Origin of the sequence: Novosphingobium subterraneum, assembly GCF_000807925.1 — a bacterium.
In the GTDB taxonomy this organism is placed as follows: Bacteria; Pseudomonadota; Alphaproteobacteria; order Sphingomonadales; family Sphingomonadaceae; genus Novosphingobium; species Novosphingobium subterraneum.
On record NZ_JRVC01000006.1, the window covers coordinates 167,578 to 222,984 of the forward strand.

The 55,407-nt window shown below is 64.8% G+C and carries 60 protein-coding genes (2 of these 60 cut by a window edge); 29 read left to right on the plus strand and 31 right to left on the minus strand.

The annotated features are described in order from the left end of the window. Positions 1 to 403 carry the start of a helicase-related protein gene (locus NJ75_RS07955; RefSeq protein ID WP_052242207.1) on the minus strand. 2,159 nt of this gene lie to the left of the window's left edge, so 403 of the gene's 2,562 nt are visible here — the first part of the coding sequence; the start codon lies at positions 401 to 403; its stop codon lies beyond the left edge, outside the window. 105 nt (positions 404 to 508) lie between these two features. Continuing rightward, a complete protein-coding gene (rho, locus tag NJ75_RS07960) occupies positions 509 to 1,765 on the minus strand; it encodes a transcription termination factor Rho (protein WP_039333211.1) in 1,257 nt (418 codons plus the stop codon). A gap of 212 nt (positions 1,766 to 1,977) precedes the next feature. Here rho and NJ75_RS24300 point away from each other — a divergent pair, with 212 nt between their 5' ends. Then, positions 1,978 to 2,136, plus strand: coding sequence for a hypothetical protein (locus NJ75_RS24300; RefSeq protein ID WP_156135736.1), 159 nt, complete (start codon positions 1,978 to 1,980; stop codon positions 2,134 to 2,136). A gap of 41 nt (positions 2,137 to 2,177) precedes the next feature. Here NJ75_RS24300 and NJ75_RS07965 read toward each other — a convergent pair whose 3' ends face one another. Both NJ75_RS07965 and hemE read right to left on the minus strand, forming a co-directional pair. After that, positions 2,178 to 2,621, minus strand: coding sequence for a CopD family protein (locus tag NJ75_RS07965; RefSeq protein ID WP_039333213.1), 444 nt, complete (start codon positions 2,619 to 2,621; stop codon positions 2,178 to 2,180). An 82-nt stretch (positions 2,622 to 2,703) separates the two neighbouring features. Next, entirely contained in the window at positions 2,704 to 3,732 is a 1,029-nt protein-coding gene (gene hemE / locus NJ75_RS07970; RefSeq protein WP_039333358.1) for a uroporphyrinogen decarboxylase, read from the minus strand. 341 nt (positions 3,733 to 4,073) lie between these two features. Here hemE and NJ75_RS07975 point away from each other — a divergent pair, with 341 nt between their 5' ends. The 10 genes from NJ75_RS07975 (at position 4,074) to NJ75_RS08020 (ending at position 10,694) form a co-directional block, all read left to right on the plus strand. After that, positions 4,074 to 4,916, plus strand: coding sequence for a pyruvate, water dikinase regulatory protein (locus NJ75_RS07975; RefSeq protein WP_039333360.1), 843 nt, complete (start codon positions 4,074 to 4,076; stop codon positions 4,914 to 4,916). Beyond that, the gene (locus tag NJ75_RS07980) at positions 4,913 to 5,515 is read left to right on the plus strand and encodes a Maf family protein (RefSeq protein ID WP_039333214.1); all 603 of its coding nucleotides are present in this window, start codon (positions 4,913 to 4,915) and stop codon (positions 5,513 to 5,515) included. The genes NJ75_RS07975 and NJ75_RS07980 overlap by 4 nt, the downstream gene beginning before the upstream one ends. Next, positions 5,512 to 6,384: a shikimate dehydrogenase gene (aroE, locus tag NJ75_RS07985; protein ID WP_039333215.1), complete on the plus strand. Its 873-nt coding sequence runs from the start codon at positions 5,512 to 5,514 to the stop codon at positions 6,382 to 6,384. Before NJ75_RS07980 ends, aroE begins: the two co-directional genes overlap by 4 nt. Further along, entirely contained in the window at positions 6,381 to 6,986 is a 606-nt protein-coding gene (coaE, locus tag NJ75_RS07990; protein ID WP_039333216.1) for a dephospho-CoA kinase, read from the plus strand. The genes aroE and coaE overlap by 4 nt, the downstream gene beginning before the upstream one ends. Positions 6,987 to 7,035: 49 nt before the next feature. Continuing rightward, on the plus strand, positions 7,036 to 7,737 hold the full coding sequence (gene dnaQ, locus NJ75_RS07995; RefSeq protein WP_039333217.1) for a DNA polymerase III subunit epsilon: 702 nt from the start codon (positions 7,036 to 7,038) through the stop codon (positions 7,735 to 7,737). 68 nt (positions 7,738 to 7,805) lie between these two features. Continuing rightward, positions 7,806 to 8,390: a ribosome hibernation-promoting factor, HPF/YfiA family gene (gene hpf, locus NJ75_RS08000; RefSeq protein WP_039333220.1), complete on the plus strand. Its 585-nt coding sequence runs from the start codon at positions 7,806 to 7,808 to the stop codon at positions 8,388 to 8,390. A gap of 173 nt (positions 8,391 to 8,563) precedes the next feature. Beyond that, positions 8,564 to 9,025 (plus strand): PTS sugar transporter subunit IIA, encoded by a 462-nt coding sequence (locus tag NJ75_RS08005; RefSeq protein ID WP_039333222.1) that lies wholly within the window; start codon positions 8,564 to 8,566, stop codon positions 9,023 to 9,025. Then, entirely contained in the window at positions 9,015 to 9,497 is a 483-nt protein-coding gene (locus tag NJ75_RS08010) for a PaaI family thioesterase (protein ID WP_039333224.1), read from the plus strand. Before NJ75_RS08005 ends, NJ75_RS08010 begins: the two co-directional genes overlap by 11 nt. A 6-nt stretch (positions 9,498 to 9,503) precedes the next feature. After that, entirely contained in the window at positions 9,504 to 9,848 is a 345-nt protein-coding gene (locus NJ75_RS08015) for a DUF1491 family protein (RefSeq protein WP_039333226.1), read from the plus strand. Positions 9,849 to 10,061: 213 nt separating this feature from the next. Beyond that, positions 10,062 to 10,694 carry a cell wall hydrolase gene (locus NJ75_RS08020; protein ID WP_039333228.1) on the plus strand — a complete coding sequence of 211 codons (633 nt, stop codon included), beginning with the start codon at positions 10,062 to 10,064 and terminating at the stop codon, positions 10,692 to 10,694. Between the two features lie 102 nt (positions 10,695 to 10,796). Here NJ75_RS08020 and purH read toward each other — a convergent pair whose 3' ends face one another. From purH to rpe, 3 genes are read right to left on the minus strand one after another with little or no spacing between them, the layout of a single operon-like run. Next, entirely contained in the window at positions 10,797 to 12,386 is a 1,590-nt protein-coding gene (purH, locus tag NJ75_RS08025; protein WP_039333230.1) for a bifunctional phosphoribosylaminoimidazolecarboxamide formyltransferase/IMP cyclohydrolase, read from the minus strand. 14 nt (positions 12,387 to 12,400) lie between these two features. Then, positions 12,401 to 14,290 carry a heparinase II/III family protein gene (locus tag NJ75_RS08030; RefSeq protein ID WP_039333232.1) on the minus strand — a complete coding sequence of 630 codons (1,890 nt, stop codon included), beginning with the start codon at positions 14,288 to 14,290 and terminating at the stop codon, positions 12,401 to 12,403. Between the two features lies 1 nt (position 14,291). Then, positions 14,292 to 14,966, minus strand: coding sequence for a ribulose-phosphate 3-epimerase (gene rpe, locus NJ75_RS08035; protein WP_039333362.1), 675 nt, complete (start codon positions 14,964 to 14,966; stop codon positions 14,292 to 14,294). Positions 14,967 to 15,308: 342 nt separating this feature from the next. Between rpe and NJ75_RS08040 the strand changes: the two genes are divergently transcribed. Continuing rightward, the gene (locus NJ75_RS08040) at positions 15,309 to 15,806 is read left to right on the plus strand and encodes a DUF2141 domain-containing protein (protein ID WP_039333233.1); all 498 of its coding nucleotides are present in this window, start codon (positions 15,309 to 15,311) and stop codon (positions 15,804 to 15,806) included. 57 nt (positions 15,807 to 15,863) lie between these two features. On the opposite strand, the gene NJ75_RS08045 is transcribed toward NJ75_RS08040, so the two are convergent. From NJ75_RS08045 to NJ75_RS08065, 5 genes are all read right to left on the minus strand, one after another. Next, on the minus strand, positions 15,864 to 16,622 hold the full coding sequence (locus NJ75_RS08045) for a phosphocholine cytidylyltransferase family protein (RefSeq protein WP_039333235.1): 759 nt from the start codon (positions 16,620 to 16,622) through the stop codon (positions 15,864 to 15,866). A gap of 92 nt (positions 16,623 to 16,714) precedes the next feature. Beyond that, a complete protein-coding gene (locus NJ75_RS08050; RefSeq protein WP_039333237.1) occupies positions 16,715 to 17,815 on the minus strand; it encodes an inositol-3-phosphate synthase in 1,101 nt (366 codons plus the stop codon). 276 nt (positions 17,816 to 18,091) lie between these two features. Continuing rightward, positions 18,092 to 18,775 (minus strand): HAD family hydrolase, encoded by a 684-nt coding sequence (locus NJ75_RS08055; RefSeq protein WP_039333239.1) that lies wholly within the window; start codon positions 18,773 to 18,775, stop codon positions 18,092 to 18,094. Then, the gene (locus NJ75_RS08060) at positions 18,772 to 19,494 is read right to left on the minus strand and encodes a phosphocholine cytidylyltransferase family protein (RefSeq protein WP_039333241.1); all 723 of its coding nucleotides are present in this window, start codon (positions 19,492 to 19,494) and stop codon (positions 18,772 to 18,774) included. The genes NJ75_RS08055 and NJ75_RS08060 overlap by 4 nt, the downstream gene beginning before the upstream one ends. Positions 19,495 to 19,689: 195 nt before the next feature. Next, positions 19,690 to 20,802 (minus strand): CDP-alcohol phosphatidyltransferase family protein, encoded by a 1,113-nt coding sequence (locus NJ75_RS08065; protein WP_039333243.1) that lies wholly within the window; start codon positions 20,800 to 20,802, stop codon positions 19,690 to 19,692. Positions 20,803 to 20,912: 110 nt separating this feature from the next. On the opposite strand from NJ75_RS08065, the gene NJ75_RS08070 reads away from it, so the two are divergent. Continuing rightward, the gene (locus tag NJ75_RS08070) at positions 20,913 to 21,845 is read left to right on the plus strand and encodes a CDP-alcohol phosphatidyltransferase family protein (RefSeq protein WP_039333244.1); all 933 of its coding nucleotides are present in this window, start codon (positions 20,913 to 20,915) and stop codon (positions 21,843 to 21,845) included. Here the strand turns inward: NJ75_RS08070 and NJ75_RS08075 are convergent, their stop codons facing one another. Then, positions 21,846 to 23,348, minus strand: coding sequence for a lipopolysaccharide biosynthesis protein (locus NJ75_RS08075; RefSeq protein ID WP_039333246.1), 1,503 nt, complete (start codon positions 23,346 to 23,348; stop codon positions 21,846 to 21,848). 64 nt (positions 23,349 to 23,412) lie between these two features. Then, entirely contained in the window at positions 23,413 to 24,735 is a 1,323-nt protein-coding gene (locus NJ75_RS08080; RefSeq protein ID WP_174544577.1) for an MFS transporter, read from the minus strand. A gap of 145 nt (positions 24,736 to 24,880) precedes the next feature. Between NJ75_RS08080 and NJ75_RS08085 the strand changes: the two genes are divergently transcribed. Next, positions 24,881 to 25,507 (plus strand): class I SAM-dependent methyltransferase, encoded by a 627-nt coding sequence (locus NJ75_RS08085; protein ID WP_039333248.1) that lies wholly within the window; start codon positions 24,881 to 24,883, stop codon positions 25,505 to 25,507. Between the two features lie 4 nt (positions 25,508 to 25,511). On the opposite strand, the gene NJ75_RS08090 is transcribed toward NJ75_RS08085, so the two are convergent. Continuing rightward, complete coding sequence (locus tag NJ75_RS08090; RefSeq protein ID WP_039333250.1) at positions 25,512 to 26,345, minus strand: glycerophosphoryl diester phosphodiesterase membrane domain-containing protein; 834 nt, start codon at positions 26,343 to 26,345, stop codon at positions 25,512 to 25,514. Between the two features lie 97 nt (positions 26,346 to 26,442). Here NJ75_RS08090 and lipB point away from each other — a divergent pair, with 97 nt between their 5' ends. Continuing rightward, a complete protein-coding gene (gene lipB, locus NJ75_RS08095; protein WP_039333252.1) occupies positions 26,443 to 27,111 on the plus strand; it encodes a lipoyl(octanoyl) transferase LipB in 669 nt (222 codons plus the stop codon). Continuing rightward, complete coding sequence (locus tag NJ75_RS08100) at positions 27,090 to 27,404, plus strand: hypothetical protein (RefSeq protein WP_039333255.1); 315 nt, start codon at positions 27,090 to 27,092, stop codon at positions 27,402 to 27,404. The genes lipB and NJ75_RS08100 overlap by 22 nt, the downstream gene beginning before the upstream one ends. Here NJ75_RS08100 and NJ75_RS08105 read toward each other — a convergent pair. Together NJ75_RS08105 and NJ75_RS08110 are read right to left on the minus strand one after the other, a co-directional pair. Continuing rightward, positions 27,387 to 28,268, minus strand: coding sequence for an HpcH/HpaI aldolase/citrate lyase family protein (locus tag NJ75_RS08105; protein WP_052242195.1), 882 nt, complete (start codon positions 28,266 to 28,268; stop codon positions 27,387 to 27,389). The two genes, NJ75_RS08100 and NJ75_RS08105, sit on opposite strands and share 18 nt — an antisense overlap. 24 nt (positions 28,269 to 28,292) lie before the next feature. Next, positions 28,293 to 29,399, minus strand: coding sequence for an alkene reductase (locus tag NJ75_RS08110; RefSeq protein ID WP_039333259.1), 1,107 nt, complete (start codon positions 29,397 to 29,399; stop codon positions 28,293 to 28,295). Between the two features lie 82 nt (positions 29,400 to 29,481). On the opposite strand from NJ75_RS08110, the gene NJ75_RS08115 reads away from it, so the two are divergent. Then, positions 29,482 to 30,375, plus strand: coding sequence for a DMT family transporter (locus NJ75_RS08115; protein ID WP_039333260.1), 894 nt, complete (start codon positions 29,482 to 29,484; stop codon positions 30,373 to 30,375). 1 nt (position 30,376) lies between these two features. Here NJ75_RS08115 and nadA read toward each other — a convergent pair whose 3' ends face one another. From nadA to NJ75_RS08145, 6 genes are all read right to left on the minus strand, one after another. Further along, positions 30,377 to 31,375, minus strand: coding sequence for a quinolinate synthase NadA (nadA, locus tag NJ75_RS08120; RefSeq protein ID WP_039333262.1), 999 nt, complete (start codon positions 31,373 to 31,375; stop codon positions 30,377 to 30,379). Between the two features lie 57 nt (positions 31,376 to 31,432). Then, on the minus strand, positions 31,433 to 32,164 hold the full coding sequence (locus tag NJ75_RS08125; RefSeq protein ID WP_039333263.1) for a hypothetical protein: 732 nt from the start codon (positions 32,162 to 32,164) through the stop codon (positions 31,433 to 31,435). Between the two features lie 112 nt (positions 32,165 to 32,276). Continuing rightward, positions 32,277 to 32,930: a DUF4230 domain-containing protein gene (locus NJ75_RS08130; RefSeq protein ID WP_039333265.1), complete on the minus strand. Its 654-nt coding sequence runs from the start codon at positions 32,928 to 32,930 to the stop codon at positions 32,277 to 32,279. Further along, positions 32,912 to 33,829, minus strand: coding sequence for an MBL fold metallo-hydrolase (locus NJ75_RS08135; protein ID WP_407668269.1), 918 nt, complete (start codon positions 33,827 to 33,829; stop codon positions 32,912 to 32,914). The genes NJ75_RS08130 and NJ75_RS08135 overlap by 19 nt, the downstream gene beginning before the upstream one ends. Before the next feature lie 86 nt (positions 33,830 to 33,915). After that, entirely contained in the window at positions 33,916 to 34,401 is a 486-nt protein-coding gene (locus NJ75_RS08140) for a DUF1465 family protein (protein WP_174544576.1), read from the minus strand. Positions 34,402 to 34,528: 127 nt separating this feature from the next. Continuing rightward, a complete protein-coding gene (locus tag NJ75_RS08145) occupies positions 34,529 to 34,726 on the minus strand; it encodes a YdcH family protein (RefSeq protein WP_039333267.1) in 198 nt (65 codons plus the stop codon). A 234-nt stretch (positions 34,727 to 34,960) separates the two neighbouring features. On the opposite strand from NJ75_RS08145, the gene NJ75_RS23730 reads away from it, so the two are divergent. The 6 genes from NJ75_RS23730 to ftsH all read left to right on the plus strand — a co-directional run bounded on the left by NJ75_RS23730 (position 34,961) and on the right by ftsH (position 42,813). Continuing rightward, positions 34,961 to 35,119: a YdcH family protein gene (locus tag NJ75_RS23730; RefSeq protein ID WP_082013319.1), complete on the plus strand. Its 159-nt coding sequence runs from the start codon at positions 34,961 to 34,963 to the stop codon at positions 35,117 to 35,119. 148 nt (positions 35,120 to 35,267) lie between these two features. Further along, entirely contained in the window at positions 35,268 to 37,547 is a 2,280-nt protein-coding gene (gene ptsP / locus NJ75_RS08150; RefSeq protein ID WP_039333270.1) for a phosphoenolpyruvate--protein phosphotransferase, read from the plus strand. A gap of 126 nt (positions 37,548 to 37,673) precedes the next feature. Then, a complete protein-coding gene (locus NJ75_RS08155) occupies positions 37,674 to 38,654 on the plus strand; it encodes a helix-turn-helix domain-containing protein (RefSeq protein WP_052242197.1) in 981 nt (326 codons plus the stop codon). A 120-nt stretch (positions 38,655 to 38,774) separates the two neighbouring features. After that, positions 38,775 to 39,767, plus strand: a complete 993-nt coding sequence (locus tag NJ75_RS08160; protein WP_052242199.1) for a tetratricopeptide repeat protein — start codon at positions 38,775 to 38,777, stop codon at positions 39,765 to 39,767. A gap of 16 nt (positions 39,768 to 39,783) precedes the next feature. Beyond that, positions 39,784 to 40,734, plus strand: coding sequence for a tRNA lysidine(34) synthetase TilS (gene tilS, locus NJ75_RS08165; RefSeq protein ID WP_039333272.1), 951 nt, complete (start codon positions 39,784 to 39,786; stop codon positions 40,732 to 40,734). A 147-nt stretch (positions 40,735 to 40,881) separates the two neighbouring features. Continuing rightward, entirely contained in the window at positions 40,882 to 42,813 is a 1,932-nt protein-coding gene (ftsH, locus tag NJ75_RS08170; RefSeq protein ID WP_039333275.1) for an ATP-dependent zinc metalloprotease FtsH, read from the plus strand. A 145-nt stretch (positions 42,814 to 42,958) separates the two neighbouring features. On the opposite strand, the gene NJ75_RS08175 is transcribed toward ftsH, so the two are convergent. Further along, on the minus strand, positions 42,959 to 44,002 hold the full coding sequence (locus NJ75_RS08175) for a DUF3667 domain-containing protein (RefSeq protein WP_052242200.1): 1,044 nt from the start codon (positions 44,000 to 44,002) through the stop codon (positions 42,959 to 42,961). A 166-nt stretch (positions 44,003 to 44,168) separates the two neighbouring features. Between NJ75_RS08175 and NJ75_RS08180 the strand changes: the two genes are divergently transcribed. From NJ75_RS08180 to NJ75_RS08195, 4 genes are read left to right on the plus strand one after another with little or no spacing between them, the layout of a single operon-like run. Next, entirely contained in the window at positions 44,169 to 45,722 is a 1,554-nt protein-coding gene (locus NJ75_RS08180; protein WP_236727094.1) for a M23 family metallopeptidase, read from the plus strand. Between the two features lie 37 nt (positions 45,723 to 45,759). Then, positions 45,760 to 46,752, plus strand: coding sequence for a porphobilinogen synthase (gene hemB / locus NJ75_RS08185; protein WP_039333282.1), 993 nt, complete (start codon positions 45,760 to 45,762; stop codon positions 46,750 to 46,752). Between the two features lie 11 nt (positions 46,753 to 46,763). Beyond that, entirely contained in the window at positions 46,764 to 47,327 is a 564-nt protein-coding gene (locus tag NJ75_RS08190; RefSeq protein WP_039333376.1) for a gamma carbonic anhydrase family protein, read from the plus strand. Further along, positions 47,308 to 47,592, plus strand: coding sequence for a DUF167 domain-containing protein (locus NJ75_RS08195; RefSeq protein WP_039333284.1), 285 nt, complete (start codon positions 47,308 to 47,310; stop codon positions 47,590 to 47,592). The genes NJ75_RS08190 and NJ75_RS08195 overlap by 20 nt, the downstream gene beginning before the upstream one ends. On the opposite strand, the gene NJ75_RS08200 is transcribed toward NJ75_RS08195, so the two are convergent. The 5 genes from NJ75_RS08200 to NJ75_RS08220 all read right to left on the minus strand — a co-directional run bounded on the left by NJ75_RS08200 (position 47,589) and on the right by NJ75_RS08220 (position 51,629). Then, positions 47,589 to 48,227, minus strand: coding sequence for a YoaK family protein (locus tag NJ75_RS08200; protein ID WP_039333286.1), 639 nt, complete (start codon positions 48,225 to 48,227; stop codon positions 47,589 to 47,591). The genes NJ75_RS08195 and NJ75_RS08200 overlap by 4 nt on opposite strands. 47 nt (positions 48,228 to 48,274) lie before the next feature. Further along, on the minus strand, positions 48,275 to 48,670 hold the full coding sequence (locus NJ75_RS08205) for a group II truncated hemoglobin (protein WP_039333377.1): 396 nt from the start codon (positions 48,668 to 48,670) through the stop codon (positions 48,275 to 48,277). A 99-nt stretch (positions 48,671 to 48,769) separates the two neighbouring features. Next, positions 48,770 to 48,958, minus strand: a complete 189-nt coding sequence (locus tag NJ75_RS08210) for a hypothetical protein (RefSeq protein ID WP_039333288.1) — start codon at positions 48,956 to 48,958, stop codon at positions 48,770 to 48,772. A gap of 59 nt (positions 48,959 to 49,017) precedes the next feature. Next, positions 49,018 to 50,613 carry a cisplatin damage response ATP-dependent DNA ligase gene (locus NJ75_RS08215; RefSeq protein WP_039333290.1) on the minus strand — a complete coding sequence of 532 codons (1,596 nt, stop codon included), beginning with the start codon at positions 50,611 to 50,613 and terminating at the stop codon, positions 49,018 to 49,020. Further along, complete coding sequence (locus NJ75_RS08220; RefSeq protein ID WP_039333292.1) at positions 50,613 to 51,629, minus strand: ligase-associated DNA damage response exonuclease; 1,017 nt, start codon at positions 51,627 to 51,629, stop codon at positions 50,613 to 50,615. Before NJ75_RS08220 ends, NJ75_RS08215 begins: the two co-directional genes overlap by 1 nt. Positions 51,630 to 51,765: 136 nt before the next feature. Here NJ75_RS08220 and NJ75_RS08225 point away from each other — a divergent pair, with 136 nt between their 5' ends. After that, the gene (locus NJ75_RS08225) at positions 51,766 to 52,281 is read left to right on the plus strand and encodes an EF-hand domain-containing protein (protein WP_082013320.1); all 516 of its coding nucleotides are present in this window, start codon (positions 51,766 to 51,768) and stop codon (positions 52,279 to 52,281) included. Positions 52,282 to 52,344: 63 nt separating this feature from the next. Here NJ75_RS08225 and clpA read toward each other — a convergent pair whose 3' ends face one another. Further along, a complete protein-coding gene (gene clpA, locus NJ75_RS08230) occupies positions 52,345 to 54,708 on the minus strand; it encodes an ATP-dependent Clp protease ATP-binding subunit ClpA (protein WP_039333296.1) in 2,364 nt (787 codons plus the stop codon). 168 nt (positions 54,709 to 54,876) lie between these two features. Next, on the minus strand, positions 54,877 to 55,095 hold the full coding sequence (locus NJ75_RS08235) for a DUF1192 family protein (RefSeq protein WP_039333298.1): 219 nt from the start codon (positions 55,093 to 55,095) through the stop codon (positions 54,877 to 54,879). 92 nt (positions 55,096 to 55,187) lie between these two features. Between NJ75_RS08235 and NJ75_RS08240 the strand changes: the two genes are divergently transcribed. Continuing rightward, positions 55,188 to 55,407: the 5' end (the start) of an NAD(P)H-quinone oxidoreductase gene (locus tag NJ75_RS08240; RefSeq protein WP_039333300.1), read on the plus strand. It continues 779 nt past the right edge of the window; only the first 220 of its 999 coding nucleotides appear in the window; the start codon lies at positions 55,188 to 55,190; its stop codon lies off the right edge, out of view.

Below are 55,407 nucleotides of genomic sequence, written 5' to 3' on the forward strand. Positions count from 1 at the left end.
CGCGCCCCCGCGTGTGCAGCAGACGGTCAGTGAAGACGTGGCCGCGTTCGGGATCGGCGGAGAGTTGCGCCTCGTCCAGCGCGACGAAGGCAAGGTCCGGGCGCGAAGGCATCGCCTCGACCGTGCAGAGATGCCAGCGCGCGCCCTTGGGCTCGATCTTCTCCTCGCCGGTGATCAGCGCGACGTTGTCCGCGCCCTTGATCGCGCAGACACGGTCATAGACCTCACGCGCCAGCAGCCGCAGCGGAAAGCCGATCGCACCCGAGGAGTGCGCGCAGAGACGTTCGATCGCGAGGTGGGTCTTGCCGGTGTTGGTCGGCCCAAGCACCGCCTTGACCACGCCTCCACCATTTGCGCCGGTGTGGGCGCTCTTCCGAGGCTGGGCAGGAATGCGCGGGGCCATGTGTCTGAATGTGGCGGGCATGATGCCCATAAACAAGAAAGGGCGGGGAATTTATCCCCGCCCTCGATTCTCGTGCGCTCATCGAGCTTACTGGTTCCCCCAGAGTTACTGGTTCATCGTCGCGAAGAAGTCTTCGTTGGTCTTCGAATCCTTCATCTTGTCGAGCAGGAACTCCATCGCATCGACAGTGCCCATCTGCATGAGGATGCGGCGCAGGACCCACATCTTCGAGAGCTGGTCCTTCGGCACAAGCAGCTCTTCCTTGCGGGTGCCGCTCTTGCCCACATCGAGCGCGGGGAAGATGCGCTTGTCGGCAACCTTGCGGTCGAGCACGATTTCCGAGTTGCCGGTGCCCTTGAATTCTTCGAAGATCACTTCGTCCATGCGGCTGCCGGTGTCGATCAGCGCGGTGGCGATGATCGACAGCGAGCCGCCTTCCTCGATGTTGCGGGCAGCACCGAAGAAGCGCTTGGGGCGCTGCAGGGCATTGGCGTCGACACCGCCGGTCAGCACCTTGCCCGAGGAGGGCACCACGGTGTTGTAGGCCCGGCCCAGGCGAGTGATCGAATCGAGCAGGATGACGACGTCACGCTTGTGCTCGACCAGGCGCTTGGCCTTTTCGATGACCATCTCGGCAACCTGCACGTGGCGCGTGGCGGGCTCGTCGAAGGTCGAGGAGATGACCTCGCCCTTCACGCTGCGCTGCATGTCGGTGACTTCTTCCGGGCGTTCGTCGACCAGCAGCACGATCAGGAAGACTTCCGGATGATTGTCGGTGATCGCCTTGGCCATGTTCTGCAGCAGCACGGTCTTGCCGGTGCGCGGCGGGGCGACGATCAGCGCGCGCTGGCCCTTGCCCTGCGGGCTGACCAGATCGATCACGCGGGCCGACTTGTCCTTGACCGTCGGGTCGAGCGTGTCGAGCTTGAGGCGCTCGTTCGGGTAGAGCGGGGTGAGGTTGTCGAAGTTGACGCGGTGGCGCACGGCCTCCGGCTCGTCGAAGTTCACCTTGATCAGGCGGGTGATCGCGAAATAGCGTTCACCATCCTTGGGCGCGCGGACTTCGCCTTCGACGGTATCGCCGGTGCGCAGGCCCCACTTGCGGACCTGGTTGGGCGAAACATAGATATCGTCAGGGCCGGCAAGGTAGTTGGCCTCGGGGCTGCGCAGGAAGCCGAAGCCGTCCGGCAGGACTTCGATCGTGCCGATGCCGAGGATTTCCTCGCCGTCTTCCGCCATTTCCTTGAGGATGGCGAACATCAGGTCCTGGCGGCGCATGGTGCTGGCGCCTTCGACCTCGAGCTCTTCGGCCATCTGGACCAGCTCGGCGGGGGTTTTCTGCTTGAGTTCCTTCAGGTGCATTTCGTGTTTTTCCAAAGGGTTGGATAGATGGCCGGAAACCTCTGAAGGGCTTGGAGAAAGCGAGAGGGCGGCTGCATCGATCGGCAGCACATCTGCATTCCGGTTCGCCGCAGATATGCCTGCGCCAGCCGATAGTCAATTGTGGATAGGGGCACGGGGGTGGTATCCTCCCGGCATCAAACCGGAAAACCGGTCTTTCGAGAGGAACAACAATGATCAGATTGCCCCGCCGCGGCGAAACCTTCCCCCGCCCGCAGGCACAAGATGCTCCGGCCAATGCCTGGGGCTCGCAATGGAAGCATCTGCCGCGTTCGCCCATGCACCTGGTGCGTAACGCAATGCGCGATGGCCTGCGGACCTTGCGCGGCTGACCTGGGCTCTGACCCCTCCCGCCTGAGGGAGGGGAGAAGAGTCAGAACGGCTTCACGATCACCATGATCACGATCACCGCGGCAGCGATGCCCGGGATCTCGTTGAGCATGCGCAGCTTCTTGCCTGAAAGCTTCCGCACCCCTTGGGCGAGCAACTGCGCGTAGCTGGCCAGCCAGAAGTGATAGGCCGTCAGCACCAGGACGAAGGCCAGCTTGAGGTGGAACCACCCTTGCGCAAACGCGCCGATGTCCACCGCCAGCAGCAGCCCGAGCACCCAGACCACCACCAGCGCCGGCCACATGATGATCTTCATCAGCTTGCGCTCGCGGTCCACCCAGACCGCATTCTCGGGCGAGCCTTCCGGCGCCTCCTGATGGTAGACGAAGAAGCGCGGCAGCATGAACAGGCCGGCCATCCAGAAGATCACGAAGATGACATGGCCCGCCTTGAGCCAGAGATAGAGCATCGCCAATACCTGCTGCATCTGTTGCGGCTCCGCCTGCCAGTGCGCCCCTGCTGAGGGCTATTTCGGCGCGGAAACCGGGGTTTGCAAGTGCCCGAAAAGTTCAGTCGCGCGACCAGCTCCGCACGATCTTCAGCAGGGCCTCGACGTTTTCGATCGGAGTGTGCTGGCCGATGCCGTGGCCCAGGTTGAACACGTGCGGACGGTCGGCGAAGGCTTCGAGGACGCGGATCGTCTGCTTTTCCAGCTCCGGTCCACCCGCCAACAGCAGCAGCGGATCGACGTTGCCCTGCACCGGCATCCCGGCAGGCATTTCGCGCGCGGCCCACAGCGGGTCAATCGTCTCGTCGACGCCGACGGCATTGACGCCGGTCTCGCGGGCATAGGCGGCCAGCTTCTCGCCTGCGCCCTTGGGGAAGCCGATCACCGGCACGGGCGGATAACGGCGCTGCATTTCGGCCGCGATCCTGGCATTGGGCGCGATGACCCAGCGTTCGAATTCGGCAGGGGCAAGGCTGCCCGACCATGAATCGAACAGCTGCAGGCCTTCGGCACCGGCCTCGACCTGTCCCGAAAGGTATTCGATGGTCACCTGCGTGATGGCATCGATGATCGCCTGGAACTGGCCGGGATCGCGATAGGCCAGCGCACGGGTATCGTGATGATCGCGGCTGCCTTCGCCTGCCACCATGTATGTGGCAACCGTCCATGGGCTTCCGGCAAAGCCCAGTAGCGTCGTCTCAGGGCCGATCTGTGCCTTCACCTTGGCCACCGTCTCGTAGATCGGCGAAAGGCGCTCAGGCGCCGCGACAAGGCTTTCCAGCGCAACGTCGAGCAGGCGCGGAGACAGGTCCGGGCCTTCGCCGACGAGGAACTTGAGATCCTGACCCATCGCATAGGGCACGATCAGGATGTCCGAGAACAGGATCGCACCGTCGAAACCGAAGCGGCGGATCGGCTGCACGGTCACTTCTGCCGCGGCGTCAGTGTCATAGACCAGCGCCAGGAAACCGCCCTTTTCAGCGCGCAACTCGCGGTATTCGGGCAGGTAGCGCCCCGCCTGGCGCATCAGCCAGATCGGCCGACGAGAAAGATTCTCACCCTGAAGAGTCCTGAGAAGAGGGCCGGGCATTTCGATCCAATCCACTAAAATAGATTCTTAGAATCAGGTTGAAGGTGTTTGTTGGCCCTGTGGAAACCGGGGATTGCGTGTCACTGCCCGATTTGTGAGTCCGCTTCCACACTTTTTGCTGTTCGCGACTCTGGACAGCACATGAGTCAACGCGAAGTTCTCACCGCTCTCCACAGGCTGGGGAAAACACTGTCCACTTGTCCACAAATGGTCCTGAACAGGACTCGGATCGAGGGTGAATCTGCCGGTCAAACTTGTCCCTGACTCTGTCCCGTGGTTTATCGGTGCTGTTTCCACAGGGTCATCCCGGCCCTGCCCGGATGTCCACGGAAAGCCCGCCAATGCAGCGCCTGCACCTGCACCTCCTGTCGGATTCCACTGGTGAAACGCTGGAAATGATCGCCAAGGCGGCGCTCGCGCAGTTCGATGGCGCAGACGTCGTGCGGCATTTCTGGCCGATGGTGCGTTCGATGCAGCATCTCGATCGCATCATGGGCGAAATTGCCGCAAATCCGGGACTTGTCCTGTTCACGCTGGTCAATGCCGAAACGCGCGAGCGACTGGAACAGCGCTGCATTGCCCTGGGCCTGCCGATGGTCCCCGCGCTCGATGCGGTGACGGATGCGCTGCAGCAGCAGCTCGGCGTTCAGGCCAAGGGTCGCCCCGGCCGCCAGCACATGATGGACGAGGCCTATTTCGCCCGCGTCGATGCGATCCAGTTCACCATTGCCCACGATGACGGCGTGAACTGGGAAAACTGGGAAGAGGCCGACATCGTGCTCGCCGGCGTTTCGCGCAGTTCGAAGACGCCGACCTCGATCTACCTTGCCAATCGTGGATACAAGGTGGCGAACATTCCGATCGTGGTGGAAAGCCCGCCGCCGCCGATGCTGTTTTCCCTGCGTCGGCCAATGGTCGTGGGCCTCACCACCAGCCCGGAGCGCCTGATCGCGGTGCGTCGCAACCGCCTCCTGTCCTTGAACCAGGCGCCCGAGACCGCATATGTCGACAACGAACAGGTGACGCGCGAAGTGCAGTACGCCCGCCGCATGTTCGCCGACAATGGCTGGCCGGTGATCGACGTGTCGCGGCGTTCAATCGAGGAAACAGCAGCGGCCGTGATCAATCTCTATAACGAACGTGGCGCTGCTGGCGGCAGCGGGGACGGAGCAAAACCGATATGACACTCGTGCCCCAGAAGCTGATTTTGGCCAGCCAGAGCTTCTCGCGCCGGATGATGCTCGAAGCCGCGGGCGTGCCCTTCGAGACGCGCACGTCCGATGTTGACGAAGCCGCGATCAAGCGCGAGCTGATCGGCGTCACCGGCTGCCAGATTGCCAGCGTTCTTGCCGAAGCCAAGGCTTTTGCCGTGTCCCTCGCCATGCCCGGACGGCTGGTGCTCGGCGGGGACTCGATGGTCGAAGTCTGCGGCCGTCAGTTCGACAAGCCGACGAGCCGCGAGAACGCTGTCGAGCATCTCGAATTCTTCTCAGGCAAAGACATGCACCTCCATTCCGCTGCCGTGCTGATGCGCGATGGCAAGGTGGTGTGGAAAACCTGCGAGACCGCAAACCTGCGGGTCCGGGAGCTTTCTCCCGCATTTATCCAGAGCTATCTCGACAGGGAGTGGCCCGAGGTTTCGGGCTGTGTCGGCGTGTTCCGCATCGAGGCACTGGGCGTGCAACTGTTCGAGAGAATCGAGGGCAGCCATTTCACGGTTCTCGGAATGCCGCTATTGGCGCTGCTGGGCGCGTTGCGTGAACAGGGTGAGTTGCCGTCTTGAAGCCTGACAAAGTTTCCGGGCCTTATTCCGAAGTGATCGGCGATCCGATCGCACAATCGAAATCCCCGGTGATCCACGGCTTCTGGCTGGAAAAGCTCGGCCTCGAAGGGCGCTATGATCGCGCGCATGTGAAGCCTGAAGGTCTCGCCGACTACCTTGCCGCGCGTCGCGCCGATCCTGACTGGCGCGGCTGCAACGTGACCATGCCGCACAAGCAGACGGTGATTCCGCTGCTCGACCGGCTGGACCCCTTGGCCGCGCGCATCGGCGCAGTGAACACCGTGGTGCCCGAAGATGGCGCGCTGGTCGGCTACAATACCGACGCGCCCGGCTTCCTCGAACCGCTGCGCGAAGACCTCGGCAGACCTCACTACTTCCGCATGGCCCGCGTGCTCGGCACCGGCGGAGCGGCGCGGGCCATCATCGCCGCGCTGGCGGACGAGCACATGGTCGTGGTGCTGGCCGGCCGCAATGTCGAAAAGGCCCGTGCCCTGCTCGACGAACTCGATCCGCAGGGCGAGCACCACGTTGCCCCGCTCGATCATTTTGCCGACGCCACCGATTTCGCTTTCGACGACCGCGAAGGCTGCTTCGATCTCGTCGTCAACGCCTCGTCGCTGGGGATGAGTGGCCAACCCCCGCTCGCCTTCGACATGACCCACGCCCCGCCGGGCTCGGTATTCTACGACATCGTCACCAGCCCGCTCGAAACCGAATTCCTGAAAGCCGCCAAGGCCGCCGGATTCCGCACGGTCGATGGCCTCTCGATGCTGATCGGCCAGGCCGACCACGCCTTCCGCCGCTTCTTCGGCGCCGTGCCGCCGCGTGGGCAGGCAGACAACGAACTGCGTGCGAGAATTCTGGCATGAGCAGGCCCTACATCCTCGGACTCACCGGCTCGATCGGCATGGGCAAGTCTGCCGTCGCGCTCATGCTGCGCGAACTGGGCGTGCCGGTATTCGATGCCGATGCCGCCGTGCACCACTTGCAAGGCCCGGGCGGCGAACTGATCCCGGCCATCGAGGAAGCCTTCCCCGGCACCACCGGCCCCGAAGGCGTCAAACGGCAGGAATTGGGCGCAAGGGTATTCGGCAATCCCGAAGCATTGAAGCGTCTTGAAGCCATCGTCCATCCTGCCGTTGCCCGCATGCGCCACGCCTTTATGGTAGAGCACATGGGCGAACCGCTCGTGGTGTTCGACATTCCGCTGCTTTATGAAAAGGGCCATGGGGCTGACCTCGACGCGGTCATGGTCGTCTCCGCCCCCGCCGAGGTGCAGCGACAGCGCGTGCTCGCCCGTCCCGGCATGACGCCCGAGAAATTCGCCCACATTCTTTCGCTGCAGGTGCCTGACGCCGAGAAGCGCGCCCGGGCGACCCACGTGATCAACACCGGCGTCACCCTCGCCGAGACGGAGGCCCAAGTTGCCGCGCTGGTTGCGGCCATCCGGGAAAAAAACCCCCGTCAGTAACCGTCTCACCCCCTTGCCAGTCCGCGGCGAGGGGTCCACATATTCTTCAATGCGTGAGATCGTTTTCGATACCGAGACGACCGGACTGGACCCGAAAAGCGGGGATCGGCTGGTCGAGATCGGCTGTGTCGAAATGGTCAACCGGGTGCCTACGGGCCAGGTTTTCCATTGTTATTTCAATCCTGAGCGCGACATGCCGGCCGAGGCTGAAGCTGTCCACGGCCTGTCGATCACATTCCTTTCCGACAAGCCGAAGTTTGCCGAACTGGCAGACGAGTTTCTCGCCTTCATCGCCGACTCGCCGATGGTCGCGCACAACGCCGGATTCGACTTCGGCTTCATCAACAACGAGCTGGAAATGTGCGGGCGCCAACCTGTCAGCCGGGATCGCATGGTCGATACGGTGGCGATCGCGCGGCGCAAGCACCCCGGTGCCAAGCTCAGCCTCGATGCCTTGTGCACGCGCTACGGCATAGATCGCAGCCACCGCACCAAGCACGGGGCGCTACTTGACGCGGAACTGCTCGCCCAGCTCTATGTCGAGCTGATGGGCGGGCGGCAGATCGGCCTTGAACTGGCGGCAGTTGCCGCAGGGGCAGCCGGTCTCGTCGTGGTGGAGGAGTCGATCACCGTCACCTCCAGCCTGACCCGCACCTTCCGTTCCCCGCGCCCGCACGCTGCGAGCGCAGAGGAGCTTGCCCGTCATGCCGAATTCATGGCGGGCTTTGCCGAGCCGATCTGGTCGCGCTGAAACCTTCCGGCTTGCCCGTGGGTTCAGTCAGACCGGGCGTCTCGCCCGAGTGACAGGAGAAGTGACTTATGGATATTCGCGTTTCGGGACACCAGGTCGAAACCGGCGCTGCGCTGCAGACCCATGCCGAGGAGCGCCTCGGCGCCATCGTCGACAAGCACTTTTCCCGAGCGCTTTCCTCGAACGTGACCTTGGGCAAGGCCCCGCACGGGGGCTTTCGATGTGACATCGTAACCCACGTTACCCAGGGTCTGATCCTCAAGGGCAGCGCAGTGGCGCAGGACGCGCACGTTGCGCTCGACCAGTCGGCCGAGAAGATCGAGAAGCAGCTGCGCCGTTATCGCCGCCGCATCAAGGACCGCCATGAAGGCGCCGATCACGCCCGCAAGGCAGACGAGGCCAACTTCGAACTGCAGGAAGCCGCCTACACCGTCTTCGCCCATGACGAAGTGGGCGAGGAAGAACCGGCCGACGCACCGCTGGTCATCGCCGAAACCCGCGTCGACGTGCCCACCGCCAGCGTCTCGGACGCAGTGATGATGCTCGACTTGCGCAACACCAATGCCCTGCTGTTCAAGAACGCCGGCACCGGGGTGCACAACATGGTCTATCGCCGTGGTGACGGATCGATCGGCTGGGTCGAACCCAAGTAAGGCCCAAGTAAGGACCGCCACGCCAACCCGGCTCGCCACGGCGGGCCGGAGATGGCAAATGCAAGCCTGCGTACGGCCCAGGAACGTGCTTTGCGCTTGCCTTCCCCCGCATTCGGGAGCATGGCGCGCCCCAATTCACCGTGCCTTTGCACTCATGTGATACGTTTTACCGTATGTCGGCTCTGTTCCAACTCGATCCACAAGCTGTCCGCGTCATCCGCGCCGATTCCAAGCAGCAGATCCTTGCCGATCTCGCTGCCTGCTTCGCGTCGGTCTACGCGCTCGACAAGGAAGTGGTGATCGATGGGATCGAGGAACGCGAAAAGCTTGGCAGCACCGGCTTCGGCCGAGGCGTTGCCATTCCCCACGCGCGTATCGACGGGCTGGAACGTCCGGTTGCAGTGTTCTTCCGGCTCGAGAATCCGGTCGAATTTGCCGCCGCCGATGGCATGCCGGTCGATTGCGTGTTCGGTCTGCTCTCGCCCTCGCAGGCTGGCGCCACGCATCTTCAGGCCCTCGCTGCGATCTCGCGCCTGATGCGGGACGAGCGGATGCACGAGCGTCTGGTCTCCGCTACCGATGCCGATGCGATCTACGGCCTGCTTGTCAACGTCATCGATCGCGATGCCGCCTGAGGACGGCGCCGACAGCGCAAGCCTGCACTGGCGCGCGCTGGAAGGTCTCTACGCTTCGGCGCCGGTCAACAGCCTGTTCGAATCCCGCCTGGAAATCGTCGGCGAGGGCTTGTCCCGCATCCATTTCGATGTCTCGCCCTCGTGTTTTCATGCTGCTGGGGCGGCCCATGGCACCATCTACTTCAAGATGCTCGATGACGCCGCGTTCTACGCTGCGAACACGCTGGTTACCGACCGTTTCCTGCTGACCACATCGTTCAACCTGTTCTTCAGCCGCCCGATCAAGGGCGGGCGCGTCACGGCGGAAGGGCGCTGGGTCTCGGGCCGGCGCCGCGTGCTCGTGGCCGAAGCGCGCCTGATCGATGAGGAAGGCGAGGAAGTGGGGCGGGGAACCGGCACGTTCCAGCGCTCGCGCATCCCCTTGTCCAGCCTCGATGGCTACAACGCCGGCCTGCGCGCCGCGCTCGCCTGATCCGCAGTGACGGAATCGCGCCTTCCGGCACACCTCGAAGTCCAGGGAATCATCCGTGCGGTCCAAGCCGAAGGCGGCTTTGCCATGGTGCTGCACAAGGGCGAACGCGATGGCGGAACAGTCCTGATTGTTATCTTGGAAAATCAGTCTCTTGGCATTCTTTACGAACGCATGCCCGACGTTGATGGACGCCGCAAATGGCGGGTTTCCAAGTCACAAGTAATTGATAATAAGCAGGAATTCGAAGACTATCTGAGCCGCCGAATGCAGCAGGATCCGGACGTGTGGATAGTTGAACTGACCGTCGCGGATCGCGAACGGTTCGTCCGGGACAACCTTTCCGCTGGCTGAACGCGGGTTGACTCTTCCGCAGCGCACAATAAAGGCCCCATACCGATTTTTGCGCAGGCGGTGACGGACGGCAGCAAGGCCCGACGCACTGGCACGCAGACGGGGGGCAACCGACATGGCCCTTCGGCGATTGACCGGCACGCGGCATCGTTCGCGCACACCGGCCTTTTGTCGCGCCATGGCAGGAAGCTCACCGCCCATTGACGACAAAGTATGAGCACGAAGTTCAAATACGCAGCCAGCTTCAGCATTGCTGCGACTTTCATCACAACGCTTCTCAGCACTGGCGGATCCCACGCCGCCGCTCAAAGCCTCAACACCCCGGCCGCGATCACCGCGACCTTCATCTCCCAGCCCGTGGTTCAGCCCACCCCGATTCAAGCCGTTGCCACCGCAACGCCCGGAGCTGCCATCGAAGCTGAAGCCGCCGACGCGGATTCGCTTGCCGAGCTGGTCGAGGACACCCAGATTCCCGCCACGCTGTCGAACGAGCTCGAGTGCCTTGCCGGCGCCGTCTACTTCGAGGCCAAGAGCGAAACTCTTGCCGGACAGCTTGCCGTCGGTCGCGTGATCGTCGCTCGCGCCAATTCCGGGCGCTTTCCTTCGTCGTACTGCGGCGTGGTCTACCAGCCCTCGCAGTTTTCGTTCGTGCGCGGCCACGGCATGCCGGCAATCAACCGCGACAGCCGCGCCTGGCAGACGGCCGTGCGCATCGCCAAGATCGCCGATGAAGGCCTGTGGAAGAGCCCGGTAGAGGGCGCAATGTTCTTCCACGCGGCGCACGTCTCACCGCGCTGGGGCAAGACCCGCATCGCGCGCGTCGACAGCCATATCTTCTATCGCTGATTTCAGCTGCCTTGGACGGCAATGAAAAGGGCCGGTCCCCGATGCGGGGCCGGCCCTTTCTTCTTGGCGTCTCCCTCGCCGTGGCGAGGGAGACGTAATCAATCAATGTCGGAAGTGGCGCATGCCCGTGAAGACCATGGCCAGGCCGGCCTCGTCGGCAGCCTTGATCACGTCTTCGTCGCGGATCGAGCCACCGGGCTGGATCACGCAGGTCGCGCCTGCTTCCACCGCCGCCATCAGGCCATCGGCAAACGGGAAGAACGCATCCGAAGCAACGGCAGAGCCTACCGTGCGCGCTTCGGCAAAACCGTGGGTTTCAGCCGCTTCCTTGGCCTTGGCTGCCGCAATGCGCGAGCTGTCGCGGCGATTCATCTGGCCCGCACCGATACCGGCGGTGACGCCGTCCTTGGCATAGACGATCGCGTTTGACTTGACGTGCTTGGCCACGGTCCACGCGAACAGGGCGTCTTCCAGCTCCTGCTCGGTCGGGGCGCGCTTGGTCACGACCTTGAGGTCGGCCTTCTCGATCTTGCCGGCATCGCGATCCTGCACCAGCAGGCCGCCTGCGATCGGCACCGTCGTCAGGCCCTTGCGATTGGCATCGGGCAGACTGTCGATCAGCAGCAGGCGCAGGTTCTTCTTGCGCGCAAAGGCTTCCTTGGCCGCATCGTCGGCGCCGGGCGCCACGACCACCTCGGTGAAGATTTCGCAAATCGCGTTCGCGGTCGGCCCGTCGAGCGGAACGTTGGTCGCGACGATGCCGCCGAATGCCGAAACCGAATCGCACTCCAGCGCGTCCTTCCACGCATCGAGCAGCGTTTCCGCCGTGGCGACGCCGCAGGGATTGGCGTGCTTGACGATGACCACGGTCGGCTTGGCGCCGGCGAACTCCGCCACCAGTTCCAGCGCGGCGTTGGCATCGTTGTAGTTGTTGTAGGACAGCTCCTTGCCCTGCACCTGGGTTGCCTGTGGCAGGCCGGTGACGGCAGGATTGCGCGGCACATAGAGCGCTGCGTCCTGGTGCGGATTCTCGCCATAGCGCAGCGTCGTCACGCGGGTGTGCGCGGTGGCGAGGACGGGCGGGAAGTGCTCGCCCTGGTCCACGGTGGCGAACCACTGCGAGATCGCCGAGTCATAGGCCGCCGTCGCCGCATAGGCCTTGGCCGCCATCTTGCGCCGGAAGGCCAGCGTCGTCGCGCCGCCGGTCTGCTCCAGCTCACCCAGGAACGTGGCGTAGTCCGCAGCGTCGGTCAGGATCGTCACGTAATCGTGGTTCTTGGCGGCAGAGCGCACCATCGAAGGTCCGCCGATGTCGATGTTCTCGATCACTTCGTCGCGCTCGGCACCCTTGGCCACGGTCGCCTCGAAGGGATAGAGGTTGACCACGACCAGATCGATCGCGCCGATCTGGTGTTCGGCCATGGCGGCGGCGTGTTCGGGATTGTCGCGCACGGCCAGAAGGCCACCGTGGATCGTCGGGTGCAGTGTCTTGACGCGGCCATCCATCATTTCTGGAAAGCCGGTGTGCTCCGACACGTCCTTCACGGTGAGGCCTGCATCGCGCAGCGCCTTGGCGGTGCCGCCGGTCGAAAGCAGCTCGACGCCGCGCGCTGCCAGCGCCTTGCCAAGATCCACAAGACCGGACTTGTCGGACACCGAAAGCAGCGCCCGCTTGATCGTAACCTCGCTCACGTGGGAATTCCTATCTATCGCATCTTCTTCAGCAGCCAGGAGAAGCTCTCGCCGCTGCGGGGAACCTTGGCCGTCACGACCAATTGCCGCGTGCCGATAGGCCTTCCGAGCCCGTCTGCCCAGAGGGATTCCTCTATTCCGACCGCATCGCGGCCAGAGCGGAACTGCCACAGGCTGCCATCTGGCAGCGACAGCGTCACGCCCTTGCCATCGGCGCTGGCGGCCAGTTCGATATGGGGCCCGAGATGAAAGCGCAGAGCAACGCCGATCATCCCGCGCTTGCCCTTGCGCCCCGACGGCACCAGCAGGTCTTCACCGCGCAGCTCGGTCCCGTCATCGCGCAGGATCAGGATGCGGCGGTGGGTCAGGCCGTAGCGGCTGACGTAACCGTTGTGGCTCGCCTCGATCCGCGTCGCGCCGGGCCCTGCACCTTCGGCCGAAAGCGTGCGCCGATCGACTTCGACCTCGGACACGCCGGATCCCAGCTTGCCGTTGATCAGCACTGCGGTGGAATTGAAATCGTCGATCGTCAGCGTCGAATGCGCTGCCGTCGCGCGCAGGCCCTGTTCAAGCCGCAGCGGGATCATGCCGCCGGCAAAGGCTGCACCACCGCAGTTTACGATCAGTCGCTCCGCCCCGTGGCTCAGCTCGAATGCCAGCGTCGAAGCACAGCCATCGCGCGTATGCCGCGCTACCGGCGGCGGCCCCGCATCGAACTGCAGCACCGCCTTGCCTGCCGTCGCGCGTTGGTAGCCCCACTGCCGCGCATCGCGCAGGGGCCGCGTGCGGACGCCGCTGGCGCGCACCAGCTCCTCGATCCGCTCGGCCGGGATCGCGCCCGCGCCCTGCCAGTTGCCAAGGCCGCCATCGCCGTGAAGCAGCGCCAGCAGGGGCGGCACCAGCAGCGTCAGCATCGTCTGGATCTGCGGTAGCGGTTCGGCCCGGATCGCCTCGTAGCAGGCGCGCAGGTCCACCAGCAGCTCGATCGCCTCGATCTGGCAGAGCGGGCTGCGCGACAGCACGCCGCCATCGTCACCCACCAGTTCGCCCAGCGCCTTGACCAGCCCGGCCTCGCCATAAAGGCGGCGCGGCTTGCCATCGGCCATGAGCAGACCGACCGCGACCAGCGCGCACCAGCCTGCCACTTCGGAAAGCCGGTCGTCAGCCTTGGTCACGCGGCGGTCGAGCCAGCGCGCCGTGTCCTCGATCGTGTGCAGCACCCGCGTCCGGAACGCGCGGTCCTGGCCCGAAAGGATCAGCGGCGCGTGGACCATCCAGTTCAGCAGGCGGTGGCCAACATTGCCCACGTCCCACGCCGGCGTGGGGTCCGGCTTGGGATTGGCGGCCAGCCAGGTCTGGAGAATACGCTCGGCCACTTGTGCGCATTGTGCCCGCGTGCCGCCCGATTCAAGATCGCGCAGCCAGCGGAAACCATGGACCATCCGCTCGAACGAGGGCGACAGGCGGGGCCCCGAAAAGGCCGTGTCGGCGATGGGTGACTTGTAGCCGTGGACAAGGAAATGCCCGGCGCGCAAGGCCTTGCCCGCTGCGGCATCGCCCGGCAGCGGCGGCGTGACCGTGGCCGTCAATCGCGTGCGGGCGCGCTTGCGGAAAGGATGGATCGCGCTGGCCGGAAGTCCCAGGCTGTAGGCGAACCGCACCAGCCTGTCGCCCGTGCCGATGGCGGGAGGTGCGAAATCGGCAAGGGCAAGCGCGCGCCCCGGCTCGATCACCGCCGGGTCCGGGCGGTCGTCGTCAAGCGCCACGTAGCGGCTGCTTGCCTCGGGCGTCGGATCGGCCAGCGGTTCCTCCTTCGTCGCATCGAGCGGGATGGCGGGCGTGGGAGCAGAGCGGCCAGCACCTGCCGGGCGACTTCCAACATCCGGGAAGCCGCGTGTCTCCATGTCAGGCGGCCTCGCCCTGCCCGAGGGCCTTCAGGGCGGCGATGTTGGCCGCATACTGCGAAGGGCCGCCCTTGAACGTGGCGGTCCCGGCGACCAGCACGTCGGCCCCGGCTTCGACGCAGGAGCGGATCGTGCGGGTGTCGACCCCGCCGTCGACCTCGAGGTGGATGTCACGGCCCGACTTGTCGATCATTTTCCTCACCGCCTCGATCTTGCGAAGCTGGCTGGAAATGAAGCTCTGCCCGCCAAACCCGGGGTTCACGCTCATGATCAGGACCAGATCGACGTCATCGATAAGGAAATCGAGCATCTTCGCCGGGGTTCCGGGGTTGAGCGAAACGCCCGCCTTCTTGCCAAGGCCCTTGATCGCCTGAACCGTGCGATGAATGTGCGGGCCTGCTTCGGGATGAACCGTGATGATGTCCGCCCCGGCATCGGCAAATGCCTGAAGGTAGGAATCGACCGGCGAGATCATCAGGTGCACGTCAAACGGCTTGGTCGTGTGCGGGCGCAGCGCCTTTACCACCATCGGTCCGATCGTGATGTTGGGCACGAAGTGGCCGTCCATCACGTCGACGTGGATCCAGTCTGCCCCGGCTGCATCGATTGCGCGCACTTCCTCGCCCAGCTTGGCGAAATCTGCGGAAAGGATCGACGGCGAAATCAGCGGGGTCATCTGGTCATCTTCCTGCGTCGGGTGGCAGGCAGATTGGTAAACGCTCATGCGCTCAGGCATAGCCACCCCATCCCTTGCGCTTACCTTTCGCGAATCGGCGGAACAAGCACTATCGGCCTCATTATCCACACGGAATGTCCCGCTTTGGAGGCGGTTGATGGGATGAACGGCGGGCGAGCCAAGGGGTCAGCCACTATTCACGGCACGAATCTTACTTAACGAACCAGCCAACCGCCGTTATTGGAATCGGCGGGGAAGAAACGAGGCGCTGCGAGAGCTTTCATTGGAAGCGCGTGGATCAAGCGGTTGCCGCAGGAAACATCGAAATCGGGGCTTTTTGATATGACCAAGCCGAGACGGCTGCGCGCTGCGGCCGCTTTGACTGCCACTGCACTCGCCGCCACTGCAATGGGTGGAAGCACTGCTGCCAGTGCGGCTGGCCCGAACTGTGCAGGGCCGGTGAGCGACACCTGGATCAACGTCACGATCGACGGCGTGCGCAACGGCAATGGACTGATGGCGGTGACCCTCTATGCCGACGAGCCGCGCAAGTTCCTCGTCAAGAAGGGCTCGATGTACGTCGGCCGCGTTGATGCCACGGCGCCCGAAACGCGCATGTGCCTTTATGTGCCCAAGCCCGGCGTCTATGCGCTCGCCGTCTATCACGACGAGGATGCGAGCCGTAACATCAAGCGCAGCGGGGTTCTCGGCCTGCCCGAGGAAGGCTTCGGCTTTTCCAACAATCCGCCGACGATCGCAAGCATTCCCTCGTTCCGCTCGGTCCGCCTGAACATCTCGAAGTCGGGCCTGTCGACCCGGATTCATCTTAAGTATCCGTGAACGCTTGCCTCCTCCCCTCCCGCAGGCGGGAGGGGTTGGGGGTGGGAAGCTGGTGTATTACTCGCCCGCAGGCACGCCGATATCCGCGAAAGTGCGCGCCAGGTGCCATGGCGCCAGTTCCTCGGCCAGCGCATGGGCGCGCGGATCGTCGACGTCCATCCACCACGCATCGTCGATGTCCATGGTGCCCGCGCGTCCTGCATCGGCGAGCCGTTGCATGCCGTCCGAAAGGCTGCCGGGCTTGCCTTCGGCAATCGCCTCGTGGATCGCCCTGGCCAGGTCCGGGGTGGCCAGAAATGCCCCGCAATCGACCGCATCATAGGGTGCGATGGTCTTGCCGATAGCGGTAATCATGCCGTCGTCATCCATCTTGACCCAAGTCGCGTCCTCGGGATCGACCAGCGGGTTGTCGATGCGGCGGTCAACCGCCAGCGTCACGGCGCAGTCCGGCCGGTGTTCGTGGATCAGCCGCTCCAGAATGTCGGCATCGAACATGTGGTCGGCCATCATCAGCAGATAGTTGCCGTCGCAGCGCGTGGCCCCGGCCATGACCGAATGGCCGTTGGGCGTGGACCAGTTGGTCAGTCGCACCGGCACGATCTCGATGCCGGCGCGCATCGAAAGGTCGGCAAGAAAACCTTCCAGAAGGTCGGCCTGATGGCCCGTAACCACGACGACGCGCGTAACGCCGGCCTGCATGGCCTGCCGCACGCCGATTTCGATCAGCGGCACGCCTGCAACCGGGGTCATCGGCTTCGACGGGGAAAGCTCGGCAAGGCGGCTGCCAAAACCGGCAGCGATGATCAGCGCATCCATGGTCGCTTCGGGTAAAGGTTTAGGAGCCAAATGAAAAGGCCGACCAGACGAAACGTCGGGCCGGCCTTTCAATCCGTCAGGGAAGCTGTCGCTTATTCAGCGGCCAGCTTCTCCACCGAAGCGTATTCGTCGACCATCTGGGCGGCGACGTCGTCGTTGAACTGCTGCGGCGGGTGCTTGCAGAAGTAGGCCGACGGGCCGATCAGCGCACCACCTTCGCCACGGTCGAGCGCGACCTTGCAGCAGCGGATCGCGTCCATCACGCAAGCAGCCGAGTTCGGGCTGTCTTCAACCGACAGGCGCAGTTCCAGGTTCATCGGAACGTTGCCCCACTGCTGGCCTTCCATGCGGATGAAGCACAGCTTGTTGTCCTTCTGCCAGGGAACATAGTCCGAAGGACCGACGTGGATGTTCTCGTCCTCGAGACGCGTGGCGAGCATTGCCTGCACGGCCTCGGTCTTCGATTCCTTCTTGCTGCCCAGACGCTGGCGGTCGAGCATGTTCATGAAGTCGGTGTTGCCACCGGTGTTGAGCTGGTAGGTGCGCTCGACGTTCACGCCGCGAGCAGCGAACAGGCTGGAAAGCACGCGGTGAACGATCGTTGCGCCGACCTGTGCCTTGATGTCGTCGCCGACGATGGGGATGCGCTTCTCGCGGAACTTCGCTTCCCACTCCGGGGTCGAAGCGATGAACACGGGCATGCAGTTGACGACGGCGACGCCGGCTTCAAGCGCGCATTCCATGTAGAATTCGGTCGCTTCCTGCGAACCGACGGGGAGGAAGTTCAGGAGGACTTCAGCGCCCGATTCCTTGAGAGCCTTGACGATGTCGGCCTGGGTGGCTTCGGGCTGGTCGGCCACGATGAAGCCCTTTTCGCCGACCGAGGTCATGTGCGCGGCAACGCCGTCCGACACGCGGCCCATGATCACCTTGCCGCCGGTCATCGGGACATTGGGCTGGAACACGGTGGTGTTGTTCGGCGCGGCGAAGATCGCCTCGGCGATGTCCTTGCCAACCTTGCGCGCATCGACGTCGACGCCGAGCACGAAATCGACGTCACCGGCGCCATAGCCGCCAATGCGGTCGTGGATGAGGCCCTGCGACGAATTGTTGTTGCGATAGTAGGCTACACCCTGCACCAGCGAGCTAGCGCAGTTGCCCACGCCGATCACGGCGACCTTGATTGGCTTCATGAATAACGATCCCTTCAGACAGGCGCCCTGCGGCGGCTGTAATCAAACTGCCTCAAAATACCGAAATGCCATCGAATGCAAGCCGAATCCTCAGTCCGTCAAGACGAAGCGGGGAACCGCCGGTCATGGCAGACCTTGCAATCCCCACTCCCTGCTCGCAATCGTGCCGCCTGCGCTGCACCAAAGGGTGGGCGCGCAAGCCACAGCAATTTCCGATGGGACCGCGCCCTTAACGGAAAAAAGCTGCCAGCGATAGCCCGTTTCGCCAGAAGCCCTTCACAAGCTGGTCACAGCGTCGGCAACCGTTGCAATATGGTCACCGAGATCGGCCAGGTTCATCAGGGTCCGGGTGCCCGGAACCGCCCGTTCGAAATCTTCCGGACCAAAGGCATCGGTCAGAAGAGCACGAAAACGCACCCGTGCGGCGGCCGCGATGTGGGCGTCGTTCGGTGAATCTCCGGTGAACAGGAAGGCGGAGCGGTCGATTCCGAACCGCTCCTCGATCGCTCCGAAGTGCGGTTCGCCCTTGGCAAAGCCGGGATCATCCATTGACGGGGCGCGATAGCCCAAAGCGCAATCGACCGGCCAATCGCTCGCCAGACGCTCGACATATTGCTCGAGGTTGTTCGAGGAGATGACCACGAGAAGGCCGGAATCGCGCCACCGCTGCAGCAGCGCGGCCGTGTCGGGGGCAATGGCAATCCCGGTAAGGTAGCCGTCCTTCCAGTCCTCGAAGCGCTGCGCAACCGGATCGGTGTCCTGCCCGGGGTAAAGCTGGCGCAACTGCTTTTCGAATGGCAGGCCCGAGGTTGCGAAGTAGGAGCGGCGGGCCAGCGCAAACGGCGTGCCGAATGATTCTTCCATCAATTGCGCCGCACGGTCGGCGTAGTCCTCCATCGTCGGCACCAGCGTACCGTCGAGGTCGAACACCAGAACGCGGACATTCTGCTCCTGGCTCACGCGGTCAGGCTTTCGCGGGCCACGGCGAGGTCCTCGGGCGTGTCGACTTCGAACCACTTGAGGCCGGAAAGCCAGCGCACCTGCGGGGCGGTCGCCTCGTCCTGCGCCAGTTCATGCAGCACCATCTCGACCGAGGCAGTGGCGAGGTCCTTGGTTTCGCGGACCCTCTCGAACGCGGCCCAGTATGCGTCGCGGGCTGACTCGCGTACGAACGTCGTGCCGATATAGGCGCCGTCATACCTCGGCAGGGTCTTGGAAATGGCCTGCAGCGCGCCGTCCTTCTCGATGACCTTCATCTCGTCGGGCAGGACCGGCCGTTCCCGCTCGCAGGCGACCGCCACAGTAGCGCCCGCCGCTTCGGTGGTGAAATGGCGGGTGTACATGTCGGCGGGGAAGAGGTGGTCGGCGTTGGTCAGCACGAAGGGCGCGTCGCCGATGAGCTCCCGCGCCGCACCCAGCGAGGTCAGGTTCCCGGCTTCGAGCTGCGTGTTGCGCACGGTCCGCACCGGGGCACCCGGCCACTCGGCAGCGATGTGATCCTCGATCAGCTGCGCGCGATAGCCGGTCACCACGATCACGTCGTCGGCCACCGCAAGCAGGGCTTCGATCGCGAAATCGAGACAGGTGCGCGAGGCGACCGCCATCAGCGGCTTGGGCAGGGACTCGGTCGCGTCGCCGAGCCGACTGCCACGGCCCGCAGCAAGGATAACACCTTTCATGTTTTCTCACGGTTCCTTGTTGCGGTCGTTGCTTGGGCTAATTTGGGGGAAGGCGGCGCATCGCGCAAGGGGTGGGGCTGATTGGTGCCGCGTTGCAGCACCAAAGGGTGCCCGAGTTCGCACCAGGTTACCTGCAAGTTGTGCCAGAGTTGCCGGGGAGTTGCCCGGAAGTTCGGGAGAGTTGGAAATGCCGGGTCAGAGCTGGCGCATGTGCGGCGGAAGCAGCAAGCCTTCGCTGTCGGCGGCAATCAGCGGCGCGCACCAGGCCACTGCGCCAAGCCAGATGCACAGGCCGCCGAGCAGCATTCCCGGGAGGACCCAGGCAAGGCCCAGGAGGCAGAACACGCAGGCAACAAGCACATAGACGTCGCGCTTGAACAGGCGCTCCAGCGTCAGCGTCACGCTCTGCAGGATCGGACGACCTTCCAGCCTGCGCTCAAGCGCCGCGCGCAGAACATCGAAGCTGCCGCGCTTGGGGCCGATACGGACAAGGATGCTCATGGCCACGATGCCGCAGACCAGCAACACCACGCAGGCCAGGGCAATCCAGCCATAATCCAAGCCATAGGTGCGGATGACGCCGGTCATCAGCCCGATCACGAAGCCGAGATTGGCCACCATGTCGCAGGCGGTATCGAGCAGCGCACCGCGCCGGCTCATCGCCCACGAGACGCGGGCAATGTCGCCATCGACGCAATCGGTGACGGAAACCGCCTGGAACAGGAAACCGCCCAGGGCCAGCCATTCCACGCCGCCCTGTCCCAGAATGACGGCCATCACCATGGCCAGCGCCAGGGTGAACCAGGTGATGGGGTCGGGACCAAGGCCGAACTTCATCGCCAGCGCGGACATGCGGAACGAAATCGGCCGGTTGATCCAGCGACCTACCGGTCCTTCAGTGGGCTTCAGCGTCGCGCGCAGCAGCGCCAGGACGGTGGCATGGTCGCTCTCGGCGCGAATCAGCCGTGGATCGCCGCGGACCAGAACCAGCGCCGGATCCTCGCGCAGGGCTTCGAGCGCGGCCTTGGTGGGCTGCGCATCGGCTGGCAGCAGCGCGGTGCCGGATGGCAGCGGCGCAGACGGTGCGGCGTAGGTGATCTGCGGCAAGGGGCGCGCGCGCATCGTGAAACTGCGCTGCCAGTCATCGGCGACCGGAGAATCGGCGAGAATCACGATTGCGCTGGCGCCTGTGAGATCGGCAAGAATCACCGCTCGTGCCACGCCGCTGATGCCACCGATGCGGCGGCGCAGGTAGGGACTTGCCGGAATCGCGACGGAAAACGGGGTATTCAAGCGTGCGTGCCTCATCCAGAGCCATCAGGCCCTTTCCACGGCCTATAGACACGGCTACCTGATGCGCCAAGCCAGCATCGTCGGGATACTTGCTGGCTGGCCAAGGCATTCAAGGGGTCGCAAGGGTGAACGCGGGAAACAGGACCGGGGCAATCGAGCGGCCCAAGCGTCCGCGTGAATTGCAGGACAGGCTGAACTACCATCTCTACCATCCGCTGGCGTGGCGGCTGGCGCGGATTCTTGCGCATACGCCGCTCACCCCCAACATGGTCTCGGTCTTCGGCGGCCTGCTCGTCGTGGCGGCAGGCGTGGTCTATTTCAACATGGATTCGACCGGCGGCCCATGGGCGCTCGGCTGGCCGATGGGCGCGATGCTGGGCATGGCCCTGCACATGAGCTGGCACGTGGTCGACGGTGCCGACGGCGATCTGGCGCGGATCACCGGCAGGACCAGCCCGATCGGCGAGATGGTCGACGGCATCTGCGACTATGCCAGCCATATCGTGCTCTACGTCCTGCTCGCCTTCGTGCTGACCCGGCAGATCGGGTCCGGGCAGGCCTGGGCCTGGACTCTCGCCGCAGGCGCCAGCCACATCGTGCAGTCCAATCATGTCGAGGTGCAGCGCCGGTTCTACCAGTACTGGACCTATGCGGTCCCGTGGCTGAACAATGCCAAGGACAACAACGCCGGCCTGTTCGGGGAAAAGACCCTGTTCGCGCGCCTGTTCGAGCCGATCGCGCGCGGATACCTGTTCCTCGCCGCCGGGATGACGCCGCACGCACGACAGATCGACGAAGCAGTGCGACAGGCGCTGGCAGCGGATGACAAGCCAAGGCTCGCTGCCATCCGTGCCGAAGTGGCGCGCGAGCAAAAGCCGCTGCTCGATTTCCTCAAGCTGCTGGGCCCCAATCCGCGCGCGATCGTGCTGGGGCTGGGCATGATTGCGGGCAGCCCGGTCTATTACTTCTTCTATCAGGTGGTGGTGCTCAACCTGCTGCTGCTGATCTCGGTGCAGCTTCACAACCGCGCCGCCAAGCGCACGGCATCAAGGATCTGATCAGTTGATGCGGTAGCGGTTGAGCGAAAGTACGCCTGGCTGCGCCTTGCGCCAGACCATCACGAAGCCTGCATAGAACAGCAACGCGATCATCGGCGCCATGGCGTTGGTCACGACGGGATGCGCGTCGGCAAGAGCCGTGCCCTTGGCAAGGCCGCCAAGCCATATGCCCAGCAGCACTGCCGCTCCCGCTGCAAGCACGGGAATCGCGGCGTGGAACGGATGGGGTCGCACACCGAGGCCCGAAAGCCAGTGGCGCCGCATGTAGGACGCGACCAGCGCTGCCAGCAGCATGGCCAGCGCCGCGCCGAGAATGCCGTACTCCGGGGTCAGCAGCGGGATGGCGAGCCCGGCAATCACGATCAGGATCAGGTTGACCTGCAGGGCAAGCGCCGGGCGGCGGTAGTAGAGGATAAGCTCTGATACTCCGAATGCGCCGTTGACGGTTTCGGCCAGCACCATCGCCAGCAGCGCGGCATAACCGCCTGCATAGTGGGCGCCGAACAGATCGAGCAAGGCCTCGCCGGTTGCCGCCATCAGCAGGACCACGCCAAGCTGGATGGTCAGGATCACGCGCGTTGCCGCCGCCGTGGCCTTGCCGGTGGCGATATCGCCATCGGTCATCATGGTGCGGGCCGTAAGCGGGGTGAGGATGCCGTCGAAGGCCTGGCGTACCTGCAGGATCGGCGTGCGCAGCTGTCGCAGCACACCATAGACACCGACCGCTGCATCGCCGAGCAGGAAGCCGACGAGATAAAGGTCGATGCGCTGGGCCAGCGTGGTCAGGAAGTCGCTGCCGCTGGCCGGCACCAGTGCGCGGACGCGGCGGAGCAGTTCGGACGGGTGCGGACGCCAGCGTCGCAAGCCAAGCGGACCGAGGCAGTGCCGCGCGCTCCACAGCGAGAACAGCGCGAGGGCGATCGATCCGGCCCAGTAGCCGATGATCATGCCGGTCTGTTCGAAGCCCAGATACCAGGCGCCGAAGGCCACCGCGGTCATCACATAGGGTTCGACAAGACCGCGTGCGATGACCTCGTAGCGCATCTTGTGGGTCCAGCGCGTGGCAGCGAGTGCAATATCGCCAGTGATCTGGCCGAGCACGGCAGGGGCTATCAGGGCGAGGGCAAGGCGCAGGCTTTCGGACACGAGGCCATCCGGCAGCGCCTGCGCGCCCAGAACCAGCAGCACCGAGACCGCCATTCCGGCAAGCGCGGCAAGCAGTAGCGCATCAAGCAGGACATGGGTGGCGCTGCGCCGGGCATTGTCCGGCGTCGTCTCTTCCAGCCAGGGAAAGATCATGCGCTTGAGGCCCAGGCTGGCGATCGGCACGGCAAGTTCGACCATTGCGCTGGCCATGGTGAACACGCCGTAGTTTGCCGCACCATAGAGCCGTGCGCCGACATAGAGGAACGATGCGCGCGCGGCGAAGCGGATGACGAAGCTCAGGGCGTTCGATCCCGCGCCGCGCGCGATTACTGTCTGTGAGCCCCGGTCTGCCGTCATTGCGCCCGCGCGCTTGGCGACAAATGCGCGCTGGCGCAAGGGTGCCGGGGTGCGTGGAGCGCGGTCAGGCCGGGTCGCGCTTCATGGCGACAAGGCACAGCAGCACGACGCCGAGCGCCAGAACTTCCATCACGCCCCAGGCAAGCCATTGCGAATGGTTGTAGAGCCAGACGCCGATGGCGGGTGCCGCGATGTAGGCCGCGCCGTTCACCGAAGCGACGATGCCGGCGGACTGGCCCTGTTCGGCCGGCGAAACGGCAAGGCTGGCGCCCGAGGTGAAACCGGGGCGGAACAGGCCGAAGCCCATCGAAGCAATGGCAAAACCGACTGCTATGGTGTGAAGGTCACGGCCCATGGCAACGGGCACGATGCCGGCAGCGGCCAGGCTCATTCCCCACAGCGTTGAGGTTCTGGGTCCGAGGCCAAGCATGGGGATCAGCCCCCACTGCGCGAGCAAGGTCGCCACCGCGCCGCACATCAGCACGAGGCCGACCGGGCCCGCGCCCGCATCGGGATCACCCCTCAGGCCGAGCCGGTCGAGCAGCAGGAAGCCGATGACGCCAAGCAGCATGGCCTGCGCGTGTCCGCCCACCAGACCTGCCGCAAGCCATGCCCGCAACCGGCGGTCGGTCCAGCGCAGACGGTCGATTACCTGATGCTGCGGCTCCGCTTCGGGCAGTTCGTCGGGACTGCCATCGGGATGATCCTCCACCATGCGAGGATTGGACGAGGCGCTGAACGGCGCCGACATCACCTCGCCCCGCGCGGCAAAGCGGGGATCGTCATCGGGCAGTTGCGTGCGCAGCAGGACCAGCACGATCACCCCGAACAGCGCAAACATGGCAAAGGGGCCGACCAGCCCGAGGCCGGGCAGGATCAGCAGCGGAGCAAGCGCGGGGCCCAGGACCGTGCCCAGACCGAAGCTCGAAGCGACCAGCGACAGCGCCTTGGTCCGCTCGGCACGGCCGGTGCGGCTGGCGACATAGGCCTGCACAGCAGGTGGCGCGGCCGATCCGAAGCCGCCGTACAGCGAACGGGCGATGGCAAACAGGATCATGGTCAGGCTCGCGCCGAACCGGCCATCGAGGCCGAAGTGGAGGATCGCCCCGCACAGGGCGAATGAGGAAATGAAGCCGATAACCCCCAAGGCCATCATCGCCTTGCGCCCGCGACGGTCGGACCGGCGCGCCCAGTAGGGGGCCATGATCACCCAGAGCAGCGCCGACCAGGAATAAGCGAGGCTTACCCAGACGTCGGCAATGCCAAGGCGCGTGCCGATCGAGGGCATGACCGATTGCATGGCAGTATTGCCCGCCGCCGTGACCAGCATGACCGCAAAAAGCAGGGCCATGCGCTCTTTCGGCAGGCGGATGGCACCCTCGCTCATGCCTTCACGCCCAAGGCGGGGATCGAAATTGTCCACGGCTGGTTCATCCAATGCTGACTAGGCCGGGCGAACGGTGCTTGCAATGGCAGGCCAAATTTGCGACCCGCTTCAGCCAAGCTTGACCGGCAGAGGACCATTTCCTGCAATGACTTCGACCCAGGTGGCGCGTGAGCCTCTTCTTCAGCGGGCAAAACGCAAGGTGGAACGCTTGGCTGGGCCGGCCGGGATTTTCTTCAAGGGCTTCCTCAAGCACCCCGCCATGGTGGGCGCAATCGTGCCGTCTTCGAACCGCACGATCGAGCGCGTGCTCTCGGTGGTCGATTGGGAAGAATGCCGCCTTTTCGTGGAATATGGCCCGGGTGTCGGCACCTTCTGTCGTCCGGTGCTGGAAAAGCTGCGCCGCGATGGCCGCCTGATCGTGATCGACACGAACCCCGATTTCATCGCCTACCTGCAGAAGACGATCGGGGACAGCCGCTTCATCGCCGTGCATGGTTCGGCTGCCGATGTGGAAGAGATCGTCAAGGCGCATGGCTTCGACCATGCCGACTACGTGCTTTCCGGCCTGCCGTTCTCGAACCTGCCCGAAGGCGTCGGCCCTGCGATCATGGGCGCAACGCATCGCGTGCTGCGCCCGGGCGGCGCGTTCCTCGTCTATCAGTACACCGCCCGCGCGCGCGATCTGATGGGCCAGTTCTTCCGCCGCATCGACAAGGGCTTCGAGCCGCTCAACGTTCCGCCCTGCGTGATCAGCTGGGGCTGGAAGGAATAACCCTTCAGTCGAAGATCGAGCGGATTTCCAAAGTGTTCGGTCCGCCGAGCTGGCGGTAGACCGCCGCCAGCACCGCGATGAAATAGATCAGCGCGCCCGAGGTGATCGCGCTTGAAACCGCGGCTGTCAGCACGCGCTGCAATTCGCCGCCGGTCGTCAGCACCAGGACGACGCCGACCAGCATCATGGCCAGGCCATAGACCACCGCAAAGAGCAGGCCGAGAAGCACGAGGAAGGCCAGCAGGCGGCCCGAATTGCCCTGGGTCAGCGCCCACGAGCGGCGCAGGGCCCGGATCGGGTTGCGCTCGCCCTCGATGGCGAGAACCGGCGCGACGAGCGCCATGCGCAGGCTGCACCAGACCATCGCCACGAATGCGGCAAGGATGACGATCGCACCAATGGCCTGAACGCCGGTCAGCGCGGCCGCGCTCACCAGCACGAGGAACGCCATGCCAAGCGCACCACCGACGATGATCTGTGCCAGCACATAGGGCCCCAGCGCGCGAAAACCGCGCGCGATGGCCTGGGCAACGGTCGGCCGGTCAGGATCGGTCATGACAATGAGCACGGTGACCGTCCCGGCCATCTGCAGCAGCGTGACGATGATCAGCAGGGGCAGTGACGAAGTCCAGGCATCGGCCATGATCTCCATCATCCGGCCCGGCGGCGTGCCGGGCGCCATCTGCGGTTCGGGCACGAAGATCGAGAAGGCAAGGCCCGGCAGCAGGAAGAATACGCCGGCAATGGCCATCAACACATCGCGGTTCGTCGCAACGAGGCGCGTGGCGGTCTTCCAGGCAAGGCTGCTGTCAAGTTTGCTGTCAGGGCGAGGCGTCATGCCGTGCGCAATAGCAGCGTCGGACGATCACGTCGAACGTCAGTTTTGCGTGCCCAGCCTCTTGTCACCCGTCCGGCGCTGGGCCATTTCGCAGGCCATGGCCCGAAATGAGACTATCGAGATCCGGTGCGAAAGCGCGCAAGTGCCCTATCGCGTTGCGCTGGACGAAATGGCCCGGCGCAATGCCGCGATTGCCGAGGGCGGCGCACAGGAACTGATCTGGCTGCTCGAACATCCGCCGGTCTATACCGCCGGGACCAGCGCCGCGCCCGACGAACTGCTCGATCCGCGCTTCGAGGTGGTCGAGGCCGGGCGGGGCGGGCGTTACACCTATCACGGGCCGGGGCAGCGCGTGGGCTATGTCCTGCTCGACCTGCGCAAGCGGGCGCGGGACGTGCGCGGTTTTGTTCATGCGCTCGAAGGCTGGGTGATCGATACGCTGGCCGATTTCGGTGTCGAATCTTGGCGAGCCGAAGGGCGAGTCGGCATCTGGACGCATGGTGCCGACAGGCGCGAGGCCAAGATCGGTGCCATCGGCGTGCGCATCCGCCGATGGGTGACGATGCATGGATTTTCAGTCAATCTCTCGCCCGATCTCTCGCACTTTGGCGGTATCGTGCCCTGCGGGATCGAGGAATTCGGCGTGACGAGTCTTGCCGCGCTGGGCAAGGAGGTTACACCGGAAGCGTGGGACGAGGCGCTGCTCTCGCACCTCGATCGTTTTCTCGAACGTCTGGATACGCCGTGCCCGCCATCAGCCGCCTGATCAGTCACCCGATTGCACTTCTTCCGATTGCACTGGGGCTCGCGCTGGGCGGTTGCGGCAAGAAGGCCGATGACAAGGCGGCGACAGCAGCCGGTGCAGAGGTGCTGCCAGGAACGATCTCGGACGACATGATCAACCTCGATACGTCCACCGCATCTCCGCCACTGGCACCAGTCCACACCGAGAAGAAGAAGGCAGCAGCGCCCTCGGCAAGCGAGGCTGCTGCGCAAACACCGGTTGCAGGCGATGACGCCGCTGCGGCACCGGCAGCAGGTTCAGCTGATCCCGAGTAGCTGCCGCGCCATCCTCAAGTGCGGCTGATCGACCATGCGGCCGTTGTATTGCAGCGTGCCAGCGTGGGGATTGGCAGAAAAGAGTGCCACTATGGCGTGGGCCTCGGCCAGTTCCTCCTCGGTGGGGGCAAAGGCGGCGTTGATGATCGGTACCTGTGACGGGTGGATCGCCAGCATGCCGGTGAAACCATCGGCCTTGGCCGCTTCGGCGGCGCGGCGCGTGCCCTCTTCGTCACGGAAATCGTCGTAAAGCGTGTCGATTGCCCACACCCCCTTGGCATGGGACACCAGCAGGCACTGCGCGCGGATGAAACGGAAGGCATCCGTCCACGCGCCCGCGGCATCGCGCTTGCGGCTGGCGCCAAGCACGGCAGAGAGGTCCTCCGCGCCCCAGGTGAGGCCGGCAAGGCGTGGCATGGGCTCGTCGACGTACAACGGGATGGTAAGAGCCGAGCGCGCGGTTTCGCTGACCAATGGCAGAATTTTCGTGGCGCCGTTGGGCAGGCGGTTACGTTGCTCGAGTTCGTAGATTTCGGCAGCGACCATGCGGAACTGGTCGGGGCCTTCGCACTTGGGCAGCATCACGCCATCGGGCGCGCCAGCCATGACCACGGCGAGGTCCTCGCGCCACAGGCCGGTCTCGATCGCGTTGATGCGCACCCAGCGCGCCAGCGGGCGGTTCTCGGTCACGTGCTGGCGGTGGATCGCAAGCCAGTCGCGAGCGAGGATGCGTGCCTGTGGCTTGGCCGCAGGGGCGACCGCATCCTCCAGATCGACGATCACCGCATGCGCGCCGGTGGTCATGGCCTTGCCCAGCTTCTTGTCACTGTCACCGGGAACGAAGAGCCATGATCTTGGCGGCATGCGGCATTGCTCCATTGGGTTTTGTTACTCGGCCGAGGCGGTTTCCTCCGCCAGCGTAGGATAGTCGGTATAGCCGACCTCTCCCGGGAAATACCATGTCTGTGGCACCCCCTTGTTCGGATTGATGTGCGCTCCGACACGGATGCGCTCGACCAGATCGGGGTTGGAGATGAACGGACGGCCGAAGCTGATCGCATCGGCCCGACCCGAGGCGACGTCGGCAGCCGCCTGTTCGGGTGTGTAGTCGCTGTTGAGCACCAACGGGCCGGTGTAGATCGAGCGGATCAGCGCGTCCTGCTGCGGCACGTCGGTCTGGCCGAAGGTACCATCCGGGCCGGGCTGGCGAAGTTCGAGGAACCCGATGCCGAGGTCCTGCAGAACGCGGGCCGCCTCACCGAAGGTCGCCGCCGGGTTGCTGTCGTCAGTGCCTTGCGAATCGCCGTTGGGTGAGAGGCGCACCGAGACAAGGTCCTTGCCCCAGACCTCGATCAGGCGCTCGACCACTTCGCGCAGGATGCGCACACGGTTTTGCGGGCTGCCGCCATAATCGTCGTCGCGCAGGTTGGTGCCATCGCGCAGGAACTGGTCGATCAGGTAGCCATTGGCCGCATGAAGCTGCACGCCATCGAAGCCGGCCTTCTTCGCGTTTTCCGCAGCAAGGCCGTAGTCATCGACAAGACGCGGCATTTCATCGAGGCGCAGGGGCCGCGCCGTGGCGAAGTCCTTCTTGCCCTCCGGGGTGTGCGCCTGTCCCGGCGCGCGGGTGGCCGAGGCTGAAACCGGCGGCTCGCCTCCCAGGAAATACGGGTGCACGATGCGGCCCATGTGCCACAGCTGCATCACGATGCGGCCGCCAGCCTTGTGCACGGCTTCGGTCACCGCCTTCCAAGCCTCGGTCTGTTCCGCCGACCAGATGCCCGGTGCGCTCGGCCAGCCCGACCCTTCGCGGCTGATGCCGGTGGCTTCGGAAATGATCAGGCCTGCGCTGGCGCGTTGCCGATAGTATTCGGCCATGACTGGCGTCGGCACGCCTTCGCCGGTAGCGCGACCGCGGGTGAGCGGCGCCATGATGATGCGGTTCGGGGCTTCGATCGCGCCAAGGCGCAGGGGCTGGAACAGCGGTTCGTGCATGCTAGAGGACCTTTCCGAAGATGACGGGGAAACGCCAGGTTTCCCTCTAAGTTTCTCTTTGCAACTGGATTAGGCTGCGCTCATGACGAATTCAAGTGACGCGGTCCTGTCATTTCGCCCCAGTCCCAAGCATTTCCTTGCCCTGCTGACAGGAAACCTTGCGTTGGCGCTGGGCCCATGGTTCGTGCGCATTGCCGATAGCGGGCCGGTCTCGGCGGGGTTCTGGCGGCTGGCACTGGCGCTGCCGTTGCTCGGATTGTTTGCATGGCGCAGCAGGGAGCCTCTGCGCGGCTATCCGGCCAAGGACTGGTGGTTCATCGTCGGTGCCGGCGTGGTCTTCGCGCTCGATCTGGCAAGCTGGCATGTCGGGATCGAGCGGACCAAGCTCGGCAACGCTACGCTCTTCGGCAATTCCGGCAGCGTGATCCTGATGGTGTGGGGCCTGGTGACGATGCACCGCCGCCCGCACTTGCGCGAATTTGCCGCAGTGGCCATGGCGCTGGGCGGGGCCGGGCTGCTGCTTGGCCGCTCGATGGAGATCGATGCGCGCACCCTGGCCGGAGACCTGTTCTGCATCCTCGCCGGGCTGTTCTACGTCGTCTACATCCTGCTGGTGCAGAACGTGCGCGAGCGTCTTCGCCCGTGGAGCCTGCTGTTCTGGTCAAGCCTTGCCGGTTGTCCGGTCATGCTCGGCACGGCGCTGGCGATGGGTGAGCCGGTACTGGCACACAACTGGTGGCCGCTGATCGGCCTGATGCTGGCAAGCCAGATGGTCGGCCAAGGCCTGCTGGTCTATTCGCTCGGCCACTTCCCGCCGCTGGTGATCGGACTGGTCCTGCTCACGCAACCGGCCGTCTCGGTCCTAGTCGGGTGGCTCTCGTTCGGCGAGGTCCTCGCCCTGCCCGACGCTATCGGCATGGCGCTGGTCGGCACCGCGCTGGTACTGGCACGGCTGGGCGAGGGAAAGAGCGCCTAGCTCAGCTGCCGAACGGCTTCGCCCCCAGATCGCCCAGGCCGACCGTGCCGCTGGCCATGTCGAGCATGCGGTCGAGGCTCTTCTTGGCGGCGAGGCGGAGGCCCTCGTCCATCTCGATGCGCGGCTGCAGGTCGCGCAGGGCGAGGTAGAGCTTCTCCATCGTGTTGAGCGCCATGTACGGGCAGATGTTGCAGTTGCAGTTGCCGTCAGCGCCCGGCGCACCGATGAAGGTCTTGTCGGGGACGGCCAGTTCCATCTGGTGGATGATGTGCGGCTCGGTCGCCACGATCAGCGTGTCGCCCGGCATGGTCTTGGCAAACTGCAGGATACCGCTGGTCGAGCCCACGTAGTCGCAGTGGTCGATGATGTGCGGCGGGCATTCGGGGTGTCCGGCTACCGGAGCGCCCGGATGCTGGGCCTTGAGCTTGAGCAGCTCGGTTTCCGAGAACGCCTCGTGCACGATGCACACGCCCGGCCAGAGCAGCATGTCGCGCCCGAACTTGCGGTTGAGGTAGCCGCCGAGGTGGCGGTCCGGCCCGAAGATGATCTTCTGTTCGGGCGGGATCTGGGCGAGGATCGTTTCCGCGCTCGAGGAGGTGACGATGACGTCGGAGAGCGCCTTCACCTCGGTCGAGCAGTTGATGTAGGTCAGCGCGATGTGATCGGGGTGGGCTTCGCGGAACGCCTTGAACTTGTCGGGCGGGCACGAATCCTCGAGACTGCAGCCGGCATCCATGTCGGGCAGGACCACGATCTTGTCAGGAGACAGGATCTTGGCGGTATCGGCCATGAACTTTACGCCGCAGAACGCGATGACGTCGGCATCGGTCTCTGCAGCCTTGCGCGAAAGCTCGAGGCTGTCGCCCACGAAATCGGCAATGTCCTGAATTTCCGGGCGCTGGTAATAGTGCCCGAGGATCACCGCGTTGCGCTCCTTGCGCAGGCGGTCGATCTCGGCGCGCAGGTCGAGGCCGGAAAGATTCAGGGGCTGGGCAGTCATCGCATCAAGTCCTCTCGACCGGCGGAAGGCGGCCGGGCGAGAGGGGACTTAGGGTTCTCAGCCCGCTGCCGCAATACCTTCAGCAAGCGAAACGAACGGCGGGAATACGGCGAGCCCCATGATGACGCCGAACAGCACCACCACCGCAAGGGCGCTGAAGCGGGTGGCGGGATGCACCGTGCCGGTCTCGCGCAGGTCATGCATTGCGATGATGCCGACAGCGAAGAGCTGGAACGCACCTTCGACGACCGGCGTCAGCACGGGGCCGAGGATCGGCGCGGGCACGAGGCGGCCGATGGCCGGTTCGAGGATCAGGATCATCGCACCCATCATCAGGCGCCGGTGCCACTGCGTTTCGCGGCGCATGGCGATCGCGGCGATGACCATCGCGGCGAACAGCGCGGTGCCGATGTGCGTCAGCGCCAGGAAATATGCGTTGCTGAAGAAGGGCGGCACGCGGTGCAGTTCGATCGCCATGCGACCGGTGAACATGCCAAGTCCGGCAATGAACAGGACCAGGGCGAGCGACACCCAACCGAGCTTGCGGTGCAGCGCGATGTTGCCGGTGAGTGCCAGCTGGTTCTGCAGCACGAACATGCCGAGCCATGACAGCATCGCCACACCGTGGAGATGGACCCACACCGGTGCGGTGGACGGTGAGGCCATGCCGCGCAGGGCCCATTGGCCGAACGCAAAGACGACGAACACCGCCATGCCGATGGCCATGCGGGTAAAGAAGCGCTGGTCGCGCGAGTACGGATAAACGGTATTGATTGCGGCGGTTGCCATAAGGTGTCTCCACCAGTCCCGACGCGCCCGCTAGGTGATTCGGTCCGATCTGGCGGTGATGTCAGTCACACTTGCAACCAATTTTGCGGAATTGGCGGTTACTTGTCGCCCGCTACTTGTCGAACGTGACCTCGACCTTGGCCTTGCCGTAGCCTGCCACCTGCAGCGGGATCGACAGGTTCTGGGCGATGGCTTCCCTGGCAGCTTGCCGCGCAAGGTTCATCAGCACCGGATTGGCCGCCTGCTGGACCGCCTGCGCCTCGGCAAGGCGGGTATTGTCGCGAGTCAGCTTGTCCTGTGCATCGCGGCTGATCCAGATGCCGTCACGCAAGTATTGCGCGCGCGCCTCGTCAAGATTGGGACGGCTGACAGTGAGCGGCGGCAGGCGCACTGAAAGGGTCTGTGCGTCCGCGTTCCAGGTCAGCCGGTCCCGACCGACCTGGGCAAGATTGATGGTGTAGTCGATCCGCGCCGGGATTACCGCGACCTGCTTGGAATTGACGAGGCCGAACAGGCGGGAGTCGTTGCTCGACACGACGGGAGCGAGTTCGGCGCTGAATACGGTCAGCTTGTCCTGCTTTTCGAACGCAACAAGGCTGGTGGCAAGCGGATCGCCAAGATCGTCGGGTTGCCACCATCTCCATGCAAAGAACGCTGCCGCTGCAAGCGCAACGAGGAACAGGCCCCACGGCAAAAGCGAGATCCGCGCGAGGGAGGGCGCGGATTGCTGCGGGGAAGGGTGGGTGGTCAGGCCTGGATCATCCATGTCTCATCCTCAACCCGGACTCGCCCCTGTCGTTCCAGATCGAGCAGGTGGGCAAGCACCGAGCGGCCTGCTGCACCGTGGAGCCGAGGATCGAGGCCCTTGTACATGGCGCTGACGAACTCGGGAATGGCGTGCGGCCCGCCGTCCTCGAGCAGGCGCAGGATCTGACGCTCGCGCTGGCGGCGATGGCCGAGCATCCCGCGCACCAGCTGGCGCGGGTTGTCGATCTGCGGCCCGTGCGCTGGATAGAGCACGCGATCGGAGCGGTCATGGAGCTTCTGCAGGCTGGCCATGTACGCGGCCATGTCGCCATCGGGCGGCGAGACGACCGAGGTCGACCAGCCCATGACATGATCGCCGGTGAACAATGCGCCGCTTTCCACCACGCTGTAGCACAGGTGGTTGGAGGTGTGCCCGGGCGTGGCCACGGCTTCCAGCGTCCAGCCATCGCCCGAAATGCGCTCCCCATCGGCAAGCACGCGGTCGGGCATGTAGTCGGCATCGAACGCGGCATCGGCGCGCGGGCCGTCATCTTCCATGGTCAGCGGTGCGCAGCCGATGATCGGGGCGCCGGTGGCTTCGGCGAGCGGACGCGACGCCGGGCTGTGGTCGCGATGGGTGTGGGTGCAAACGATGGCGACAACCTTCGCACCGCCCACGGCGGCGAGGATCGCGTCGAGATGGCCCTGGCTTTCCGAGCCGACGACATCGTCCATGCCGTAAGGGCCGGGATCGATCACGGCCACGTCCTTGCCGGCGCCGACGAGGTAGGTCTGCGTGCCGGTGAAGGTATAAGGCGAGGGGTTGGGCGCTAGCACGCGGCGCACCAGCGGTTCGAGCTGTTCGGCGCGGCCGACGGGCCATTCGCTGCGGTCGGGGATCGGGGGCATCTGGGCCATGGCTGGGGTATGGGGGCTGCGGTGCCCCCGCGCAACCGCACAAGTCATGTCAAATCGCCGGCGACGGCGTCATGACGTTATGAAAATCACGCTGCGCTGGGATGATCCTCGACAGCGCGGGCGAGACGGTCACGCAGGCGTTGCACGGCACTGCCATTGGCAACGGCCTCGGAACGCCATGCCTGTTCGAGACGCTGGATGCGCTGGTAGAGGCGCTGGCTGTCATGAACCAGCGCCTGGACGTCTTGTGGCAGATTCGCGACGACTTCGGGGTCACTGTCCGGAAAGTTCGCGATCAGGCGGCCATGGCGGCGCAGTTGCAGTTCCGACAGCTCACCTGCAAAATGGGCGCGGTGATTCAGCAGCCAGGCGAGGCAGTGCATCACCCGCGTCGTCGTGCGGAGCGCTTCGCAGCTTACCTGTACGCGCTGCAGATCCTCGTCGTCGGCCACGATCTGGTTGGTCTCGTTGCGTAGCCGGTCGAAGCGGGTGCGCACCTTATCGGCAAGGTCGAGGGCCTGCGCGTGAAGGGCGTCTATGATACGCGGGTTGAGGCTCGGCAACAAAGGCATGGATAGCGCATAGTCTTGTGGTCAGGCTTTCGCCAACAGGACAACGCTCGGATGCTTGTCCCGTTTCGTGAACGTTTCTTAACGGGACACCGCGCTTTTCGCCCTCATGTGAATCAAGTGCCTGATTTCAGGCGATGATATCGGGAATAAGATAGTCTTCGATCATCGCGATCTGGTCTTTCAGCAGCAATTTGCGCTTCTTGAGGCGGGCGATCTGCAACTGGTCGCGGGCGCCATTGAGCGAGAGCGCATCGATCGCCGCGTCGAGGTCACGGTGTTCGATACGCAGCGCCGCAAGCCGCTTGCGCATTTCCTCTTCGGTCACGTTCCGCCCAACTCCTTCGACCCGGTGAACCGGTCGGCTTCTGCGACTTACGGCATAACCCGTAAAGTGCAACGCTCCGGCGCGGTTTGACTTGCAAGATACGGCCAATGTGGGAGCATGACAACGCGCCGCCTGTTCGAGTCGTGAAGAACCGGCTGAAAGGTTGCGCCGCCCCGCACGGGGATGGCCTCGTGCGGTTTTCTGAAGGGGGCTTTCCCTTAAGGAGGAAAAAGCATGGAATCGACGCACATCAGCGCACTCCAGACAAAGCACGCCGGACTTGAAAAGCAGATCCAGATGGAAATGTCCCGGCCCCTCCCTGACGATACGCTGGTGGCTCAGCTCAAGAGAAAGAAGCTGAAGATCAAGGAAGAGCTATCGCGCCTTCACTGATCGCGCGCCGCCTTCCAAGGCACCGCACGGAGCCGCCCCGAGGGGCGGCTCTTTTGCGTGAAGGCGTGCGTGAATAGCTATCCGCTCCACATCGGTTTCGCATCCGATTGTGCGCAACATTCCCAAACCGCACGCACTAGGCTAATCCATGTTCATGCTCAGTGCCGTCACCTCTGCTCGACAAATCCTGACTTCGCTGCACGAGGTCATGGCCTCCCGCGCCGGTGCCCAGGCCAAGCTGAACCAGATCGTCGAAGTCATCGGCGAAAATCTCGATTCAGAAGTGTGTTCGATCTACCTCCTGCGCGAGGGGATGCTCGAACTCTTCGCCACGCGCGGCCTCAACCAGGCGGCGGTCCACGTCACCCGGCTGGCCGTGGGTGAGGGCCTTGTCGGCACCATCGCTGGCAATGTCGAGACGCTCAATCTCGCCGAAGCTGCTGCCCACCCCGACTTCGCCTTCCGCCCCGAAACGGGGGAAGAAAAGTTCCACTCCTTTGCCGGCGTTCCGATCGTCCGGCGCGAACGCGCGGTGGGCGTAGTTGCGGTCCAGCACGTCGAGCCGCGCCGCTACGAAGAGGTCGAGATCGAGGCGTTGCAGACAGTGGCGATGGTTCTTTCCGAACTCATCGCCAATGCGGAGCTGATCGACGACGAGGAGACGCTGGGAGTCCCGGCCCACCTCACCGGGCCGGACCGCATCAAGGGCCTCACGCTCGTGAAGGGGCTGGCCAGCGGGGTTGCCGTCTATCACCAGCCGCGCGTCACCATCGAACATGTCGTTGCCGAGGATACCGAGGCTGAACGCCAGCGGGTCTACCTCGCGTTCGACAAGATGCGCGAACAGATCGACCGCATGGCCAGCCAGGCGGAGTTCGGCGTCGGGGGAGAGCATGAGGAGGTGCTCGAGACCTACCGCATGTTCGCCTACGACGAAGGCTGGTCGCGCCGGATCAACGAGGCGATAGATTCAGGCCTTACGGCAGAAGCGGCGATAGAGCGCGTCCAGCAGCGTACCCGCATGCGCATGCGCCAGATCGACGACCCGTTGCTGGCCGATCGCATGCACGATCTGGAGGATCTGTCGAATCGCCTGCTGCGGATCGTCTCGGGCCAGCTCGGCACGGCAGCCAGCATGGGCCTCAAGGGCGATGCCATCCTGATCGCGCGCAATCTCGGCCCTGCCGAACTCCTCGAATACGACCGGCGGCGCCTCAAGGGGGTCATTCTCGAGGAAGGCTCGCTCACCGCGCACGTCGTCATCGTGGCGCGGGCCATGGGCATACCGGTGGTCGGCCGCATGCGGGCGCTGCGCGGCAAGGTCCGCGATGGCGATCACCTGCTGCTGGATGGCGATCAGGGCGTGGTCGATGTCCGTCCCGCACCCACGCTGATCGAGGCGTTCGAAGCGCGCTTTGCCAGAAACCGCGAACGGCAGGCCCATTACGCCACGATGCGCGAGGTCGAGCCTTTCACCCGCGACGGCACGCGCATCGCCGTGCTGATGAACGCAGGGCTGCGTGACGATACGCCCATGCTCAACCTTACCGGCGCGGATGGCATCGGCCTGTTCCGCACCGAGTTCCAGTTCCTCGTTTCCGCAACTCTGCCTTCGCGCGAACGCCAGACCCGGCTCTATCGCGATGTGATGGACTCGGCCGGCGATCGCCCGGTGGTGTTCCGCACGGTTGATATCGGCGGGGACAAGGTGCTGCCCTACCTGCGCCACAACGACGGCGAGGCCGAAGAGAACCCGGCAATGGGTTGGCGCGCGCTGCGCGTGGCGCTCGAACGCGATGGTTTGCTGAAGGTGCAGGCACGCGCCCTGCTGGAAGCGGCAGGTGGGCGCACGCTCAACGTGATGTTCCCCATGGTCACCGAACCATGGGAGTTCGATGCCGCCAAGGCCGTATTCGACGGTCAATTGGCGTTCCTGCGCAAGCAGAAGAAGATCCTGCCCGAGGCGATCCGCTACGGGGCGATGCTCGAAGTCCCGGCACTGGCCGAGTGTCTTGACCTGTTGGCCCCGAAGCTATCCTTCCTGTCGATCGGCACGAACGACCTGACACAGTTCCTGTTCGCGGCCGATCGCGCCAATCCCAAGCTTGCCGAACGCTACGATTGGCTCAGCCCGGCCATCCTGCGCTTCCTGCGTCGCGTGGTGAACACGGTGGCGCCGTTCGGAACCGACGTGACGGTGTGTGGCGAGATGGGTGGCCGCAGGCTGGAGGCGCTCGCCCTGCTCGGCCTTGGCATCACACGGCTTTCGATCACGCCAGCCGCTGTCGGGCCGGTCAAGGAACTCGTCCGCAAGGTCGATGTGAACGAGATTCGCGCGGCGATGGCTGGCTGGCTGTCCGATCCCCCACAGGACCTTCGTTCCGCGATCGCGGAATGGGCCTCCTCGCGCGGGATCGAGTGCGACTGAGGGTGACGCAGGGGCGTTTCGTCGTCGAAATCCGCAATTCCTCGTCGAAAGCCGTTGACATTCGCAGGGGTGACGCGAACCCTGTTAACGGGTTGCAAAGCATACGCGGAAGACGGGAGTAACGCCTTGGCTGAAGCCGGCGGTCTGCAGGACATTACCAATATCGACACCACGCCCATGCCCGCCGGGCAGCCGGGCCGACAGAGCGTGGGTGAAATGCTGCGCGCGGCGCGTGAGGCCGCAGGGCTGGACATCAAGCAGCTCTCGCAGGCCACGCGGGTAACGACCCGGCATCTGCAGGCGCTTGAGGTGGGCGATTATGCCGCGTTTCCCGGAAGGCCCTACACGCTCGGCTTTGCCAAGAGCTACGCCAGGGCTGTCGGCCTGGATGACAAGGTTGTTGCCGAGGCCGTCCGGGCCGAGCTGGACCAGCAGGCGCCGCCCCCGCCGCCCCGCGTCATCAATCAGTTCGAGGTGGGCGATCCGGAAAAGACGCCTTCGCGGCTGACCGCATGGCTCGCTGCCGGTCTGGTCATCGCAATCGCGCTGGCGGGGTTGGTGTTCTGGCGCAGCTATTATCTCCCGTCGGCTGAACTGCCCCCGCTGGTCGGGCCGGAAGAGGCCAGGCCGGTCCCGAACCAGGTCGCCGCCGCACCAGCGCCAGTTGCGTCACCAGCCGGACCGGTGGTGTTCACGGCCACCGAAGATCGCATCTGGGTGAAGTTCTACGACGGCACCGGCAAGCAGATCCTGCAGAAGGAACTGGCCAAGGGCGAAAGCTTCACCGTGCCGACCGACGTGCCCGAACCCAAGCTGTGGACCGGGCGTCCCGATGCACTTGCGATCACGGTGGGCGGGCAACCGGTTCCGCGCATTGCCGAGAAGGAAGGCATCGTGAAGGACGTTGCTGTCAGCGCAGCGGCCCTGCTCGCGCGCGGCACTGCTGCCGCCACGGCAAGTCCTGTGCCGACGCCTTCCGCGGCCGCCCCGGTCGCACGGCCTGCGCCGCGCCCCCGTGCGCAACGGCCTGTGGCGGCCAGCGAGCCGACAGCGGCTCCGGCGACGACCCAGGCTGAGGCATCACCGCCACCTGCCGCCCAGCGCTGAAGTGACGGGCGGAGGCGGATAAACCGCTGGCCGGTCTCGACTTGGTGCGGGCTATCGGGCAAACTTGAGGCGTTGATTGAGGGTGCGCGGGGGATCGTGCGCCGCTGAACGGGAACGACCATGACCATGACTTTCCGGCGTGCCGCGCCGCTTGGAGCCATCCTTCTGGGGCTGACCGCCCCGATCGCCGCGCCGGTGCTGGCCCAGTCCTCTGCACAGAAGACCACTGCCACACCGGTCGATCCCGAAATGCGTCTGCGCCGGATCGAGGCGGAAATCCGCGCGATGCAGCGCAAGGTCTTCCCTGAGGGCGCCGGCAAGACTTTCGTTCCGGAAATCACTGCAGGGCCGACAACCACGACACCGGCTGGCGCGCCGGCTTCTTCAGCGGTGACTGACATTCTGGCACGGATGGACGCGGTCGAGGCGCAGATGGCACGACTGACGGCGCAGGTTGAGGAAGGGCAGAACCGTTTGGCCAAGATCGAGGAACGCTTGGCCAAGCTGGAGGCCGCTGCCGCACCGGCGCCTGAAGAGCCCGCGGCGACGCCTGCGCCTGTCGTCACGACAACGCCCGCTCCCGTGCCCGTGGCACCGAAACCCACGACACCCGCCGCCACCAAGCCGACCGAGACCAAGCCTGCGACGCCTGCCGCCAAGCCGGCATCGCCCTCGGCGGCGCGCGTGGCCGCAGTTCAGGCGATCGAGAAGCCTGCGACCGGCGATGCCGCGCTTGACGACTACAACTACGGCTTCCGCCTGTGGGAAGCCAAGTTCTATCCCGAAGCGCAGCAGCAGTTGCAGATCTATGTCGATCGCTATCCCAAGCACAACATGATCAGCTTCGGTCGGAACCTGCTGGGTCGGGCCTGGCTCGATGATGGCAAGCCCGGCACCGCTGCGCAGTTCTTCCTGCAGAACTACCTTGCCGACAAGAAGGGCGCGCGTGCGCCAGACAGCCTGCTGTATCTCGGGATTGCCATGGTGCGCCTCAAGGATACCGAAAAGGCTTGCGGTGCGTTCGCAGAACTGGCCTCGGCCTATCCGGATGAAGTCGCCGGTCGTCTCAAGGGCCAGTACGATGGCGCGCGCGCTTCGGTGAAGTGCAAGTAATGGACACGGAAATAGCCTGACCGCTGCTGCTGCGCGTTTTGCCGCGCAGTGGGCAGCGGTCGCTCCGCATGGGCCGGTCGGACTTGCCGTGTCGGGCGGACCGGATAGTCTCGCCATGTTGCTGCTGTTCCACGAAGTTGCGCCGCGCAACTTTCAGGTGGCCACGGTCGATCATGCCTTGCGCGCGGAATCGGCAGGGGAAGCGGCGATGGTCGCTGCGATCTGCGCCGGGCGCGGCATCGCGCATCAGACGCTGACGCTTTCGCTGGAAAAGGGCAGCGCCGTGCAGGAGCGGGCCCGCGCGGCGCGCTATCGAGCGCTCGCCGAATGGGCGCAGGCAGAACGGCTTGCAGCAATCGTGACCGCCCACCATGCCGACGATCAGGCCGAGACGATGGTCATGCGGCTCAATCGTGGTGTCGGCTTGCGAGGCTTGGCAGCGATGCGGCCCGTTGCGCAAGTGCCGGGCGCCCCCAGGCTCAGGTTGCTCCGGCCTTTGCTGTCATGGCGGCGGGCGGAGTTGCAGGCTGTTGTAGACGTCGCCGGTCTTGCAGCTGCCGACGATCCGTCTAACCGCGATCCGGGCTATGAGCGGGTGCGCATGCGTGACGCCCTGACGTCAAACGAAGCGTTTGCCATCATGGGTTTCGCCCGCAGTGCCCGGAACCTTGCCGACGCCGATGCCGCTCTGGAATGGGTGGTCGACCAGCTCTGGGAGGAGGTCGTGGCTGCGGGCGAGGGTTTCACGTGGAACCCACCGTCGGGCTTGCCCGATGTGCTCGCGATGCGCCTGCTCGAGCGCGTGCTGGCCGCACTGGGTGCGGGTGCGCCACGGGGCGCGGAGCTGGTCCGGTGGCTTGGAATGCTGCGCGAGGGCGGAGTGGCGACACTAGGGGGCGTAAAGGGCGATGCACGGGCAAACGCCTGGCGGTTCACCTTGGCGCCCCCGCACGCGTCCAGGTCTTGACCCTTGCACCATGCCCTATCGGTACAGGTCGCTGAAAAACCACATTCGCGCTATATTGCGAGTTACCCGATATTGAGAATCGGGGTGGCAATCCTACATTGCCTCCATACCCGCCCGCGTTTTCCGGGCGATTGCGGAAAGACAGCGATGAACGACGACCAGCCCCAGGGTAATCCGTGGATCAAGAGCCTCCTTGTCTGGGGCGGAATCTTTCTCGCGCTGTTGCTGGTGGTTTCGATGTTCGGGTCGCGGGTCGATACCAATGCGACGACAATCCCCTATTCGGCCTTCCGCTCCCAGGTCAGCGATGGTTTGGTCCGTTCGGTCGAAATCGCGCCCGAGCGCATCACCGGCACGCTCAAGAACGGCAGCCAGTTCGCGACCGTTCCGGTCCCCGGTGATGCCGATCTGCCCAAGCTGCTGCAGGACAACGGCGTGCAGTATGCCGGCAAGGCGGCCGAACAGCCGAACATGCTGATGTACATCCTGTTCAACTCGTTGCCGTTCCTGCTGATCCTCGGCGTTGCCTTCTTCGCGCTGCGCCAGATGCAGAAGGGCGGCGGTTCGGGCGCGATGGGCTTTGGCAAGTCCAAGGCCAAGCTCCTGACAGAGCGTTCAGGCCGCGTGACCTTCGATGACGTCGCCGGCATCGACGAAGCCCGCGAGGAACTGGAGGAAATCGTCGAGTTCCTGCGCGATCCCTCGCGCTTTTCCAAGCTCGGCGGCCAGATCCCCAAGGGTGCGCTGCTGGTCGGTTCGCCCGGCACCGGCAAGACCCTGCTGGCCCGCGCCATTGCGGGCGAAGCGGGCGTGCCGTTCTTCACCATCTCGGGTTCGGACTTCGTCGAGATGTTCGTCGGCGTCGGCGCGAGCCGCGTGCGCGACATGTTCGAGCAGGCCAAGAAGAACGCGCCGTGCATCGTCTTCATCGATGAAATCGACGCGGTCGGCCGTCACCGTGGCCACGGCCTCGGCAATTCGAACGACGAGCGCGAGCAGACGCTGAACCAGCTGCTGGTCGAGATGGACGGCTTCGAGGCAAACGAGGGCATCATCATCATCGCGGCAACCAACCGCCCCGACGTGCTCGATCCCGCTCTGCTGCGTCCCGGTCGTTTCGACCGCCAGGTGGTCGTGCCGATCCCTGACATCGAAGGCCGCGAGAAGATCCTGTCGGTGCACATGAAGAAGGTGCCGCTGGCGCCTGACGTCAACCCGCGCACGATCGCGCGTGGCACGCCCGGCTTTTCGGGTGCCGACCTTGCCAACCTCGTCAATGAAGCCGCCCTGCTGGCCGCGCGCCGCAACAAGCGTCTCGTTGCCATGCAGGAGTTCGAGGACGCCAAGGATAAGGTCATGATGGGGGCCGAGCGCCGCTCGATGGTCATGACCGACGACGAAAAGAAGATGACCGCCTATCACGAGGCTGGCCATGCCATCGTTTCGGTCAAGGAACCGGCATCCGATCCGATCCACAAGGCAACGATCATCCCCCGTGGCCGGGCCCTAGGCATGGTCATGCGCCTGCCGGAACGGGACAGCTATTCCTATCACCGTGACAAGATGCACGCGAACCTCTCGGTCGCGATGGGTGGACGCGTGGCGGAAGAGCTGATCTTTGGGCACGACAAGGTGTCGTCCGGTGCATCTTCTGACATCCAGTACGCCACTTCGCTGGCGCGCTCGATGGTCACCAAGTGGGGCATGTCGGACAAGCTCGGGCCGCTGCAGTATGAAGACCAGCAGGAAGGCTATCTCGGCATGGGCGGTTCGCAGCGCCTGTTCGTCTCGGACGAGACCAACAAGCTGATCGACAGCGAGATCCGCGGGTTGGTTGACGGCGCACACGCCCGTGCGACCGACATTCTCAAGACCAACGAGGACAAGCTCCACCTCCTCGCTCAGGCCTTGCTTGAATACGAGACGCTGACCGGCGACGAGATCAAGGAACTGCTCGACAGCGGCAAGCTGGACCGACCGCAGAACCCGACGGGCACCGCCCGGCCGGTTGCGGCCCAGGGCTCGGCGGTGCCGCGCGCGGGCAAGAAGTTCGGCTCGACCAATCCGCAGCCGGCCTGATCCCCGGCCAGATCTTAAAGCGAGAGGGCGGGGGGCAACCTCCGCCCTTTTCGTTGAAAAAACCGCTCATCCTGAGCCTGTCGAAGGATGCACACGAAGCACCGGCGTCCTTCGACAGGCTCAGGTCGAGCGGGGGTGGGGCGCCTTATCCCCCCGCTTCCACGAGGATTACCACCGCGAACAGCATCATGGCGACGAAAGCGAAGAGGCTAAGGAACCACGTCCGCCACCATGCGCCGAACCAGGACAGGCCGTAAGCGCCGCGCAACTGCAGCAGCATGTGCAAGGGCGGCAGGAAAGCGAGCGCGGGTAGTCCGGGCAGGGCCAGCCTGCCCCCGACGGTCGCCACGATGCCCAGCAGCGTCATGAAGCACAGCGAATAGGTGACGAACACGGTGTGATCGTAAAGCCCGAAGCGGCGGCTGAACGGGAACAGCAGCCACAGGAACGGCACCGAGATCGGGATCAATGCCCAGCTCAGCTTGTAGCTGTAGTTCTGCACCTTATAGAGCGCGAGGCTCGGATTGGCCTTGGCCTTCTTCACCGCTTCGTTGATCCAGCCGATATCGCTGGCAGTCTCGAGGCCGCTGGTATCGATGTTGCCGACGTTGATGCCGCTCGCCTTGACCTGCTCCAGCCCGGCGATGTTCTTGCGCGTTTCGGCAATTGCTGCGTCGATCTTCGCCAGCTCTGCGGCGTCGCCGCGTGCCGCGATCCGTTCGGCCTCGAGGACCGCCAGATCGTTGCGTTCCTGTTTGAGGCCCTGCTCTACCGTCGTATTCACGCTGGCACCAATATCGCCGCCCAGCGAATTGATCGTGGTGAACAGCGCGAACACGCAGAACAGGAACAGCGCGATCGGTGAAACATAGCTCGCCCGCCGTCCGTCGATGTATTCGCGGGTAAGCTTGCCGGGCTTGGTCACCAGCAGGGGCAGCGTGCGCCAGATCTTGCCTTCGAAGTGGAACACGCCGTGAAGCAGGTCGTGGAAGAACGCGCCGAGCGTCTTGTGAACGTGTGCTGCCTGACCGCAGGCATGGCAGTGGCTGCCGACCAGCGGCGTGGCGCAATTGAGGCAGGCCGATTCGTGGGTGTGACCGTCGGCCCGATGCTCGCCCGCCGTCGGCTCCACGGTGCGTGCCGCTGCCAGCGCGCCCGCCATGTCGCCCAGAGTCTCGGTGCCGTTCAAAATCTCGTTCCCCCTGTAACTTGTTGCAGCATAACGAGCGTGCGACGTTCTCGCCACACCCTTGAGACGGCGCGACAAGTGAGACGGCGCGACAAGGGGGAGGCTGATTTCACGGAACATTAACCTTGTCCGTGCAGTCCGGAGCCCAAGAGGGTAAGCAGCACGCGTGTACACGTCGCGGGATCAGATGATGGCGCTCGGTGGAGCGGGCGGGGGAAGCGGCTTCGGCCAGCGCACCACGCCGCCGCGCGCGCCCGTGCTGCCGACGCGCTGGGGTCTTCTGCACAAGACTGCCGAGCAATACCTGTCGCGCCACTGGCAGCGCCTGACTGCGCCGGTGGAGCGCGCTTTCGCCAGATTTGATCTCGTGCCCGATCTTGCCGAAGATCTTGGCAGCGCCCGCTGGTTCAGGGGCTTTGGCACCATGCTCGCTCTCGGCGCGGCGGCTGTGCTGATGTGGCCGAGCTTTGCCCCGTTGCAGGCCGCGCCGCTGACCTTGATGGACGATGCCGCGCAGGACGAATTTCGCGTGCAGGGCATCCGCCCGCTCGCCTTCGGTGCGGACAACGGCCGACGGATGAACGCCACGTCCGCCGTCATCCCGCTTGCCGCCGCGCCCGAGCGTCCGAACATCGACCTGACGGCAACGCTTGGCGCCGGCGACAGCTTCCCGCGCATGCTGCAGCGGGCCGGCCTTGCCAGCACCGACATCGTGCGCGTGCTCGACCTGGTGGGTGGGCAGGTCAAGCCCGGCGCAATTCCGGAAGGCACGCGCTTTTCCATTCGCCTGGGCGCGCGCACTAGCCCGGCGCAGCCGCGCCCGCTCGAGCAGCTGTCGTTCCGCCCCCGCTTCGACCTCGCGCTCGATATCCGGCGCAGCGGTGGCGCGCTGGCGCTCGCCAGCAACGCCATTGCCGTTGACACATCGCCACAGCGCATTCGCGGAATCGTCGGGGCGAGCCTCTATCGCTCCGCCCGCGCGGCAGGCGCACCTCCGTCTGCGGTGCAGGACTACCTGCGCACGATCGACGAGCACATGGCGTTCGAGGAGATCGCGCCGGGTGACGAGTTCGACCTGGTCTATGCCAATCGCCGCGCCGGCACGGGCGAGCAGCAGGCCGGCGATCTGCTCTATGCAGGCGTTGTCCGCGCCGGAAAGCCGGTGCTGCAACTCCTGCGCTGGGGCAGCGATGGGGCGTTCTATTCGCCGCAAGGCATGGCCGAGGGCGCGCAGGCGACCACGGGTTTCCTCGGTGCGCCGGTCAACGGCCGCATCACTTCGGGCTATGGTGCGCGCCGCCATCCGATCCTCGGCTATGTGCGCATGCACGCCGGGATCGATTTCGCCGCCAGCTGGGGGGCTCCCATCTATGCTGCCACCGATGGCCGCGTCAGCATTGCCGGGTGGCATGGCGGGCACGGCAACTACGTTCGCCTCGATCACGGCGGCGGCATCGGAACCGGCTATGGCCACATGAGCCGCATCGCCGTTTCGGCGGGCATGACCGTGCGGCGCGGGCAGGTGATCGGCTATGTCGGCTCCACCGGGCTTTCGACCGGGCCGCACCTCCATTACGAGATGTATCGCGCAGGACAGACGGTGAACCCGATGTCGATGACCTCGATCGTCCAGCGCGCGGCTATCGACCCGGCGCAGCTTGCCGCCTTCCGCAGCAAGCTCGCGCAGATCACGGCGATCCCGGCTAACCGCTCCCGATGATTGCAGCGGGGCGAGCCAGCGGCTAGGCCTTCCTGCCATGACGACTTATCCGATGACTCGCCTGCGCCGCACCCGTGCCACTGCATGGAGCCGCGCCATGCACCGCGAAGTGCTGGTCACGCCTGCGGACCTGATCTGGCCGCTGTTCGTGACCGAGGGGGAGGGCGTCGAAGATCCGATCCTGTCGCTTCCCGGCGTATCGCGCTGGTCGGTTGACGGCATCGTTGCGCGGGCCAGGGAAGCGGTGGCGCTGGGCATTCCGTGCCTTGCCCTGTTTCCGAATACCCAGCCCGATCGCCGCAGCGAGGATGGCAAGGAAGCGCTCAACCCGGACAACCTGATGTGCCGGGCGATCAAGGCGATCAAGCAGACCTGCGGTGACGATATCGGTGTGCTGACCGACGTCGCGCTCGATCCCTACACCAGCCACGGGCAGGACGGCCTGATCGATGATGAGGGCTATGTCCTCAATGATCAGACCGTGGAAATGCTTGTCGGGCAGAGCCTCAACCAGGCCGCAGCCGGGGCCGATATCATTGCCCCGTCCGACATGATGGACGGCCGCATCGGTGCAATCCGCGAGGCGTTGGAAGGCGCTGGCCACATCAACGTGCAGATCATGTCCTATGCGGCCAAGTATGCCTCGGCTTTCTATGGACCGTTCCGCGATGCGGTGGGTTCGCGCGGGCTGCTCAAGGGCAACAAGAAGACCTACCAGATGGACCCGGCCAACGCCGAGGAAGCGCTGCGCGAGGTCGAGATGGATCTGGCCGAAGGTGCTGACAGCGTGATGGTCAAGCCGGGCCTGCCCTATCTCGACATTGCGTGCCGCGTGAAGCAGACCTTCGGCGTACCCGTGTTCGCCTATCAGGTGAGCGGCGAATACGCGATGATCGAGGCAGCCGTGGCAGCCGGGGCCGCCGATCGCGATGCCATGGTTCTGGAAACGCTGGTGGCCTTCAAGCGCGCGGGCTGTTCCGGCGTGCTGACCTACCATGCGGCCCACGCTGCCCGGCTTATGGGCGCCTGAAGGACCAGATGATGTATCCCGACGTTTCGATCGTCCCGCTCAACGGCAAGACCCCGCGCATCCACGAGAGCGCCTTCATTGCGCCCGGCTGCCGGATCATTGGCGATGTCGAGATCGGGCCGGACGTTTCCATCTGGTACAACTGCGTCCTGCGCGGCGACGTCAATTTTATCCGCATCGGCGCGCGGACCAACATTCAGGATGGCAGCGTCATCCACGTCGACAGCCCCGCGCCCACCAAGCCCGATGGCTTTCCGACGATCATTGGCGAGGACGTATTGGTCGGTCATCTGGCCATGGTCCACGGCTGCGTCATCGAGGATCGCGGCTTCGTCGGCCTCGGCGCGATCGTGATGAGCGATGCCCATATCGAAAGCGACGGCATGCTCGCAGCAGGCGCGATGCTGACAGGTGGCAAGCGCGTGTTGTCGCGGCAGTTGTGGGGCGGCCGTCCCGCCAAGTACATGCGCGACCTCGACGATGCGGCCATCGCCGATATGCAGCGCGGCGTGCAGCACTACGTCCGCAACGGTCAGGCGCACAAGGCGGCGGTGCTTGGCACGACCGAAGGCTGACCTGCCACCGCCAGCGGCCTTGCGCGCGCTGGTCGATGCCGAGGGGCGTCTGGCGGTGCGCGTGACGCCGGGCGCGCGCAGCGAGGGCATCGAGATCGAGCAGGGGCGCGTTGCCGTGAAAGTCCGCGCCAAGCCCGAGGACGGCAAGGCGACGGCAGCGGTCGGCGAACTTCTGGCAAGGGCGCTGGGTGTTGCGCCGTCCAAGGTAGAAATGTTGCGCGGCGCAACTTCTCGGGAGAAGTTGTTCAGGATTTCGCCAGTCTAACTTTCAGAAGGTACCCTGAACGCAACGACGACCATCGCCGCGCTCCAGACGCTGGCGATCCACAGGCATCCCATCGGCAGGCGATCCTGCAGGAAAGCGCCGAGCACGGCACCGCCCAGCAGGCCAAGCCAGAGCTGCGCCCATGACGCCCATCGGCCATCGCCTTTACCCGTGACGCGGCGTGCCAGGCCAATGCCGAGCTTGACCAGGGCGCCGGTCATGTAGGTCAGGCCGACAGTTACTTCGCCATCGCGCTGGAAAGTGTTGTTCAGCGCACCCATCGCCAGCACCAGCGCCGCCATCATGAGCGTTCCGATCCCGGCAGCGCGGGCCAATGCGCCGATCACCAGCAGCGCGGTCACCAGCGCCAGCACGGCGGGTTTGCGCATCGACCCCGCACGCTCGGAAACGAGCGCGCCACCCGTCACGCCAGCGATGAAGCCGCCGATCAACAGGGCCGGAACTATCGCATCTTGCGGGGCAGTGCCAATCGCAACGCCAAGCCGTGTCGTATTGCCCGACATGAAGGAGACGAAGTAGGCCTGCGCCGAAAGAAACCCGACCGAGTCCACAAACCCGGCCATTGCGGCAAGAGCCATGGCGAATGTCCGGCGCTGGCGGTCGTTGAGGATCACGCTGCGCCTTCTAGCGCGTGTTTGCGCCGAAGGGAATCAACGGGGAATCAGTCGCGCGCCATGCCTCGGGCCATCTGGCCAAGGACTTCGCTGAGCCCGACGGCAATTTCGCGGTCCTCCGGGGCAACATCGGCGATCGCCCGCGCCATGCAGTCGGCCCATTGCTTTGCCGTGTCGCGCGTGATCGGGAAGGGCTTGTGCATCGACATCATGCACTTGCCCGGATGCGCCTCGAACCAGTCGCGTGGACCGCCGCTCCAGCCCGCCAGAAAGCCCGGCAAGGATTCGCGCATCGGCGCAAGGTCCGGCGCATGCATGGCGCGCAGTTCTGCAAACGCAGGATCGGTTTCCATCAGGTCATAGAAACGGTCGGTGATGCGGCGCAGCATTTCGATGCCGCCAAGGCGGTCATAAGGACTTGTCGCGGGGGCCTGGGTAGCCAAGGGATTGCTCCGGAACAGGGATCTGGAACCTTGCTTGTGCCCCCAACCTGCGCCGACAACATTGACCGCCATCAATCAACTGGACAATCCCTTGGCGCTTCAGTTGCGATGGGGGAGTGCCTTGGCCGCCAGTCCTGCCGCCATTCCGCCAAGGACTGCCCCGATCGCCCAGTTGGTCGCCACCGCATCCCACTGGCGATAGCGGGTCCATTCGCCGCCGGTGCGCAGCGACGTCCAGGCGAGTCGTCCCAGCGCATAGGCCGGAGCGGCGAGCAACATGTTTGCCATTGTCTTCTCTCCCAGACGTTTTTCTGGAAACGGCAGGCAAGTGACTAGGTTCCGCAAGCTCAATCCGCGATCAAACCCTTCAGCGTCTCGAGCCGGTCCGCTTCATGCGCGGGCTTGTCGCTGCGGATGCGGCTGATGCGCGGGAAGCGCATGGCGACGCCCGACTTGTGCCGCTTGCTGGCGTGGACCGAGTCAAAGGCGACTTCGAATACCAGCGACTTGTCGGTTTCGCGCACGGGGCCAAACTTGGCCACGGTGTGCTGCCGCACGTAGCGGTCGAGCCATTTCAGTTCATCGTCGGTGAACCCGAAATAGGCCTTGCCCACGGGTAGAAGTTCCGCGCCCTCGTCGGGGTCGCCGTTCCAGCAGCCGAAGGTATAGTCCGAATAGAACGACGATCGCTTGCCGCTCCCGCGCTGCGCATACATCAGCACGCAATCGATCAGCAGCGGATCGCGCTTCCACTTGTACCACAGTCCGGTCCGCCGCCCGGCGACGTAAGGGCTGTCGCGCCGCTTGAGCATGACACCCTCGATCGCCTCGTCCCGGGCCCGGGCGCGCACTTCGGCAAGTTCGGCGAAGTCCCGCGCCTCGATCACTTGCGAGATATCGAAGCGGCCCTGGTCGAGCTTCGGCACCAGGGCTTCCAGACGAGCGCGGCGCTGCTCCCAAGCCCATTCGCGCAAGTCTTCGCCATCCTCGATCAGCAGGTCATAAAGACGTACGAAGGCGGGATAGTCGCTGAGCATAGCCTTCGACACGGTCTTGCGCCCCAAGCGCTGCTGCAGCGCGTTGAAGCTCGCCGCGCCACCACTCTCGCCACCCTGATGCACCCCGCGCACCAGCAGTTCGCCATCGAGCACGCAGGGCGTGGAAAGCGCTGCCGTCACTTCCGGGAATGTGCCGGAAATGTCGTCGCCACTGCGCGAATAGACGCGCGTCTCGCCGGCGACGTGGACGATCTGCACGCGAATGCCGTCCCATTTCCACTCGGCTGCGAACTCCGACAGCTCAAGGCTTTCCGCTTCGAGCGGGTGTGCCAGCATGAACGGCCGGAACAACGGGAGCAGGTCGGTGCGCGGAGGCGCAGCTCCGTTGGCGGCCCAATCGAACAGGGGCAGGTAAGGAGGCGCCTGTCCGTGCCAGTACTCCTCCACATCCTCGACGCTCACGCTGAACGCCTGTGCGAACGCGACCTTGGCGAGCCGCGCCGAAATACCGATGCGCATCGCACCGGTGGCAAGCTTCAGCAGGGCATAGCGACCGTTGACGTCAAGACGGTCGAGCAGATCGGTAAGTACGCCCGGCGCGGTGGTACGTGTGGTTGCGTGCAGGGTTTCTACCACCTCCGCTACGGAAGGCGGAGGCAGCCGATCTCCCAATGGTTCCGGCCAGAGCAGGCTGGCTGTCTCGGCGGTGTCGCCAACGTAATCGCGGCTCAACGTCCACAACACGGGGTCCACCCGCTCGGCCATCAGCGAGCGGATCAGCCCGGCCTTGACTGCGGGGAAGTCCAGCCCATCGGTCAGCGCGGCCAGCGCCCAGCCGCGGTCGGGATCGGGTGTCTCGCGCATGTAGTCGGCCAGCAGCGCCAGCTTGGCATTGCGCGATGGCGTGAGGACGAGCGCGTCGAGCAGGGCGGCAAAGCGCTCCATCAGTCGTCCTCGTCCTCGTAGCCGACCAGCGCGAGGGCCCGCGCCTTGCGCTGCGTCAGTTCGCACCAGCGCAGCAGCGCTTCCTCGCGCCCGTGGGTGATCCAGGTCTCGGCCGGATTCACTTGCGCGATGGTCTGGGTCAGCTCGTCCCAGTCAGCGTGGTCCGAGATGATCAGCGGCAGCTCCACATTGCGTTGCCGCGCCCGCTGCCGCACCCGCATCCAGCCCGAAGCCATGGCGGTGACAGGGTCAGGCAGGCGGCGGCTCCAGCGGTCGTTCAAGGCAGACGGCGGGCAGATCACGATGCCGTTGGCCAGCGCCGCCTTGGGCACCCCTGCCACGGCCTTGAGATCGCCAAGATCGACGCCGTGGTCCTCATACAGCCGGCACATCCGCTCCATCGCGCCGTGGAGCCAGATCGTGTCGTGAAATCCCGCCGCGCGCAGTTCGGCAATCACCCGCTGCGCCTTGCCCAGGGCATAGGCGCCGACAAGCACGCAGCGCCCCTGATCGTTCTCGCGGGCACTGAGCAGCTTGGCCATTTCCTCGGCAATCGGCGGATGGCGGAACACCGGCAGTCCGAACGTGGCTTCGGTGATGAACACGTCGCAGGGCGTCACTTCGAAGGGCGGACAGGTGGGATCGGCACGGCGCTTGTAGTCGCCGGTCACGATCACCCGCTCGCCGGCGTGCTCGAGCAGGATCTGCGCAGAGCCAAGGACATGTCCCGCCGGCACGAAAGTTGCGCGCACCCCTCCGGGAAGGCTGATCGTCTCGCCATAGGCAACAGGCGCCGCCCGGACCGCGCTATCCGCTTCGACACCATAGCGCAGCTGCATGATCGCCAGCGTTTCGGGCGTCGCCACTGTCCGCCCGTGACCACCCCGTGCGTGATCGGCATGCCCATGCGTGACCAGGGCGGTATCGACTGGCCGTGCCGGATCGATCCACACATCCGCTGGAGCGACGTGGATGCCCATCGGCTCTGCCCTGATCCACGAAAATGCCGCTGCCATGCCGGAACAATGGCGGGCTCACGGGATTCGTTCCAGATGAACCATCGCCACAGGATTGCGCGCGCGGGACAGGCGAGGTTCAGGTCACCGGGTTAGCTTTCGCCCGCCCTCAAACAGACGATCCGGGAGACTGGCCATGCTCCGCAAAAGCACATTGCTCCTCGCACCACTATGCGCCGCCGTGCTCTTGGCAGGGTGCGACGGAAAGGAGAAGGAAACCGGACCGGATGTCTCGCCGACAGCGTCGATCCCGGCGATTGCCGGGGCCGAGCCGCCGGTTACAGCGGTGCCGCCCTCGGCCAATCCGCTCGCCAGCTTCGACCGGCTCGATGCCGCGCGCGATGGGGCGATATCCAGCGCGGAGTATGCACAAGGGGCGCAGACCCTGTTCGAGATGATGGACCTGAAACAGAACGGCAATCTCGACGTCGACCAACTCCGCGCGGGCTCTGCCATGCTGGCCGAGATCGACGGGCTGACTCCGCGGGACCTGCTGGCCGTCGCCGATGCCGATGGTGACGGCAAGCTGACCCTGTCCGAATGGATGGCCTTCAACAACGCCCGATTTTCGATGATCGACAGGAATGGCGATGGCATGGTGAGCCGCGCCGAATGGGATGCCCCTCATCCCGCGCCGCCTCGGGCGCCATAAGGATGATCGAGAAGGGGCGGCACCTCACGATGCCGCCCCTCTGCTCGTGCACAGCTCTGGAGCCTATTCGGCTTCGTCGGCACTCGGCTCTTCGGTCGCCGCGCTTCCCGCCTTGCCCTTCCTGGCCTTCTTCTTGACCAGCTTTGGCGCGGCTGGCGTCAGTTCGAAGGACAGCGCGTCCTCCTTCAGGCTGACGTGGACTTCGCCGCCATTGGCCAGCTTGCCGAACAGCAGTTCCTCGGCGAGCGGCTTCTTGACCTTCTCCTGGATCAGGCGGGCCATCGGGCGGGCGCCGTAGAGCTTGTCGTAGCCCTTCTTCGCCAGCCAGCTGCGCGCGTCGGCATCGAACTGGATGTGGACGTTCTGTTCGGCCAGCTGCAGTTCGAGCTGCAGCACGAACTTGTCGACCACGCGGCTGACGACTTCGGGCGGCAGGTAACCGAACGGCACGATCGCATCGAGACGGTTGCGGAATTCAGGCGTGAACATCTTCTTCACCGCCTCGTCACCGGCGTCGGCCTTCGACACGTCGCCAAAGCCGATGCCCTGCCGCGCCATGTCCGAAGCGCCCGCATTGGTGGTCATGATCAGGACCACATTGCGGAAGTCCACCGTCTTGCCGTGGTGGTCGGTCAGGCGCCCATTGTCCATCACCTGCAGCAGGATGTTGAACAGGTCGGGGTGGGCCTTCTCGATTTCGTCGAGCAGCAGGACGCAGTGCGGCTGCTGGTCGATCGCATCGGTGAGCAACCCGCCCTGATCGAAGCCGACATAGCCCGGAGGCGCGCCGATCAGGCGCGAAACCGAATGCCGCTCCATGTATTCCGACATGTCGAAGCGCTGCAGCGGAATGCCCATGATCTGGGCGAGACTGCGGGCAACTTCGGTCTTGCCCACGCCAGTGGGACCTGAGAACAGGAACGAGCCGATCGGCTTGTCCGCATCGCGCAGGCCGGCGCGGCTCAACTTCATGGCCGAGGACAGCACCTCGATCGCCTTGTCCTGCCCGAAGACCAGACGCTTGAGATCGCGCTCGAGATGTTCGAGCACCTTCTTGTCGTCGCTGCTGACCGACTTGGGCGGGATGCGCGCCATCGTCGCGATGACCTGCTCGATCTCGCGGGCGGTGATCGTCTTCTTGCGCTTGTTCGGCGGCACCAGCATCTGCATCGCGCCCACCTCGTCGATCACGTCGATCGCCTTGTCGGGCAGCTTGCGGTCATTGATGTATCGCGCCGAAAGCTCGACCGCGGTCTTGATCGCGTCCGGCGTGTACTTGACCTTGTGGTGCTCCTCGAACGCGGTGCGGAGGCCCCGAAGGATCTTGATGGTGTCCTCGACGGTCGGCTCGTTCACGTCGATCTTCTGGAACCGGCGCAGCAGGGCACGGTCCTTTTCGAAGTGGTTGCGGAACTCCTTGTACGTGGTCGAGCCGATGCAACGGATCGTCCCGCCCGAAAGCGCAGGTTTCAGGAGGTTTGAGGCATCCATCGCCCCGCCGCTGGTGGCGCCAGCGCCGATCACGGTGTGGATCTCGTCGATGAACAGCACCGCGTGAGGCATCTTCTCGAGTTCCGAGACGACCTGCTTGAGGCGTTCCTCGAAGTCGCCGCGATAGCGCGTGCCCGCGAGCAGGCTGCCCATGTCGAGCGAGTAGATAACCGCTTCGGACAGCACTTCGGGCACTTCGCCTTCGACGATCTTGCGCGCGAGGCCCTCGGCAATCGCCGTCTTGCCCACGCCCGGATCGCCCACGTAAAGCGGGTTGTTCTTGGAGCGGCGGCACAGGATCTGGATGGTACGGTCCACTTCCGGGCCGCGCCCGATCAGCGGATCGACCTTTCCGTTCAGCGCCTTCTCGTTGAGGTTGACGCAGAACTGGTCGAGCGCGGTTTCCTTCTTCTGGCCCTTGGTGTCGGCCTTCTCTTCCTGCTGCTTCGGAGCCTCCTCCTCGGCGCCCTTGGGCGTGCGGCCTTCGACCTGGCGGCCGCCCTTGCCAATGCCGTGGCTGATGAAGCTGACCGCATCGAGGCGGCTCATGTCCTGCTGCTGCAGGAAATAGACAGCGTAGGAATCGCGCTCGGAGAACAGTGCGACCAGCACGTTGGCGCCCGTCACGGTGTCCTTGCCCGAGGACTGCACGTGAAGAATGGCGCGCTGGATCACCCGCTGGAACCCGGCGGTCGGCTGCGGATCGGCCTTTTCCTGGGTCTTGAGCGACTGGTATTCCTGATCGAGGTACTGGCGCACCACGTCGCCAAGATCCCCAAGGTCCACGCCGCAAGCCTGCATGACCTGCGCCGCGTCCGGATCATCGATCAGGGCCAGCAGGAGATGCTCGAGAGTCGCGTACTCGTGGCTGCGCTCGGACGCGTTGGCGAGCGCGGTGTGCAGCGTTTTCTCGAGACTCTGGGCGAAACTGGGCATGTTGCGGCTACTTTCTGGCTTGCGCCGGTGGGTTCTCCGACATGGAGAGTGCACACGCGTTATTAACCCGGGCTAAACCACGTGTGAGGGTGAGAACAGATGTCTGAAAGACACCCGTATATCGCGAGATATGGTAACGCCCTTCGGCAAAGGGAAGGGCGCGCGAATTCATCCTGCTTCGCCTGAGCCGGGCGGCGTTCGAAACAGCGCTTCTGCCGCAGCGCGATGGGCGCTCGCCTTGTCGCGATGGGCGACGGTGCGCATGATCTCGAGTTCGAGCAGGCGAATGCGCTCGTTCAGTTCATCGTGCGAATAGGGGTCGAGCACTTCGGTTGCCAGCTGGCTGGCCAGGTCCCCTTTCGGGCGAGGGCGCTCATCATGGTCCATTCCGGGCAGTTTGGGCATTGCAATGCCTTGCTGTCAACGCCTTGCATGGCTAGCCAGAGGCAAATTGGTATTCACAGGGGCAACAGCGGCGGATGAGCGGCATTCCTGCAACAATGACGGCAATTGGCTGGGACGCGCCCGGCGGGCCTGAAGTCCTGCGACCGGAAAGCGTCCCGGTTCCGGTGCCGGGACCGGGGCAGGTGCTGGTCAAGGTGGCCTTTGCGGGCGTGAATCGCCCCGATGTCATCCAGCGTCAGGGCTTCTATCCCCCGCCCCCCGACGCCTCGCCCCTGCCGGGCCTCGAAGTGTCGG

Bases quoted from the DNA above. Each gene is read 5' to 3' on its own strand.
- NJ75_RS24300 (WP_156135736.1), top strand. From the start codon at position 1,978: ATGATCAGATTGCCCCGCCGCGGCGAAACCTTCCCCCGCCCGCAGGCA.
- NJ75_RS23730 (WP_082013319.1), top strand. From the start codon at position 34,961: ATGGAATCGACGCACATCAGCGCACTCCAGACAAAGCACGCCGGACTT.
- NJ75_RS07980 (WP_039333214.1), top strand. From the start codon at position 4,913: ATGACACTCGTGCCCCAGAAGCTGATTTTGGCCAGCCAGAGCTTCTCG.
- NJ75_RS08215 (WP_039333290.1), bottom strand. From the start codon at position 50,613: ATGGAGCGCTTTGCCGCCCTGCTCGACGCGCTCGTCCTCACGCCATCG.
- NJ75_RS08225 (WP_082013320.1), top strand. From the start codon at position 51,766: ATGCTCCGCAAAAGCACATTGCTCCTCGCACCACTATGCGCCGCCGTG.
- NJ75_RS07975 (WP_039333360.1), top strand. From the start codon at position 4,074: ATGCAGCGCCTGCACCTGCACCTCCTGTCGGATTCCACTGGTGAAACG.
- lipB (WP_039333252.1), top strand. From the start codon at position 26,443: ATGGCCCGAAATGAGACTATCGAGATCCGGTGCGAAAGCGCGCAAGTG.
- rpe (WP_039333362.1), bottom strand. From the start codon at position 14,966: ATGACCCCGCTGATTTCGCCGTCGATCCTTTCCGCAGATTTCGCCAAG.
- NJ75_RS08135 (WP_407668269.1), bottom strand. From the start codon at position 33,829: ATGGCCCAGATGCCCCCGATCCCCGACCGCAGCGAATGGCCCGTCGGC.
- hemE (WP_039333358.1), bottom strand. From the start codon at position 3,732: ATGCCCGGCCCTCTTCTCAGGACTCTTCAGGGTGAGAATCTTTCTCGT.
- NJ75_RS08085 (WP_039333248.1), top strand. From the start codon at position 24,881: ATGACTTCGACCCAGGTGGCGCGTGAGCCTCTTCTTCAGCGGGCAAAA.
- NJ75_RS08220 (WP_039333292.1), bottom strand. From the start codon at position 51,629: ATGGCAGCGGCATTTTCGTGGATCAGGGCAGAGCCGATGGGCATCCAC.
- ftsH (WP_039333275.1), top strand. From the start codon at position 40,882: ATGAACGACGACCAGCCCCAGGGTAATCCGTGGATCAAGAGCCTCCTT.
- NJ75_RS08125 (WP_039333263.1), bottom strand. From the start codon at position 32,164: ATGGCAACCGCCGCAATCAATACCGTTTATCCGTACTCGCGCGACCAG.
- clpA (WP_039333296.1), bottom strand. From the start codon at position 54,708: ATGCCCAGTTTCGCCCAGAGTCTCGAGAAAACGCTGCACACCGCGCTC.
- coaE (WP_039333216.1), top strand. From the start codon at position 6,381: ATGAGCAGGCCCTACATCCTCGGACTCACCGGCTCGATCGGCATGGGC.
- NJ75_RS08050 (WP_039333237.1), bottom strand. From the start codon at position 17,815: ATGAAGCCAATCAAGGTCGCCGTGATCGGCGTGGGCAACTGCGCTAGC.
- NJ75_RS08090 (WP_039333250.1), bottom strand. From the start codon at position 26,345: ATGACGCCTCGCCCTGACAGCAAACTTGACAGCAGCCTTGCCTGGAAG.
- NJ75_RS08030 (WP_039333232.1), bottom strand. From the start codon at position 14,290: ATGGAGACACGCGGCTTCCCGGATGTTGGAAGTCGCCCGGCAGGTGCT.
- NJ75_RS07965 (WP_039333213.1), bottom strand. From the start codon at position 2,621: ATGCAGCAGGTATTGGCGATGCTCTATCTCTGGCTCAAGGCGGGCCAT.
- NJ75_RS08010 (WP_039333224.1), top strand. From the start codon at position 9,015: ATGCCGCCTGAGGACGGCGCCGACAGCGCAAGCCTGCACTGGCGCGCG.
- hpf (WP_039333220.1), top strand. From the start codon at position 7,806: ATGGATATTCGCGTTTCGGGACACCAGGTCGAAACCGGCGCTGCGCTG.
- NJ75_RS08065 (WP_039333243.1), bottom strand. From the start codon at position 20,802: ATGAGGCACGCACGCTTGAATACCCCGTTTTCCGTCGCGATTCCGGCA.
- NJ75_RS08005 (WP_039333222.1), top strand. From the start codon at position 8,564: ATGTCGGCTCTGTTCCAACTCGATCCACAAGCTGTCCGCGTCATCCGC.
- NJ75_RS08020 (WP_039333228.1), top strand. From the start codon at position 10,062: ATGAGCACGAAGTTCAAATACGCAGCCAGCTTCAGCATTGCTGCGACT.
- NJ75_RS08160 (WP_052242199.1), top strand. From the start codon at position 38,775: ATGACCATGACTTTCCGGCGTGCCGCGCCGCTTGGAGCCATCCTTCTG.
- NJ75_RS08210 (WP_039333288.1), bottom strand. From the start codon at position 48,958: ATGGCAAACATGTTGCTCGCCGCTCCGGCCTATGCGCTGGGACGACTC.
- NJ75_RS08060 (WP_039333241.1), bottom strand. From the start codon at position 19,494: ATGAAAGGTGTTATCCTTGCTGCGGGCCGTGGCAGTCGGCTCGGCGAC.
- NJ75_RS08105 (WP_052242195.1), bottom strand. From the start codon at position 28,268: ATGCCGCCAAGATCATGGCTCTTCGTTCCCGGTGACAGTGACAAGAAG.
- NJ75_RS08040 (WP_039333233.1), top strand. From the start codon at position 15,309: ATGACCAAGCCGAGACGGCTGCGCGCTGCGGCCGCTTTGACTGCCACT.
- NJ75_RS08110 (WP_039333259.1), bottom strand. From the start codon at position 29,399: ATGCACGAACCGCTGTTCCAGCCCCTGCGCCTTGGCGCGATCGAAGCC.
- nadA (WP_039333262.1), bottom strand. From the start codon at position 31,375: ATGACTGCCCAGCCCCTGAATCTTTCCGGCCTCGACCTGCGCGCCGAG.
- dnaQ (WP_039333217.1), top strand. From the start codon at position 7,036: ATGCGTGAGATCGTTTTCGATACCGAGACGACCGGACTGGACCCGAAA.
- NJ75_RS08130 (WP_039333265.1), bottom strand. From the start codon at position 32,930: ATGGATGATCCAGGCCTGACCACCCACCCTTCCCCGCAGCAATCCGCG.
- NJ75_RS08190 (WP_039333376.1), top strand. From the start codon at position 46,764: ATGTATCCCGACGTTTCGATCGTCCCGCTCAACGGCAAGACCCCGCGC.
- NJ75_RS08115 (WP_039333260.1), top strand. From the start codon at position 29,482: ATGACGAATTCAAGTGACGCGGTCCTGTCATTTCGCCCCAGTCCCAAG.
- NJ75_RS08235 (WP_039333298.1), bottom strand. From the start codon at position 55,095: ATGGACCATGATGAGCGCCCTCGCCCGAAAGGGGACCTGGCCAGCCAG.
- NJ75_RS08140 (WP_174544576.1), bottom strand. From the start codon at position 34,401: ATGCCTTTGTTGCCGAGCCTCAACCCGCGTATCATAGACGCCCTTCAC.
- NJ75_RS08080 (WP_174544577.1), bottom strand. From the start codon at position 24,735: ATGAGCGAGGGTGCCATCCGCCTGCCGAAAGAGCGCATGGCCCTGCTT.
- NJ75_RS08075 (WP_039333246.1), bottom strand. From the start codon at position 23,348: ATGACGGCAGACCGGGGCTCACAGACAGTAATCGCGCGCGGCGCGGGA.
- NJ75_RS08045 (WP_039333235.1), bottom strand. From the start codon at position 16,622: ATGGATGCGCTGATCATCGCTGCCGGTTTTGGCAGCCGCCTTGCCGAG.
- hemB (WP_039333282.1), top strand. From the start codon at position 45,760: ATGACGACTTATCCGATGACTCGCCTGCGCCGCACCCGTGCCACTGCA.
- ptsP (WP_039333270.1), top strand. From the start codon at position 35,268: ATGTTCATGCTCAGTGCCGTCACCTCTGCTCGACAAATCCTGACTTCG.
- rho (WP_039333211.1), bottom strand. From the start codon at position 1,765: ATGCACCTGAAGGAACTCAAGCAGAAAACCCCCGCCGAGCTGGTCCAG.